A 54594-nucleotide genomic window follows, 5' to 3' on the forward strand; every position below is an offset into this window, starting at 1 on the left:
GCCGATGAATGGCTGCGTGACTACAACGAATTTCGCCCGCATGAATCGTTGGGCGGTGTGCCGCCGGTGCAATATCTGCCCCGGTTAACCCTGGCTTCGAATGTCTACAACAAACTGTCTACTTGACGGGGAAGCTTACGGAAAGATTCAGCGATTTTGCGGATTGCTGGGTCGCCATGACCTGCGAGGTGGCGTTTTCCAGCGTATACAACGCGGGTTTGATCAGGCGCAGATACGTGGCGCCCATGCGCGTCAGTTGCAATCCGTTCGGCCCGCGGATAAAGAGCGCATGGCCCAGATAGTTCTCAAGGGTGGCGATATGTCGGCTGATCGCACTTTGCGTCACGAACAGCTCTTTACCTGCCTTGGAAAAAGACAGATGACGAGCAGCCGCGGTAAACGCGTTCAGCTCGGAGAGTGTCGGGCAGCGGCGTCGCATGGCAGGGTATGAGTTAAGCGCATGAGGCTGTTCATATTTGTGTCGGATGCATAGGGGGAGACCCCGTATCGCCTGCGCTGATTGTACCGATAGATTACGTCTTGTTTTTTCGCACCATTGAAAGTGATTAGCAATGACGCAGCTTATCGTTAGAAATTGCAGGATTCTTAATACCCGCACGCTTGCCGTCGAAGACGCGAGCAACGTGCTGATCGAAGACGGGGCGATTTCCCGTATCACCACGGAAGACCTGATTCATCCGGATGCCGACGTCATCGAGGCGCAGGGAAAAGTTCTGATGCCCGGCATGATCGACTGCCACGTGCATGTGGTCGCATCGTCGTTCAACCTGGGCCACGTCGCCAATATGCCTAACGCGCTGGTGCTGCTGCGCGCGCTGCCGATCATGCAAGGCATGCTGGACCGAGGGTTTACGTCGGTGCGTGATGCGGGCGGCGCCGATTGGGCCTTGGCGGAAGGCGTGCGCACCGGGTTGATTGACGGGCCGCGTCTGTTCTGCTCGGGCAAGGCGCTGTCGCAGACGGGCGGCCATGCCGACTTCCGGCAACGCAACGACGTTCTGGACCCGTGCCCTTGCGCGGCCAAAATCGGCAATATCGGCCGCGTCGTCGATGGCGTGGACGCGTGCCGCCTGGCAGTGCGCGAGGAAATTCTCAAGGGCGCCACGCAGATCAAGGTCATGGCCTCGGGCGGCGTGGCCTCGCCCAATGATCCGATTCAAAACATGGGGTATTCCGAAGACGAGCTGAACGCCATCGTCGAGGAGGCCGCCAACGCCAACACGTATGTCATGGCGCATGCCTACACGCCGCGCGCGATTGCGCGGGCCGTGCGCTGCGGCGTGCGCACCATCGAACACGGCAATCTGGTCGACCGCGAGACGGCCGCATTGATGAGGGAGCGCGGCGCCTACATGGTGCCGACGCTGATCACCTACGAAGGCCTGGCCAACGACGGCGAACGCTACGGCCTGCCGAAGGATTCCGTAAAGAAGATCGCCACGGTCCGCACGCACGGCCTCGCTGCGCTGCAGATTCTCGATGAAGCAGGCGTGAAGATGGGCTTCGGTAGCGATCTGCTGGGCGAGACCCATTACATGCAGGCGGACGAGCTGCTGTTGCGCAGCCGTGTGCTGGGCAACGGCAAGGTCATTCAGCAAGCCACGTTGATCGGCGCCGAAATCCTGAACCACGAGGGATTGCTGGGCGAGGTATGCGAAGGCGCCTATGCCGACCTGCTGCTGATCGACGGCAACCCGCTGGACAACATCGAACTGCTGACGCAGAGCGACTCGATCAGGCTGATCGTCAGTCGCGGCGTGGTGCACAAGAACGCTTGCTGATCTCGAATTTTTGCTTTCCCAGGAGTTGACCCATGTACTTGATATCGGACCGTCTGGAACGGTTGCCGTTTTCCCGCTTCCATCTGACGCTGCTATTGATCGGCGGACTGGGGCTGGCTTTTGAAGCCCTCGATGCGGGCATTATTGCGTTCATCATTCCGTCGCTGCGCACGCAGTGGGGCCTGACCTCGGGCCAAGTGGGTTGGATTGCCAGCAGCACCTACGTGGGTTTTCTGGTCGGCGCCTTGCTTTCCGGCATGCTGGGTGACCGATATGGCCGCAAGAAAGTGATGATGTGGGCTTTGCTTCTGTTCTGCGTGGCGACGTTCATCAACGCCTTTGCCAACAATTATCATGAGTTCTACACCCTGCGTATGATTGCCGGCATTGGCATGGGCGCGGAAGGCGCCATCATCGCGCCGTATCTGACTGAGTTCATCGGCAGCAAGTATCGCGGTCGATTCACCGGGGCGCTGGCTGGATTCTTCTCATTTGGCTTCGTGCTGTCGGCGTTGCTGGGATATTTCATTGTTCCGCTCCACGCGCAGGGCTGGCGGTGGATCATGATCATCGCTTCGGTGCCGGTGATCTTTCTGCTGTGGTGGCGCAAGTCGCTGCACGAATCGCCGCGATGGCTGGAACAAAGCGGCCAGGCGGCGCAGGCGGATCGTATTTGCACTGCCATCGAAACGCAGGTGCAACAGCAGCTGGGCCGCGAACTTCCCCCGCCCGTCGCCACCCGAAAGGCTGCGGCCTCATCATTTGCGCGGCAAGGAGCCGGCGAAAAGCTGAGGTCGCTGTTTTCGCCCGATTACCTGGGCACGACGGCGCTGGTCTGGGTTTTCTGGATCACCGTGCTGTTTTGCTATTACGCTTTTCTGGTGTGGATTCCCAGCCTGCTGGTCGCACGCGGCTTTACGATCACCAAGAGCTTTTCATACACGATCCTGATATATCTCTCGCAAGTGCCGGGCTATTTTTCGGCTGCGTATTTCAACGATCGCGTGGGCCGAAAGCACACGATCCTCGCGTACATGCTGCTGTCCTGTCTGGCAGCGCTGGGCCTGGCTTTCGCCGGCGGCGAAACCCATATCCTCGTGCTAAGCATGCTGCTCTCGTTCGGAATGAATGGCGTGATCGCCGGGCAGTATACGTATACCGCCGAGATATACCCCACGGAAATCCGCGCTACGGGCATGGGTGCCGCCTCCGCGTTTGCGCGCATCGGTTCGATTGCGTCGCCCACCATCGTCGGTGTGGCCTATCCGGTGCTGGGCTTTGGCGGCGTGTTTGCCATGATGACCGCCATTTTGCTGATCGGCGGGCTGGGCATTCTGGTCTTCGGCAAGAACACGCGTGGCGTCATGCTGGAGGATATCAACGGATGAATGACGCCATTTCATGGCGGCCGCTGGCCGATCATGCGCGCGCGCTGGCGCTGGCTGCGAGTCCGTCGGCGCAGTGGCAGGCGGTGTCGGCCATGCTGGCCGACGCTTTCGGCCACCGGCTGTTTACCGCATTGCTTTACCTGGAGCGACATGGGTTGATGAAGCGGATCCATACCTCGAATGAACGCATCAGCCCGCAGGGGGGATTCAAGGCGACGGGGCAGGGACCGTGGTCGCGGCATGTGCTGCAACAGGGGCGCATCTATGTGGCGCGCGACGAGCATGATGTGCGAACAGTATTTTCCGAGGCGCCGGCGCTGATCGCGCAGGGACTGGTTTCCTCGCTGAATATTCCGGTTCGCTATGCGGGGCAGGTAATTGGCTCGCTCAATCTCCTGGCAGGCTGCCATGCCTACGATGAGGCAGACCACGATCTGGCTGTGCTCATCGCGGGTTTGTGTGCGCCTGTTTTCCTGCAGGAAGTCGCTGCTGCCGAGGCGTCGGGCGACGCCGTAGACCGGACGGATCTGGACAGCGTCTAGACCGCCACACTGTGGCAGCCCGGTGTCATCACGATCGAGTCGTCGTTGGCAACGATGTGCCGGTGGCGCGGGCCAGTTCGGCTAGCAGCAGATCCTGAAACTGCACATCGTTGACGGCGGGATGCGGCGGTTGACGGCGCTGGTGATGCCAGTATCCGCCGCTAGTCAGCGCTTGCGCATCGCTGCTGGTGGCGAGCCATTCTTGGGTCAGATGTCCGAGGCGCAGATCATCCGGCGCGTTCGCACCGCCCATTTTGGTCGGCACCCAGCCAGGATTGACGGCATTGCTGATGACGTCGGGCCATAAGCGCGCAATGGCCGCAGCCAGCGTGGTGACGAACAGCTTGCTGTCCGAATAGCCGCCCGAGGCGGTGCGCCTCGACCAATCCATGCCGGTCAGATCCGGATGTCCGCCGGCGTGCATGGCGCTGCTCAGGTAGATCAGGCGCTTGGGGCGCTGGATCAGCGCGGTGAGCAGATAGGGTGCGACAACGTTGACGACCAATACCTTCGGGCCCGACATGATGCCGGCGTTGTGAATCACGGCATCCATCGGGCCGATTGCATTGACCTGCGCAGCGAGGTCGCGTGTCTGCGCAGGATCGGAGAGGTCGCCGATGGTCGCCCGCGCGCCCTGGTTCACGAGCTCCTGCATCGCCGACAGGCGGGCCTTGGAGCGTACATGCACCACGACATCGTGACCTTCGGCGAGCAGCGCCCTGGCCGTAGCCAGCCCCAGGCCGTCGGCGGACCCGGTGATCATCACGCGAGTCTTGCGGCTTGGATGGTGCGGTGGCATGGACGGGTGCGCCGGGCTCAGGCCGCAAGCGACGCGTTGTCGATGACGAAGCGGTACTTCACGTCGCCCTTGAGCATGCGCTCGTAGGCGTCGTTGATCTGGTCGGCGCGTATCACCTCGATATCGGCCACGATGCCGTGCTCGGCGCAGAAGTCGAGCATCTCCTGAGTTTCGGGGATGCCGCCGATCATCGAGCCGGCCAGTGTGCGGCGCTTGGTGATCAGATTGAACACCTGCGGCGAGGGGTGCGGCGTGGCCGGAGCGCCCACCAGGGTCATCGTGCCATCCCGCTTGAGCAGGTTGAAAAAAGCATCCAGATCGTGCGGCACGGCCACGGTGTTGAGAATGAAGTCGAAGCTCTTGGCGTGCGCCGCCATCTCATCGGCGTTGCGCGACACCACCACCTCGTCGGCGCCCAGGGCCAGGGCCGCGTCGCGCTTGCCTTCGGACGTGGTGAACGCCACCACGTGCGCGCCCATGGCATGCGCCAGCTTGATGCCCATGTGACCCAGGCCGCCGATGCCGACGACGCCCACCTTGTGTCCCGGTCCCACCTTCCAGTGGCGCAGGGGAGAGTAGGTGGTGATGCCCGCGCACAAGAGCGGCGCCACGGCCGCCAGTTGCTCCTGCGGATGGCGTATGCGCAGCACGTAGCGTTCGTGTACGACGATCTGCTGCGAGTAACCGCCCAGGGTGTGTCCCGGCGCATCGGGCGTGGGGCCGTTATAGGTGCCGACCATATGATCGCAATAGTTCTCGAGCCCCTCGTCGCAATCGGCGCAATGCTTGCAGCTGTCGACGATGCAGCCCACGCCGACCAGATCGCCGACCCGATGGCCCGACACATGGTTGCCGACCGCGACGACACGGCCCACGATCTCGTGGCCCGGCACGCAGGGATAAAGCGTGCCGTCCCATTCCGAACGCACCTGATGAATATCGGAATGGCATACGCCGCAATAGTCGATGGCGATTTGCACATCGTGCGCGCCGGGCGCGCGGCGGGTGATCTCGAGCGATTCGAGAGGAAGATTGCCCGCATGGGCGCCATAGGCTTTGACAGTCATGAAATTGCTCCTTGAATTGCGCTCCCTGCCCATCGCGTTACTTTAGGGCCGGAGCGTCGGCCCGGCACGGGGTCGACATTTTTTGCGCCCCCTATCTTCCTCGCCGCGCATCCGCTTGACTAGCTAATTAATACTTAAAAGCCATATAAGCTAAGCTAATCAATATTTCATGAAAGCAGATCATGGCCAGGCGCAACCTCAACGATCTTCTGTCCTTTGTCACCGTGGCGCGGGAAGGCAGTTTTACCCGCGCAGCGGCGTTGCTGGGCATCACGCAGTCGGCGCTCAGCCAGGCCATCAGCGGCTTGGAGGCCCGGCTTCAGATCCGATTGCTTACCCGCACCACGCGCAGTGTTTCGCCCACGGCAGCCGGAGAGCGTCTGCTCAAGGCCATCGGCAATCGTTTCGACGACATCGAGGCCGAGCTCGACAAGCTGACGGAGCTGCGCGACAAACCCGCCGGTACGGTGCGAATTACCTGCGGCGACTATTCGCTGCACAGCATCCTGCTGCCCAAGCTCACGCCCTTGCTGCGCGAATACCCGGAAATCAAGCTGGAATTCGACGTGAACTACGGATTTCGCGACATCGTGGCCGATCGCTTCGACGCGGGCGTGCGGCTGGGCAACACCATAGACAAAGACATGATCGCCGTGCCCATCGGCCCGCCGCTGCGCATGGCGGTGGTAGCGTCGCCGGAATATTTTCGCGCGCACCCGGCGCCCAAAGCGCCGAACGACCTCATGTCGCATGATTGCATCAACCAGCGCATGGTGACGTCGGGCGGACTGTACGTCTGGGATTTCGAGCGCCGCGGGCGGCAGATCAATGTTCGCGTGAACGGCACGCTGACCTTCAACACCACGCGGCCACAGGTCGAAGCGGCGCTGGCCGGCCTGGGCATCGCGCTGCTTCCCGAAGATGAACTGATGCCGCACATCGAGGCGGGCCGGCTCGTGCGGGTATTGGAGGATTGGTGCCCGAAATTCGAGGGCTACCATCTTTACTATCCCAGCCGTCGGCAAAAAACGCCCGCGTTCGCGCTTATCGTCGATGCGCTGCGCTATTCGTCCGGCTAGCACGAACCGTGCAACTCGCATTGCGCGCGCATCGGTATGCAAATCCGATAAATCCCATGGCCGGCAGTTTTCGCTGCTATATTTATCGAAGATTCAATACGAAATAAATAATTTCAATATTTTTCAAGATTCGGATTTATCAGACCTCAACGTCAAGTTGCATGATTCGGCGGCCGAACGTGGCCAGTTCACATGCCTGCTCGTAAGCTATTTAGCTTTGCACTGATCCTGATCACCCTGATTGTGATCGGGCTTTCCGGCATGCTGGGCTGGCGCACCATTCGCCAGATGGGCGATCTGAAGACCAGCATCACGCGCATCGAGGCGATCGAGGCCTTGGCAAACGTCCAGGGGCTCCTTTCTCTGGAGCGCGGCGTGTCCACCCTGGCGCTGACCAATGCCGGGTCCGGCAGCGCTGCCGACAGAATGGCCGCCTTGCACCAGGCGCGTAAAAATACCGATGAAGTCATAGCCGCGCTGCTCGCGCATACCGGCGAACTGGCCGCAGCGGACACGGCCGAGGCAAGTTTGCTGATCAGTGCCAGGGAGCTGGCCGCCCGAGTGGCCGCAAGCCGGGATTTCTGCGACGAACAGCTCGGCTTGCCCGCCGCGGGGCATGGCGATGCCGCGCGGCAACTGATCAGCCGGATGAACGACATCAATGCGCGGGCCGCAGACCTGTTGCACGGCCAAGTGGACAAGCTCGCGTTCGTCAATGGCCCGGCCTATGCCGCCAGCCAGATCGCCAGCCAGGCGTCGGATCTGCGTGCCGTCGCCGGAGCGCAGGCAGGCCTGCTGGAAGAGTGGCTGGTAGAAGGCAGGCCGGTCGATCCTGTCGATCGGGATCGCTTTCTGCGCTACGAGGGACGGGTGCAGCAGATCTGGGCGGGGTTGCTCATCGTGCGCAAGGGGCTCGCCCTTTCGCCCGGCCTATGGGGTGCCATTACCCAGGTCGATACCGGTTTCATGGCACCCTTTCAGGCGATCAAGCAGAGGTTGGTGCCGCATTTTTCGGACGGCGCTTTTCCGATCAGCGTGCCGGCTTATCGTGCGGCGGTGCTGCCCCTCTACTCGTCTATTCTCGACCTGCGCGACCAGGCTTACGCGACGGCGCTAGGCGACGTCCGCGCGGCCTATGGTCAGGCCAGAGCACAGGTAATCGCGTCGATCATCGCAGCGTTGTTGGCGCTGACCGCGCTGCGCGCCATCTTCGTTCGCGTCAACCGGAAGCTGACCAGCCTGGCCACGCACGATGCGCTGAGCGGGCTGCCGAACCGCCTTCTGCTCAAGGACAGGCTGGGCCAGATGCTGGAAAAGGCGCAGCGCGGCGGCGGGCGCTTCGCCTTGATGTTTCTGGACATCGACGACTTCAAGACCGTCAATGACTCCCGCGGGCATCATGTCGGCGATCAACTGCTGATTGCCGTTTCCCGATGCATCTGCGACAAGCTGCGCGCCCAGGACACCGTCGCCCGCGTCGGCGGAGACGAGTTCGTGCTGCTGACGGAAATCCGGGATCCGGACGATGCCGCGACGGTTGCCCAGAAACTGATATCTGCCATCTCCCAATCGATCATGGTGGTCGGCCATGAGCTGCACGTGACCGCCAGCATCGGCATCGCGGTCTATCCTTTCGACGGCACGACCCAGCATGACCTGATGATTCATGCCGACACTGCCATGTACCACGCCAAGCAGCGCGGCAAGAACAGCTATTGCTTCTACGACGCGGCAATGAACGCCGACGTCCAGGATCACCTGTCGCTGCTGAACGATCTGCGCGTGGCCCTGGATCGGGGCGAACTCGAACTGCACTATCAGCCTAAATTCCTCGCGTCCAATAGCACCGTCTGCGGAGCCGAAGCCCTGCTGCGCTGGCGTCACCCGGCGCGAGGATTCATTGCGCCCGATACATTCATTCCGCTTTCCGAAAAAAACGGCCTGATCATTCCGATCGGCGCCTGGGTGCTGGACGAGGCCTGCCGGCAAATGGCCCAGTGGCACCGGGACGGTCATGGCGATTGGACGATTGCCGTCAATCTTTCTCCGCTGCAGTTCTGTCACGCTCGCCTGATCGAGGTTGTAAGCGATGCGCTCGACCGCCATGCGCTGCGGCCTGGCAGCCTCACGCTCGAAATAACGGAAACCACCGCGATGCGCGACGCGCAGGAGAGCGTCGCCATTCTGGATCAGCTTGCCGCCATGGGGGTGCAGATATCCATCGACGATTTCGGCACGGGGTATTCCAGCCTGCTCTATCTGAAGCGCCTTCCCGCCACCGAGCTCAAGATCGACCGCAGTTTCGTCATGTCTCTGGTGCCGGACTCCGACGATGCCGCCATTGTCTCGTCCATCATCGCCCTGGGCCAGACACTGAACATGCACGTCGTTGCCGAGGGCGTCGAAACCGAGGCGCAGCGCAGCTTGCTCACGCAGCTGGGCTGTCATAGCCTGCAAGGCTATCTGCTGGGCAAGCCCATGCCCGCGTCGTCGTTCTGCGAGGCGGCGGCTGCGGCCGATGCGGCGCCGCGGGCGGCCTGATCCGCGGCGCCGGGTTGATGCGCGCCGGGGAGTAGGTCATGATTGTCCAATACCAAGGAGACATTCTCGTGCGTGAACGCTTTATCGCCCATCTGAGCGCCACTCTGGACCAAATCCGCGCCGACGGCTTTTACAAGACCGAACGCGTCATCGAAAGCCCGCAATCGGCCCGGATTCGCCTGACCTCGGGCCCCGATGTGCTCAATTTTTGCGCCAACAACTATCTCGGGCTTGCCGACGACGCGCGGCTCATCCGCGCCGCGCAGGAAGGGCTGGACCGCTACGGTTTCGGTATGGCTTCGGTGCGCTTTATCTGCGGCACGCAATCGGTGCACAAGCAACTGGAGTCGGCCATTTCCGCCTTCCTGGGAACAGACGACACGATTCTGTACGGCAGCTGCTTCGACGCCAACGGCGGGCTGTTCGAAACCTTGATGTCCGACGAAGACGCGATCATCTCCGACGAGCTCAACCATGCATCGATCATCGACGGCGTTCGCCTGAGCAAGGCCCGGCGCTATCGTTATCGCAACAACGACATGGCCGACCTGGAAGCGCAGCTCAAGGCGGCCGACGCGGCCGGCGCGCGCTTCAAATTGATCGCGACGGACGGCGTTTTTTCCATGGACGGCGTCATCGCCGATCTCAAATCCATCTGCGATCTGGCCGACCGGTACGGCGCGCTCGTCATGGTCGACGATTCTCATGCCGTGGGCTTCGTCGGCGCTCGTGGCCGCGGAACGCCGGAATATTGCGGCGTGCAGGGCCGCGTCGACATCATCACGGGCACGCTGGGCAAGGCGCTGGGCGGCGCATCCGGCGGCTATACCTCGGGCCACAATAAAATCATCGAGCTGCTGCGCCAGCGTTCCCGCCCGTACCTGTTTTCCAACACGCTGGCGCCGTCCATCGCTGCGGCCTCGATCAAAGTTCTTGAACTGCTGGATAGCCCGGAAGGCGAGACGCTGCGCCGCCGCGTGCGCGAAAACGGCGAGCACTTCCGCCGCGAGATGAGCAGGCTCGGTTTCGCGCTGGCGGGCAAGGACCACCCCATCATTCCCGTCATGCTGGGCGACGCGCAACTGGCGTCCCGCATGGCCGATGCGCTTCTGGCCGACGGCATCTACGTCATCGGTTTTTCTTATCCCGTGGTGCCCAAGGGCCGCGCGCGCATCCGCACGCAAATGAGCGCCGCCCACACTGCCCAGCAGATCGACTGCGCCATCGATGCCTTCGCCAAGGCGGGCAAGGCCGCAGGCGCGATCGCCTGAGTCATCGCATCCAGGACACGCCATGAAAGCATTGAGCAAGCTGACCCCTTCCGTCGGACTGACGCTGACTACCGTGAAGAAGCCAGAAGTGGGCCACAACGACGTATTGATCAAGATAAAAAAGACCGCCATCTGCGGCACCGACATCCATATCTGGAAGTGGGACGACTGGGCGCAGAAAACCATTCCCGTTCCCATGCACGTGGGACATGAATACGTCGGCCATATCGTGGCCATGGGGCAGGAAGTGCGCGGCTTCGAGATCGGCGACCGCGTTTCCGGCGAAGGCCACATCACCTGCGGATTTTGCCGCAATTGCCGCGCCGGCCGCCGCCATCTGTGCCGCAATACGGTGGGCGTGGGCGTGAACCGCGCCGGCGCGTTCGCCGAGTACCTGGTGATTCCGGCCTTCAACGCCTTCAAGATACCCGATGGCATCTCCGACGACTTGGCCGCGATCTTCGATCCCTTCGGCAATGCCACGCATACGGCATTGTCGTTCAACCTCGTGGGCGAAGACGTGCTCATCACAGGCGCCGGCCCTATCGGCATCATGGCCGTGGCCATCGCGCGGCACGTGGGGGCGCGCAACGTCGTGATCACCGACGTCAACGACTATCGCCTGGACCTTGCCCGCAAGATGGGCGCCTCGCGCGTCGTAAACGTCGGACGCGAAAAGCTGCACGATGTCATGCAGGATCTGCACATGACCGAAGGCTTCGACGTCGGCCTGGAGATGTCAGGCGTGCCCGCCGCATTTACCTCGATGCTGGAGTGCATGAATCACGGCGGCAAGGTGGCGCTATTGGGCATACCGCCGGCCAATACCGCCATCGACTGGAACCAGGTCATCTTCAAAGGCCTGGAGATCAAGGGCATCTATGGCCGCGAGATGTTCGAGACCTGGTACAAGATGGTTGCCATGCTGCAAAGCGGCCTGGATCTGAGCCCCATCATTACGCACCATTATCCCGTGGCGGAATACGAAGCGGGCTTCAACGCGATGCTGTCGGGCCAAAGCGGCAAGGTAATTCTGGACTGGGAAAGCATGGCCGCCTGATTCGCAGACCTTGTCTTTCAGGCGCCGCCGCCGGGCCTCATGGCCAGCGGCGGCCGCGGCAGCCTAGCTGCCAGCATCACCAGGGCAAGGAGCACAATGCCGCTGACGATGCCGAGAAAGCGCTGCAGGCCGGCGTCGACGTCGACGGCGCTGTACGAATCGGGCACGAGCACGAAAAGAAAGACGAGCGCGAACTGCGTGCCGATGTAGGTTCCCCCCGTGCGCGAATTTTCGATATGGCGGCCGATGACGATGCCCGCCATGGTCAGCAGCCACAGCAAAACCGTGGATTGGTGCAGGGTCAGCAGCCCGGCGGTCGCAAGCAGGCCGCCCGCCATGCAGCCTGCAAAGCGATGCGCCATCCGCTTCACGGTCTGACTGTTCGCGGCTTCCAGCTTGTCCTGCGGCATCATGAGCACGGCCAGTATCGTGACGGCTGCCTGTGCAGGGTAGGGCAGATGCAGAAATTTCGATGCGAATGGCAAGAGCGCCAAGGCGACGCCTCCCTTGAGCGCATGCATGCCTACTTTTTTGCGCCAGCGCCGCGGCGTCGCGGACGGCGGCGCAGCAGAAGGGGCGTGCGCCGAAGCAAAGGCGCGTTTGACGATCGCGGCGCATAGCGCGCTGGCGCCGATGCCGCAGATCGTTCCGGTGGTGACTTCGGCGATCCGGGATATGGCAAAGCCGATCAGGCGCGAGTGCGAACCCGCCAGCGGTTCGATCACCACCATCGCGAATGTGATGCCCGCGAACAGCCAGGCGTAGCCGCTGCGCTCTGTCAGCGCAAGATACAGCGTTGCGGCGCCGACGATCGCGAGCACGGCAGACAGCAGCGCGCTCGAGGCAAGTACCTGGGCAGGCAGGAAAAGCGCTCCGGCGGCGCCCACTGCGGTGCCGGCGATGCGCAGCAAGCCGCGCTGCAGCGAGAGCGAGATGTTCGGACGCATGACCATATAGGCGCTGAACGCGGCCCATCCGATGTTTTGCTCGCCCAGGGCGTGCGCGCAGGCGATCGACAACAGCACGGCGGCCACCGCGGCGGTTTCGTCCAGCGTGCGCGGGGCCGAGCGCGCGATGTCGCGCAGATCGCGCGCGATGTCGCTTGCAAGGCTGCGGATCGCGGCGAACGAACGGGTGACGTAGTTCATGGGCCGGATTCAACCTTATTTTCGATGCGCAATCCAGCGCGCCGGCCAGATTCCGGTATCGACCAGTCTGCGCAGTTGCTGGGTGATCAGTTCGACGGTTGCCGCGGTCGCGGGCGTGACGGGGCGCGTGAGCGACGTGGCGCAGATCACCCGCCTGGAGATGGCGGGCCGACGCAGCGGTGTGACGGCCAGCGAGCCTGCCGCGAGCTCATCGGCGACGGATCCGGGAGAAAGAATGGTCGCGGCCATTCCGGTCTGGACGGCTTTTTTAATATTGGGCAGGGAATCGACTTCGGCGATGACGTCCAGCGTCACGTTGGCGCGAGCGCACGCGTCGTCGACGATGCGTCGCAGTCCATGTTCTTTTGACGGCAAAAGCAGGCGCTGGCCTGCGAGCTTGCTCAGAGGCAGAAAGCCGGCTTGCGGAATCAGGTCGGGTCGGGTCACGAGCGCCAGCCTTTCTTCGAGCAACGGCTGGCTGGACAGCGTAGGGTCGTGGCTTGCCGCGAAGAGCACAGATATATCCAGGCGTCCGGACTTGAGCCACTCGCTCAGAAAGCCGCTATGGCTTTCGATGATCTTCAGCCTGATCCGCGGGTACTGCTCGTGAGCCGCCCGCAGCACCGGCAGTGTGGCCACCAGCGCCACGGTGGTCGGCAGTCCGATCGATACCTCGCCTTGGATTTCCGTTTCGGCCCGTTGGACTGCGTCGCGAGCGCGTTCGACATCGGCCAGCACGATCCGGGCGTGTTCGAGCAAGGCTTTTCCCGCATCGGTCAGGGTCATGCCCCGGTTGGACCGAAGGAACAGCTTGGCGTCCAGCTCCGACTCGAGCGCAGCCATGCTCTGGCTTAGCGCAGGTTGGGCGATATGGAGCGACCGCGATGCGGCCAGCACGCCGCCGGCCTCGTGGATCCCGATCAAATAGCGCAGCTGGCGCAGTTCCACTATTGATATTTCATATAAAAGATAGACGGACAATCTATTTTACAGATATGAATCGGGCGACCACAATACCGACGAGGAGTGACTTATGGCACCTATGCAATCGCAATCCGAATCCGATGAATCGAGCGCGCTGCTTCACGGCATCCGCGTCGTCGACCTGTCACGGCTGGTATCGGGAAACCTGATGACCCACGTGTTCGCAGACCTGGGCGCCACGGTAATCAAGGTCGAACCCCCGGGAAAAGGCGATGAACTGCGGGCTTGGCAGCGCGAGGGCATGAGCACGTACTGGATGGCGTACTGCCGCAATAAGCAGAGCGTGGCGCTGGATCTGAGATCGGATGCGGGCAAGCAGGCGTTGAGAGGCTTGCTGCAGAACGCCGACGTCCTGGTCGAGAATTTCCGGCCGGGTACGCTGGAAAAGATGGGGCTGGGCAAGGACGTCTTGCAGAAAATCAGGCCCGGGCTCGTCGTGGTGCGCATTTCGGGATGGGGGCAAACGGGCTCCTATGCAGGCAAGGGCGGTTTCGGTTCGCTGATCGAGGCGATGAGCGGTTTCGCGGCGATGAACGGTTTTCCGGACAGCCCTCCGGTATTGCCTCCCTTTGCCATGGCCGATTCCGTTGCAGGCATCTATGGCGCGACGCTTGCGCTGGCGGCGCTGCGGCGCCGGGATGCCGACCGGAACGCCGGCCTGCAGGAAATCGATCTGTCGCTTTTCGAGCCGCTGTTTTCCATTCTCGGCCCTCAGGCGGCGGAATATCAGCTGACCGGCAAGGTGACGCCCCGATCGGGCAGCCGCTCGCCGACCCATGCGCCCCGCAATGTCTACAAGACCAAAGACGAGCGCTGGATAGCGCTCTCGGCCGGAATGCAGGGCACGCTGTCGCGGCTTTTCGAGGGCATCGGATACCCCCAGGGGTTGAGCGATCCCCGCTTCTCGACCCACGAGGCGCGCTTGCGCAACATCGATGCGCTGGACGCGCTCATCCAGGAGCATCTCGCAACGCTGACGCTCGATGAGGCGCTGGCGTTCTTCGCCGAGCGCGACATCACTGCCGGGCCGGTCTGCGATATCGCGGATCTGCTCGCGCATCCCTACGTGCTGGAGCGAGACATGTTGGTGGAGCAGACGGCACCCGACGGCCGCAAGATTCTCGTGCATGCGCCGCCGTATCGGATCAACGGCGCTAGGCCCCGCATCAATCGACCTGCGCCCACGTTGGGTCAGGATTCGGATCGCTGGCTGCAAGACGGCGCCGGTGCCGCATAACGTCTTTTGTGGAAATCTCATGAGCCTTCCCAATCTTGTCCGGTCGTTTCTGTTCGTCCCGGCCGCCAATGAAAAGCTGCTGGCCAGTGCGCTGATACGGCCTGCGGACGCGATCATCCTCGACCTGGAAGATGGAACTCATCCTTCGATGCGCGATGCTGCACGGTCTTTGATCGCGCAATCCATCGCAAGAATCAAGGTCGAGCGCAAAATTGCCGCCGTGCGGATCAATGCCGACTGGCTGACCGCCGTGCAGGATCTGAATGCGGTCGTCGATGGTGGCCCGGACATCATTGTCCTGCCCAAGGTCGAGCATCCGCGCGATGTGCATATCTTGAGCCAGATCGTGGATGTGCTCGAGACGCAGGCTCAACTGCCCGCGCCGCATGCTCGGCTATTGCTGCAAATCGAAAGCGCGAAGGCGCTGCCGCAGGTTTACGAGATCGCCAAAGCATCGCCGCGCATCATGGGGATGATGCTGGGCAGCGAGGACTATTCGTTGGATTGCGGCGCCATCCCGACGCCGGACTCGCTGTTCTTTGCCAGCATGACCGTGCTGAACGCCGCGAGGGCGGCCGGAATACAGCCCATCGGGCTGGTCGATTCGATTGCGAATCTGGGCGATCTGGACGCATTCGCGGGCGTACTGAGTCGCGCCAGGGCGCTGGGCTTTCGCGGCGCGGTGGTGGTGCATCCCAAGTTTCTGGACGCGATCAATGCATGCTATACGCCAACGCCCGAGCAGATCGGGCAGGCTCGCGATATCGTCCAATGCTTCGAGGCGGCGTTCCGGCAGGGCCTGGGCGCTGTCAAAGTGGGCGATCTGATGGTCGACAAGCCTGTGTATGAGCGCGCGCTCGAATGCCTGAAGGAGGCGCGCGCCTGATTGCGCCGGCCGGCGCGATTACGGTGCAGTCAGCTTGATCAGCAGATCCAGCCTGCGGGTGGAGATTTCGTCCATGGGTTTGAGTTGGCAACCCACCTGACTCCAGCCGGCCTCGTTCTCGTTCGAGACCCAGCGCACCTGATACGTGACGGCCAGGTAGAACTCGTCTTCGCCGTTCAAGGGAGGAGACTGCAGCCAGCCCGAGATCGTTGCGCCTTCGACATAGGCGCCGCGTCGCGTATAAAGCATGGCGCCGTGCATGCTGAGCTCGGCCACGCGGGCAATGACGCGGCCTTCTTTGTCGAGCAGCAAGGGGTCGAACAGCAGGCGAGTGCGGCGCTCCTTGCGCAGATCCATGAAAAAGTCGTCCGGAGGATTGTTGTCGGTCATGGTTTGTTCGGCCGCGGGTTGAGCCGCGCCGTCCTCTAGCAGGTTCTTGATACCTAAAGCTTTTTATTAGCCTACCGTGTCTGCGCCAAATTTGATACCTTTTGGCGCAAATATTTTCATTCTAAGCGTGCTGCACCCGCCCGGTCATTTTGCCGCGCAGTGCCAGCGCGACGAGCGCCACCGCAATGGGTGGGAAGACGATCAGGCACACCACGTGCCAGCCGTCCAGCGCCAGGAGGCTGCCCGACGAGAACGAGCCGATCACCATGGTTCCGAACACCAGAAAGTCGTTGAGCGCCTGGACTTTGTTCTTTTCTTCGGGGCGATGGGTTTCGAGCACCATGGCGGAGGCGCCGATGAAGCCGAAATTCCAGCCCAGGCCGAGCAGCGTGAGCGACGCCCAGAAATGTCCGACCGTCTGGCCGGCCAGGCCGGCGACGGCCGCGCAGGCCAGCAGCAGCAGGCCGATCAGCACGATGCGCGCGGCGCCGTAGCGGGTGATCAGGCGGCCGGTGAAGAAGCTGGGGGCGTACATGCCGATGACGTGCCATTGCAAGCCCAGGTTGGAGGCCTCTTGCGGCAGACCGCACAGGTGCATGGCCAGCGGCGCCGACGTCATCAGGAAGTTCATCAACGTATAGCTGACGATGCCGCAGATCACGGCGACGATGAAGGCGGGCTGACGCGCGATTTCCTTGAGCGGGCGGCCGGTCGAGGCCTGGATGTTGCGCTGGGGAACGGGCAGCGTCACGCCCATGAGAATGTAGGCGCTGAGCAGGGCGACGGCGGCCTGGGCGACGTAAGTCGCCACGAACAGGTGAGGCAGCCACAGATTCATGGTGTAGGTGACGAGCTGCGGCCCTATCACCCCCGCGGCGATGCCGCCCGCCATGACGATGGACAGGGCGCGGGCGCGGTCGTGCGCGTCGACGCACTCGGCCGCGGCGAAGCGGAAAGACAGCACGACCGCTGCGTAGGCGCCGCCGAACAGCATGGCGAAACAGTAGAGCCAGAAGCTGCCCAGCCAGATCGCCAAAGCGGACACCAGGCCGACGATGATGCCGCAGCCCGTGCCGGCCATAAAGGACGCTCGGCGGCCGTAGCGCTGCGCGATGGTGCCGGCCGGCAGCGTGCTTGCCGCCATGCCCACGACGAAGATGGAGATCGGCATGGTCGCCAGTGCCGGCGTAGGGGCAAGCGTATTGCCGATGATGGCCGCCGTGGCGTAGATGACCGTGGTGTTGGCGCCGGCCAGGGCTTGCGCGGTCGAGAGACGCGCAATATTGCCTTGCTTGATGATTCCGCCCACCGTGCCGGCTCCTTATTTCTATAATTTATAAGCTCATCGATTATAGGTCTAAGCTGGGCGGTGTCAGTCGGGCGCCTGCAGGTTCGCTGTCGGGCGAATCAAACGCACCGCGTGTGCAGCAGGCGCTCGAATGCATGCGCAATGCGCTGCACGTAAGGGTTTTTGTGCGCCAGGGGTCCGCCGGGGCGTTCGCGATGCACCAGCATGGTGGCATTGGCTTCGAATACAAAGATCGCGCCGTCCGGAAGCAGGGCGAAGTCGGCGCCGGCGTAATCCAGATCCAGCCTCAGGCCCAGCGCTTCGAGCGCTGCCCATGCGCGTGCGCCCAGTTCGGCCTGCGGGTCTGTCAGAAAACGCATTTCCTCCTCGCGCTTCCAGGGTTCGACCAGCATGTCGGCCGAATAGTAATGGACCATCCAGTGCGGCGAGATCGCCAGATGATAAGGATAGGGGCGCCGGTCGACGAACACGACGCGGTATTTGCGGTAGTAGCCGTCCGCACTGCGGCAATCGCGGTAGACGCTCACGTAGCCCGGGCCCGGCGTGGCCCGCAGCGCCGCCTCGAATTCTGTCCGGGTCATGCAGCGCACCAGGCCCGCGCCGCCGTGACTGGCGGCGGGGCGCACCAGCAGCGGCAAGGCAAGCGTGTTGGCGTCCAGCCATGGCGCGACTGCCTGGCAGGCGCTTTCCGGCGTATTCGAGAGATCGTCCAGACGCAGGCAATGCGCGGTCTGTATGTCCGCAAGGCCGTCCAGCAGCGCGGGCAGCCGGTCGCGCCGCGTGGCGGCGATGCGTTCGGGGGCGTTGAGCAAAGGCCGGGTATAGCGCTGCGCAAAGGCGCTCAGGCGCCCGGTCAGCGGCTCGGCGACGTCGGGCTCGCCGATGGCGTTGAAAGCCAGGTCCGATGGGGGCAAGGCCGCATCGTCGGCGGGTGGCGCATAGTCGATGGCGTATTTGATGCGGTAATTGTCCGGCGTGGGCACCAGCAGGTCGAAAGGCACGTTGCCCGAGGTGCGGCCCGAGCACAGCAGCAGCACGCGGCGCCTGGGTTGGCCGGCGGTTTCGATGAAGACCCGCTGCAGGCCGTAGGCCCGGTCGCGGCATGCTTGAGCCTGTTGCCGATCGCCGGCCTGGGCATGGATCGCGGCCAGGTTCTGCCAGGCAACGGCCACGCCGGGGTCCAGCCGCAGCGCCAGCTCATACCAGCGTCGGGCCGTGGCGCGCTCGTTTTTCATGAAGTAGCCCGTGCCGATGCCGGCCAGACGCTCCGCGGCGCGCGCGCGGTCGGTTTCCAGAACCCGCGCGGCAAGCTGATGGGCCAGCGCGGCGAGTTCGTCGCCCCGCGTGAGCGCTTCTTGCGCCAGGGTGCAGTGACCGGCCGGATCCGGGGGCAGGTCGGTATCGGTCATGGTCGGGCGCTACCAGCTCACCAATGCGCGGTTGCAGGAGCGCCATCGCCGGGTCATGGCCTGCGCGATCCTGCTGTTCTGCGCGGTATTGTTCCAGCGCCAGATCAGCACAGCATGTATGGCAGGATCGGACAACTCGGACAGCCACGCGTTCAGCGCGCGCGCCTGCGTGGCTTCGTTGATGGCGGGGGAGGTTGGCGTCGTGCCGAAAGCCGCAGGAGCCGCCGCATCCACTTCGGCGCGAAAGCCGAATTCGGTAATGTAGAGGGGGCGCCTGGCCTGCCGGGCCTGTGCCAGCAAGCGGTTGCGTTCCTCGACCAGGGCGGCGCGCCATGTCGCCGGCCCTCCCTCGGCGTTCAGCATGGGAAACAGCGTCACGCCGACGGCGTCGAGCTTGTTCCAGAAGGGCACTTGCGCCACGCCTGCCGAGCCCTGCGCCGCGTAGACAAGCCGGCCGCGGTAGACCCGGCGCAGCCGGGCGATCACGGTCAGCCATTCTGGCCGGGCCACGGTCTGATCCAGATCCGTGCCGATCACCAGGACTTCAGCGTGTTCGTCCGCGGCGACCGCAGCGACGCCGACGAGCGCCTGCTCGTAGTGATGGAACCATGCGGCCCAGTCTTTGTCGTGGGCCATGCGTACGTCATCCGGCTTGGCTCCGGGAATTTGGATGCGCGGATCGACGATGACGTGCAGGCCCAGTTTGTGCGCCCGGCGGATGGTGTGCGCCAGTTCGCCGTCGCTCATGTCCAGGCTGCGGTCCACGGCGGCGGAGTCGGCTTCGGGCTGCCGCAGCAAGGGCACGACGGCCACGGTGTTGGCGCCGGTGCCGCGCAGTTCCGCGAGGCTGGAACGGGGCGGGGACGAGCTGAGCGCGGCGTGCCCGTCCTGCATCAGGACGAAGCCGTGCCGTTCGGGCGCGCACGTTGCCGCGGCGAGCTTGCTATTGACGACGGCAAGTCCGTTGCCGGCCATGCTGCTGGCCGAGATCGTCAGTCCCGCGACCGCCAGCGCCGCGCGCGCGCAGCAGCGTGCGAGCAAACGGGATTCGCGAACGGGGTAGGCAGGTATGTGCGAAGGAAGCAGCATGGCGTGTCGCGATCGGTAGCGCCGCGCGTAAGCGGCCAAGGTGTTCATTGTGCCTGCCGGCGCGCCGTGGCACGATTCGAAAAGAGGTTAACTGTTACAACGAGCCGTGACGTGGGAGACGACGCATGACCATCGCAATTCGAGCCAATCAACCCGAAAGCGCCCTGCGCTACACCCTGACTGCCGAGGGCTACGACATGCCGCTCGGCTTTTCCCGGCCGGACGGCGACGGCCCCGATCCGCACGATTATTTCGACGGCGCATTGGGCGGCTGCAAGGCGTTGACGCTGATGTGGTATGCGCGGCGCAAGCAGCTGCCGCTGGTTTCCGTCGACGTGGATGTCGTGCGCGACGCCAGCGAGGAGAGGCGCGGCGTTTACAAGCTGACCGCGCGGCTGAAGCTCAATGGCGATTTGACCGAGGCGCAGCGCGCCGAACTGCTGGCCGTGGCGGACAAGTGCCCCATCCATCGCCTGATGACGGCGGTGGATGTGCAGATCGCGACCGAATTGATGTGATCGAAAGCGACTTGAAAGCTGCTTGACCGTGGTTCTATCTTCGGCGGGCCGAGGATAGAACCGTTGATTCACCCTTCCATGCCGGGAATGACGGTCGAGAAGCCCGCGTCGACGTGGGTGATCTCGCCGGTGATGCCCGCCGCGAGGTCCGACAGCAGAAAGGCAGCCGTGTTGCCCACGTCGTCGATGGTGACGTTGCGGCGCAGCGGCGCATTGGCCTCGACGAACTTCAGGATGGACGAGAAGTCCTTGATGCCGCTGGCGGCCAGGGTCTTGATGGGCCCGGCCGAGATGCCGTTGGCGCGGATGCCTCTTGGGCCCAGGGCGGTGGCCAGGTAGCGCACCGAGGCTTCGAGCGAGGCCTTGGCCAGACCCATGGTGTTGTAGTTGGAGACGACTTTTTCCGCGCCCAGATAGGTGAGTGTCAGCACCGAGGCCTGGCGGCCCTGCATCAGGGGCAGCGCGGCCTTGGCCAGGGCGGGGAAGCTGTAGGCCGAGATGTCGTGGGCGATGCGGAAGGCCTCGCGCGACAGGCCGTCGAGAAAGTCGCCGGCGATGGCTTCGCGCGGCGCGAAACCGATGGAATGCACCAGGCCGTCCAGGCCGTCCCAGCGCTTGCCTAGCTCGGCGAACGTGGCGACGATCTGAGCGTCTTCGGCGACGTCGCAGGGCAGCACGATATCGCTGCCGAACTCGGCGGCGAATTCGCCGACGCGGTCTTTGAAGCGGTCACCCACGTAGGTGAATGCCAGTTCTGCGCCTTGGCTGTGGCAGGCGCGGGCAATGCCGTAGGCGATGGATCGGTTGGAAAGCACCCCGGTGATCAGGATGCGCTTGCCGGCGAGAAAACCCATGTCTTGTCCTTTTGTCGTGTCGCCCTTGTCGGGACACGCCTATTTTAATGCGGGCGCCGGGACTGGTTGCCGGACGCGCTGGCCACTCTTACATCGTGGCTGTCGTCGCGGCTACGAATGTGGCCGATGCTGGGGCTGCCCTTGTGCGCGCTGGCGACTGCGATCTTGCGGCCGTGCTTGTCTTCTTTGCGAGAGCGGGCCACCACGACTTTTTTGCCGTGCTCGACCTTTCGGGTCGCCACGCGCGCGGGCCGACCGTGATAGACCTTGTGGCCGCGGGTTTCGCGACGATGCACGATCTTTCTGCCTCGTACAACCTTGACGGTGCGGGCGGGTCTTGCGACCGGGGGAAGCTCGCCGTCTGCCGAGGCCATGGCCACGAGCGTCTTGGCGTTCACGCCCTGCGCGGGCACCAGCAGTTTTTGTCCGCTCACGACCTTGGTGCGGGGCGAGATACCGTTGAGCTTGCGCAGCCCGACCTCGGAGATGCCCAGTTTCTTGGCGACCGCGGCGACTCTCTCGCCGCGTTCGGGCTGGTAGACCCGCCAACTGCTCAGCCGGCCCTGGTAGTTGGCGAAGTTGCGGGTGAAGACCTCGACTTTATCGGTGGGCAGCACCAGGGTGCTGTTGTCGTTATTGCCGCCGATCACCGGGCGCTTGTACGCAGGATTGAGCGCCTTGAATTCGTCGAGCGGCATTTCGGCCAGCTGCGCGGCCACTTCGACGTCCATGTCGGTGGGTTCGCTCACCATGGCGAAGTAGGGGGTGTTTTCGACCGGGGGCAGCGTGATCGCGTATTTGGCAGGATTGGCGATGATGTTCTTGATGGCCTGCAGCTTGGGCACGTAGTTGCGTGTTTCTGCCGGCATGTCCAGCGACTGGTAGTCGGTGGGCAGGCCCAGGCTCTGGTTGTGGGCAATGGCGCGCTGCACGGCGTTTTCGCCCCAGTTGTACGACGCCAGGGCCAGGTACCAATCGCCTTGCATGTCGAAGAGCTCGGACAGATAGTCGAGCGCGGCGTTGGTGGAGGCGATGGGATCCAGGCGCTCGTCGCGCCACCAGTCCTGCTTGAGGTTGTAGCGTTGGCCGGTGGCCGGCACGAACTGCCACAGGCCCGAAGCCTGGGCGGACGACTGTGCAGTGGGTTTGTAGGCGCTCTCGACGAAGGGCAGCAGGGCCAACTCGGTGGGCAGGCCACGACGTTTGATTTCGTCGACGATGAAGTACAGGTACTTGCTGGCGCGCTGCGCCATGCGTTGAACGGCTTCTGGGTGCGAGGCGTAATACGCCGTCCATTGCCTGGACAGATCGTCGTTCAGATTGGGGATGGCGAAACCGCGGCGGATGCGTTCCCACACGTCGGCGGGCGGGTTGGTGAGATCGATGGTGCGGGAGGTTTCGCGTGCCTGACGATATGTCCCGCCCTGGTCCGCCTGTTGGTTGATGCCGGCGCAGCCGGCCAATAAAACGAGTAACAACAGGAGTAGGGTTCGGATCAGTCTCATGGGTTCACTTGAATTCGTTCTTCCATCGCCGCAGAGCGGCAAATATATCGACCGACGATTGCAACAAAGGGCTCCCGGCCCAGGCGGAAGCAGCCTGGACCACCGAAGGGTGGCGAGTACGCAGGAAAGGATTGATCTGCAATTCCTGGCCGATGCTCGAAGGCAACGTGGGCAGATGGCTTTCGCGTCGACGCCGGGCCTGTTCTTGCGCCTGATGCATGGCGCTGTTGTCGGGCTCGACTGCCAGGGCCCAGCGCAGGTTGGACAACGTGTACTCGTGTGCGCAACAGACCTGCGTGCCTTCTGGCAAGACGCACAATTTTGCCAGAGATTGCTCCATTTGTTCGGCCGTTCCTTCAAAAAGTCGGCCACAGCCCGCCATGAATAGGGTATCCCCGCAGAACAGCACGGGTTTACCCTGACCGATTTCACCGAAATAGGCGATATGACCGGCAGTGTGGCCCGGAACGTCGATCACGGTCATGTCCAAGGACAGCTCCGGCAGGACGACGCGATCGCCCTCGGCGAGGCGCACGTCGCAGTGCGGCAGATGTTCTCCGGCCGGGCCGTACACTGTCGCCTGCGTCGTGCGCAGCAGTTCCGTCACCCCCCCTACGTGGTCGCCATGATGGTGAGTGAGTAGAATGGCGCGCAGTTCCAGTCCCCGCGTCTGCAGGCATTGCAGCACCGGGTCGGCCTGGCCGGGATCGACCACGGCCGCCTGGTCGCCGCAGATGACGGCCCAGATATAGTTGTCTTCGAAGGCGGGCAGGGGCAGCAATTCGGCGCCCTGCGGGGGCGCAATGGCAGATTTCATGGCGAGGACCGATGTGGCTGGAGAGACGCCGCCGATTGTAGAGCTGGCCGAATGGTTCCAGACGCCGTCGGGACAATACGTCCTGGCTTGGGAGCGTGCGCAGTTCGACGAGCAGGTGGCCGATGTATTCGGCTTCCAGGCCTGGCAGGTCGGTTTGCCGGGAATCGACCTGCTGCGCGCCAATCGCATTCCTTTCAAGGCCGTCGTGGGCAGCGAGATCGCCGCCGCCGACGCGGGCGTGACCTGGCGCAACGGCGTGGCGGCCCTGCCCGAGGCGTTGCCGTTCGAATCGCAGAGCGTGGACCTGCTGGTGCTGCCTCACGTATTCGAATGCACCGATTCGCCGCACCAGGTGCTGCGGGAGGTCGAGCGCGTGCTCATGCCCGAGGGGCGCGTGGTCATCTCCGGCTTCAATCCCTGGAGCCTGTGGGGCGCGCGCAATCTCATGCCGGGCATGGAGGCCTGGCTGCCGCGACCTGTTTCTTCCCAGGTGTCGCCGCTGCGCATGAAAGACTGGCTCAAGCTCATGTCTTTCGACGTCGATGTCACGCGCCTGGGCTGCTATGCGCCGCCATGCCGCACCGACCTGTGGCTGCGGCGCTGGAGTTTCCTGGAAACGCAGGGGCGACGCTTGTGGGCGATGGGCGGTGCGGTCTACGTGATGTCGGCGACCAAGCGCGTGGCGGCCATGCGCCTGATCGGGCCGGCCTGGAAGAAAAAGCGCCAGCATGCGCGCGCGGCCTCGGTCGTCATGCATCGCGACAAGGCCTGAGTCGCCAGGCCGTTCGACGTCGTTCGTTTTATAGGTAGCACGAGTAGTGGATATGCAGTCATCCGAAACGCAGGACATGGATCGGGTCGAGATGTGGACCGACGGCGCCTGCAAAGGCAATCCCGGCCCCGGCGGCTGGGGCGTGCTGATGCGCACAGGCCAGCATCAGAAAGAAATGCATGGGGGTGAGGCCCACACCACCAACAACCGCATGGAGCTGCTGGCGGTCATCGAGGGGCTGCGCGCGCTCAAGCGATCATGCACGGTGGTCGTGCACACCGACTCGCAATACGTGATGAAAGGCATGACCGAGTGGCTGGCCAACTGGAAGCGGCGCGGCTGGGTCACGTCGGACAAGAAGCCAGTGAAAAACGCCGAGCTTTGGCAGGCGCTGGACGAACAGGTCGGTCGTCATCGCGTGTCGTGGCGCTGGGTCAGAGGCCATGCCGGCGACCCGGGCAACGAGCGCGCGGACGCCCTGGCCAACCAGGGTGTGGAGCGCGCGCGCGGCGGGCGTGCCGGGTAAACTTCGGTCTGCATAGTTTTTAGCCGAATTTGCGGCACGAGGTCACGCATGCGTCAAATCGTCTTCGACACCGAAACCACAGGCCTGCGCGTCGAGGACGGCAACCGCATAATCGAAATCGGTTGCGTCGAGCTGGTCAATCGCTCGCTTACCGGCAAGACCCTGCACTTCTACCTCAACCCAGATCGCGATAGCGAAGAGGGCGCGCTGGCCGTGCATGGGCTGACCTCCGAATTCCTGTCCGACAAACCGCGCTTTGCCGATGTGGCCGACGAGTTCCTCGCCTTCATCCAGGGGGCGGAACTGATCGCGCACAACGCCAGTTTCGATGTGAAGTTCTTCAACGCCGAGCTCGATCAAATCGGGCGCGGCGAGCTCTCGCAGTATTGCGAGGCCATCACCGATTCGCTGCTGCATGCGCGCGCCATGTTCCCGGGCAAGCGCAATTCGCTGGATGCGCTGTGCGACCGCTTCGGCATTTCCAATGCGCACCGCACCCTGCACGGCGCCTTGCTCGACTCGGAACTGCTGGCCGAAGTCTGGTTGGCCATGACGCGCGGCCAGGACGCGCTGCTGATCGACACTGACGATGCCGGATCCGGCTCGGGCCTGGGCGCTGTGGCGCTGGGCGCTTTCGACGCGTCGGTGCTGACGGTTGTCGGCGCCGATGCCGACGAGCTGGCCGCGCACGCGGCCTATCTGAAAGACCTGGACAAGGCGGGCGGCAAGGCCGTGTGGCGGGCCTATGAGCCGCTGGCGCCCGAGGGCGAGTCGGCGTAGCGGGCCGAGGTTTGTCGGACGGTGCGCCCCGCGCCGGCTTGTGAATTTGAGTTTGGCGTGCTAAAGTTCCGCTTCTTTGTCGGGCGGTTAGCTCAGTGGTAGAGCACTGCCTTCACACGGCAGGGGTCACTGGTTCGAAACCAGTACCGCCCACCAAAAATCCCGCAAAGAAAAAATCGCCGGCAAATGCCGGCTTTTTTTATTTTCACAGATGCGTGGGATGGGACAGGCCGATTTCGTTCTAGCAAGCCCTTTTGATCAAGGGTGACCGATCGGCCTGGACACGGGGAAACCGTGCCTTCTCAGTGCAGCCTATTTCTTGGCGGCTTGCTCATCCGGCTTGGGATCGCATGGCGTATTTGCAGCCATGCTCAGCTGACTGATCGCTTTTTTCCCTTCCTCGTCGCTGACTGATTCCAGATTGGCTCCGCCGACCAGGACGCCCATTTTGATGTATTGCCGGACAAAGTAGTTGATTCCGGCTTTCATGTAGAGGGACAACTGGTTGGGTGAAAATTCGGATTGAGTCGAGAGGATATGGGTCTTGTCACCGTCCACCTCGGTGTGGAAGAACACACGAGGCGCGGACTCTCCGAGGCATTTTCCGTCGACATAGACGGCGCGCTTGAGCGCGGATCCGAGGATGCCGTCGCGAAAGACATAAAGTCCGGCTTTTCCTTCGCCAGGAGGACTGAATTGCTTTGCTTGATTCGATGCTGTGTTATCGGCCATCGGCACCGATGCGCAGCCGGCAAGGAGTGATAAAGCTACAAAAGCTACGGCAAATTTAACCCGCATAGTTTTATTCCTTTTTAATTTTGGACCGAGATCAAGATTTGACATATCTTGTTACTTTAATGCTATGTAATAGTAACGATATGCAGCGGAATATTATCTTGCGGTTTATTAAGGGACAAGCTTCGGCGATAAATATTTCAATGAGCTGGCAGGGACCTGGTTCTCTTGAGCGTTTAGGCTGCCTGCCGCTGTCGGATGACGCCGCTAAATGCGGACAGCGCATCAAAAGGTATATCGCGCCCAGAAAAAGGCGACATTGCCCGTGCCGCGCCGACCCGGAACGTAGGTGCCTTGCACGGTGAAGTTTTTATAGCCTGCCGAGACCAGGGGCAGGATCCCCGGGAACGGGACGTAATTCATGATGTCTTCGCGCGCCGTGAAAAAAGCCGTATAGCCCAGGCCGACGTGCCAGTTGTGGTCGGCGGTATACCAGTCCCAGGTGGAGCCGTAGCCGGCGATCGGTTCCCACTTCATGTGAGAGTCCTTGAAGACCATGGCATAGAAGCCCTGCCAGTTGCCGCGGTCGTCGTAGTAGCCCTTGCCGAAGCCCAGGCCCCAAGGGCGCTCATTGAAGCGGTCGATGGCCTGCCGGGAGTACATGGCGCGGTTGTGCCAGGTTTCGAGCGGTAGGTAGAGCTCGTCATGGCCGGCCATCGATCTGTTCCAGCGATCGGCGACGCCGTTGCCGAACTGCGTGAACAAGTTGTCGGCGCGGGCCGGCGAGCAGAAAGCCAGGGTGGACCAGGACACGCAGGCGCATGCCAGGGCCTTTTTGATTGCATCCATTGGAGGTCTTTGCACGTCGGAATGGAGTGATTGAATGAGACTGGACCATGGTGTCTCGGAGACCGCGCAAAAAGTGCGTTTCATTGAAACGAAATTTTGCCTAAGCGACATCGTCCGCGGCCGCCCGCGATACTGCCGGTGCTGCCCACGCTCGCAGTCCCGATTCGAAGACATCGAAGGCGCTTATGGCGTTGCAGCGCGCATGATGTTGCGATGTGAGATCGCGTGTTGGATCGCTGCATCGGCCAACAGCCGGGTGGAGTCGAGTGTCGGCAGCGCAGAATTCGCATCGTCCAGCACAATCGGCAGTTCTGTGCAGCCGAGAATCACGGCGTCGCAGCCTCGTTCCTGCATGCGCACGATGACGTCCTGCAGAAATTGCACCGAGGCCGGTTTGTGAAGGCCGTTGACGAGTTCGTTCATGATGATCCGGCCTATCTCATTGCGTTCCGACGTTTCGGGGACCAGGTGGCGGATATCGAATTTGCTCAGCACGCCCGGGTAGACATCGCTGGCCATCAGCCATGTGGTGCCCAGTATGGCGGCCTGCCGTACGCCGCGCCGCTTCGCTTCGGCGGCAACGACCTCGGCGATATGCAGCCAAGGCAGCGGCGAGGCATCGCGCATCAGCGCAAACGCGGCGTGTATGGTGTTGTCGGGACAGATCACGAAATCGGCGCCGGCAGCCGCCAAGCGGTGCGCGGAGTGCAGCATCAACCGCGCGACGCCGGGCAGATCATTGCGGTCCAGCGCATCGACGTATTCTGCGAGAGAAGACGAATGCAGGACGACGTCGGGATGGGCATGAGAGCCGAGAAATTGCGGAGCGCGAACGCAGACGGTTCTGTAGCAAAGCGCCGCGCCTTCCGAAGAGCAGGCGGCAATTCCGACGGTGAGCGGTTTGGACATAAGCGTGATCCTGCCATGTCTTGCTTGGAATAAATTTTATTTTAAGAAATTTACGCGGCAACAGGCACCTATCGCGCGGCGGCTGATTTGCGAATCAATCCATCACCGCATGCGCAGCGGCATCTTTGCCGCCATGGACGCCGTGGCTGCGGATGAGAAAGATCATCGGCACGATGCAAAGCGTGGCGACGAACATGAACTTGAATGCGTCGAGGTAGGCGATCATCGACGACTGCTGGTCGACGATGCGGTTGACGCTCTCGCGTCCGGCGGCGCTGGCCAGGTCGAAATATTGCTGCCAGCCGCTTTCGCCGCGGCCTATATGTTCGTTCAGCGACGCGTGCGCGATCTGGCTGTTGCGCGTGACCACCGATTGCACGATCGAGATGCCGATACTGCTGCCGATGTTGCGCATGAGGCTGTAAATGGACGTGCCATAGGCACGTAGCTCGGGCTTGAGCGTGGTGAAGCTGACGGCCGAGAGCGGCACGAAGATCAGGCCCAGGCCCACGCCCTGCACCACACCGGGCCAGACGATGTCGCTTTCGGACAGCACCAGGGTGTAGCCCATCATCTGGTAGAGCGAGTAGCCCGCTATCAGCACGCCGATCAGCAGCAGAGTGCGCACGTCGATGCGGCCGACCAGGCGGCCGACGAAGAGCATGGCGATCATGGTGCCGATGCCGCTGGGCGCCGTGACCAGGCCAGTGGTGGCCACGGGGTAGCCCATCAGGCTTTCCAGCATGGGCGGCAGCAGCGCACGCGTGGCATACAGAATGGCGCCTATGATGAAGATGAAGCAGCTGCCGGTGACGAAGTTGCGGTCTTTGAGCAGCTCGGGGCGGAAGAACGAGCGTTCGCCGGCGGTAGCGGTGTGGATGAGGAAGAAGACGAGGCTCACCACAGCCACGATGGCTTCGATGCGGATCTCGGTGGAGTTGAACCAGTCTTTTTGCTGGCCGCGGTCGAGCATGGCCTGCAGCGCGCCGATGAACAGCGACAGCGTGGCAAAGCCGAAGAGATCCAGCGCGGTGCGCCCGCCGGTCTTGATGCGCGGCATGTAGGTCATGACACCGAGCAGGGCCAGCAGGCCGATGGGCAGGTTGATGAAGAACACCCATCGCCAGTTGTAGCTGTCGGTGAGCCAGCCGCCCAGCGTGGGGCCGAGAATGGGCCCCACCATCACCCCCATGCCCCAGATCGCCATGGCCTGCGGCTGCTTTTTGGGAGGATTGATGTTGAGCAGGATCGACTGCGACAGCGGCACCAGCGAGGCCCCGAACAGACCCTGCAGCAGCCGCGCCGCGACGATCTGCGCCAGCGAATCGGAAATGCCGCACAGCACCGAGGCCGCGGTGAAGCCGGCGATCGAGGCGCATAGAAGCTGGGTGGTGCCGTAGCGCGCGGCCAGCCAGCCGGTGAGCGGAGTGGCGATGGCAGCGGCCACGATGTAGGAGGTGAGCACCCAGGTGATTTCGTCCTGCGAGGCCGAGAGGGTGCCTTGCATGTGAGGCAGGGCCACGTTGGCGATCGTGCTGTCCAGGGTCTGGATGAGTGTGGCAAGCATGATCGAAATCGTGATCATGCCGCGGTTGATGGGAGCAGGAGCGTCGGCGGCAGGCATGAAGAGGTGCTGCGAAGGTCAGGCAGGGGTTGCGTGATGAGGCACTGCAAAATTATAATATAAGGCAGCTTATAATAAGCAAGCTTATCAAATTTTATCCCATGCATTACCCCTACGAAAAGCGCTTCGGTTTTCTGGTCGCGGACATCGCCCGGCTGGCGGGTATCCAGTTCGATCGGCGCGGACGCCAGCGTCTGGTGCTGAGCCGGGCTCAGTGCCGCGTGGCGCTATATCTTTCCACCCTTGGGCCCATGAGCCAGGCCAAGCTGGCCGAGACGCTGGATGTCACGCCCATGACCGTGGCGCGCATGCTCGACCGCATGCAGGAAGCGGGCTGGGTGCAGCGTGTACCGGCGCCCAACGATCGGCGTGTTTTTCTGGTGCAGGTGACCGACAAAGTCGAGGACGCGCTGGGGCCGGCGCTGGCGCTGGGCGATGAGATCACGGATCTGGCCATGCAGGGCCTGAGCGACTCGGAGCGGGAGACCTTGCTGCGGTTGCTGGGCAAGGTGCACGGCAATCTGGCATCGAGCCAGTCCGAGGACTGAAGCGGTCGCGGCGCAATCCGCCGATTTGCCTGCGCAACCATTCTCGGGCAGGATCACCGCATGTCGGGCGTCTGCGATTGCGCATCGGCTTCGTCTCAACCTCTCTTGCCGATAACCGCATCATGATAGGCCGCGAATTTCTGCACGCCCCTGGCCCCACCCATATTCCCCAGCGGGTGCTCAACGCGATGAACCGGCAGCCGCTGGATCTCGTGGACGACAGACTCAAAGAACTCGCCAAGTCCTGCTTCGAGGATCTCAAAGGCCTGTTCCGTACACAAGGGCATGTCTTCATCTATGCAGGCAACGGACATGGCAGCTGGGAAGCGGTGCTGGCCAATATCTGTGCGCCGGGCGATACGGTGCTGGTGCCGGTGGTGGGTCATTTTGCCCATGAATGGGCGGACCATGCCCGCGCGCTCGGCATCGAGACCGAGACCATCGAGGGCGATTGGCGTCAGGGCATAGACCCGGCGCGGATCGAAGAGCACTTGCGCCGCGACACCGAGCGCCGCATCAAAGCGGTGCTTGCCGTGCAGGTGGATACCGCCACCAGCCTGAGCTGCGACGTGCACGCCGTGCGCCAGGCGATGGATGCGGCCGGCCACCCGGCGCTGCTGGTGGCCGACGCCGTGGCTTCGCTGGGCGCCATGCCTTTCGAGATGGATGCCTGGGGCGTGGACGTGGCGATCACGGCGTCGCAGAAGGCGCTGATGTGTCCTCCGGGCCTGGCCATCGTGGCCGCCAACGACAAGGCCGTGCAGACTGCATTGGCCACGCCGCGGTATCAGCGCTACTGGGACTGGAACACCCGCACCGGCGACGAGTACTACACCAAGTTCTGCGGCACCATGCCCGAACATCATATGTTTGCGCTGCGCGAGGCGCTGGATCTGATCAAGGCGCGTGGCCTGGAAGCGATCTTCCGCTCGCAGCGCATCCTGTCCAGCGCCGTGCATCAGGCCGTGGAGGCCTGGAGTCAGGCGGGCGCCATGGCGTTCAACGTGCCCGCAGCGTCCGAGCGCGCCGTGACGGTGACGACGGTACGCACCGCGGCAGGCATCGATCCGAACCGCCTGCGCACCCACGCGCGCGAAAAGCTGGGCCTGATGATCGCCGGCGGCTTGGGCAAGCTGGGCGGCTCGACCTTTCGCATCGGCCACATGGGCAGCGTCAACGAGCCGATGATCCTGGGCTGTCTGGCCACGCTGGACTTGGCGCTCAAAGAACTCGGGATGCCCCATGGCGAGGGCGCCGTTCAGGCCGCGATCGCGCATCTGGCGCGCGAGCGCACGGCGGCGTAGCGACGGCGGGCCCGTTCAGAAAAAAAGGGCGCCAACATATTGGCGCCCTTTTTTCTACAAGCTCACTGTTTCCAGTGATGCGTATGCGGGATGTATCGGCATCCGCCCGTCGGCGGCACCACGCCCCATTTGAGGGTGATCATGGGGCCGTTCGGATCGAGCGTGGCGGGCAGGCTGACCACGCCCGTCATGGTGGCCGCTTTCATTGCGGCGGCGACCTTGGGCGTGACGCCGTCCGGCGCGTCGGGGCTGATGTCGATGGCCACCAGCGTGCCGCAGGCTTTGAGCTGCTGGGGGTCGACCCAGGGCGAGTCGTGCAGGTCGCCGTTGATCAGGACTTGTGCCTGCCTGCCGGCGTGGATGGCGATGTTGCCGCCCAGCCAGGTGTCGGCCGTGATGAAGTGCAGCGGCGCGTGGGCGTGCGAATACCACGCGTGCTTCATGGCCTGGGCCACGGCATGGCTGGGATAGTTCGAGCGGCCGGGCTTGCCCAGGATGCTGGCCAGGGGACCGCGGCCCACCGCATAGCCGGCGGCGGTCAGGAACTGGATCACCAGAACCGTGATAAGCGCGATCTTGAGCAGGCGCTGGTCGCTGTTTTCCCGATAGAGCCAGAACGTCAGGAGGCCCGTCATGAGGAAGTAGGTGGTGGTCCAGTCGGCGATCATGCGCGTATCGGCAATGAAGGCCGCCACGCACGTCAGGGCGAAGGGGATCAGGGCAAACAGCAGAATGAAGCGGCGGTCTTCGGGGCGCAGATGGGCGGCGATGTTGCTGCCGGGCGATTGGGCCGGGACGATCTGCTTGCTGCGCGCACGGCGCATGAAGCCGGCGATGACCAGCATGGCGAGCAGCATGGGAGCCAGGCGCGCCAGCGTAGTGGTGAGCACGTACCACATGTCCAGCAGGTTTTCGGCGCGGGTCATTTGCGACACGTCGGCCGATCCGGCGGCGTAGTCCAGCGGGTTGGCCGGATCGTGCAGCACGAATTTCATGTGATAAAGCCACATGGCGTGCGGCATCACCATGACGACCAACAGGGCGGTGCCCGCCAGCATGCCCTTCCAGGTGCGCGCATTGCGCAGGCTGCCGCTCAACGCCAGGTGCAGGATGAATATCAGGTACCACACGGCGATGCTGTACTTGGTCAGCGTGGCAAAGCCCGCGAACATGCCCAGCAGGAGCCAGTCGCGCATCTGCTGATAGCGCCAGGCACGGTAGAGCATCCAGATCGAACCCGCCACCGACCACAGCTGGAGGGTGTTGTGATTGGACATCACCCCGCGCGTCGTGAAGTAGGCGATGGGCATCGTCAGCACCACCGCAAGCAGCGCGTTGCGCTGGGAGGTGAGTTCGCAGCCCAGGCGCCAGATGAAGTAAAGCGCCAGCGCCACGCTGAGCTGCGCGGCGAAGAAGGTGATCCAGATATGACGTCCGAAGACGGACATCAAGGTGAAGTGCACCCAGGAGGGCAAGGGCGGATGCTTGTAATAGCCCCACTGGAACACATTGCCCCAGACCAGCTCTTCCATGTTGTCGGCGTCCGGCCCGGAGAGGAGCAGGCTGGGAAGCGCGACCCAGAAGAGCAGGTTCAAGCCCAGGATCAGCAGGACCAGCGGCTGCAGCGACGGGGCGTTGAGGGAAAAGACGGACGCCAGCCGCCCGCCTCGCGCCGAGACGCTGCGGGCCGACGATAGCTGAGATGACGTGAGCGGCCGCGGGAGGTGGGAGTTTTCCTGCATTGGGTCTCGATAAAACCAGAAGCCCGCACAGCGAGAGCGAATGCGGGCATAGAATCTGGCATTTTATTGCAATTTCAATTAATTGCGACTTTCTGCGCCCAGGGGTGAGGCACAATCCCCACACTGTTTTTCACGGTAACCTAGCGGCAGGCCCGGCGAGAATAAAAGGAGCGGCTGTGGTTACCTCTCCCGAGGCAGGTCGATTCCGCCGCAATTCGATACGGCTGGCGCCTACCTGGTGCATACTTCGAAGCCTTTTCTGCTTTTCGGTGAAATCTTGACCTCGTCTCCCCTCGATCCGCGCGCCGCCGAGCCCGATTTTCCAGCGCCGCCCCGTTCGGTCGACGGCCGCCCGCCCGTGCGCGGTCTGGTCAGTTGCGTCGTCCCCGGTCTGAACGAATCCGAGAATCTCAAAGTGCTGCTGCCGCGGCTGAGCGCGTTGCTGGAGCAATGGTGCGACGGATGGGAGATCATCGTCGTCGATGACGGCAGCACCGACGCCACCCCCGAGCTCATGGCGCAATGGGCCAAGACCCCGGGCATACGCTATGTGCAGTTGTCGCGCAATTTCGGCAAAGAGGCGGCGCTTGCCGCGGGCCTGGAAGAAGTCACCGGCGATGTGGCGATCAGCATGGACGCCGATATGCAGCACCCGCTGGAACTGATCCCGCCGATGCTGCAGCGCTGGCAGGCAGGCGTGGACATGGTCTATGCCGTGCGCAGCGACCGCACCGACGAAGGCTGGGTCAAGCGGGTCGGCACGAAGATGTTCTACAGCCTGCTGGGCAGCACGCGACGCGTGCGGGTGCCGCCGCACGCCGGCGATTTCCGCCTGATGGACCGCAAGGTGGTCGACGCGCTGGTCAACCTGCCCGAGCGTACGCGCTTCATGAAGGGGCTCTACGCCTGGGTGGGCTTTCGTTCCGAGGCCATGCCTTATATGCCCAAGGAGCGCCTGCACGGCAGCAGCAGCTTCAACTTCTGGCGCCTGCTCGGGCTGGCCACCGACGGCATCACGGCGTTCACGACCTGGCCGCTGCGTTTTTTGGGCCTGGTGGGCGCGCTTTTTGCTGTCATGTCGATCATCTACGGTGTGGTCATCGTGGCGCAATATCTGCTGTACGGCAACCAGACTTCCGGCTGGACGACCATCGTGACGGCGCTGCTGTTTTTCTCGGGCGTCAATCTGCTTTCGCTGGGCGTGATGGGCGAATACGTGGCGCGCATCTTCGACGAAGTCAAGGGGCGGCCGATCTTTATCACCGGGCAGCGCCTGGGTCAGGCGCGACCGCGCCGCGAACCGCAGGCCGACGCATCGAACCGCGATGCGTCCGGCCAGGCTTGAATCTTTTGATGAACTTATGAGCTCCACAACGACTCCCGCGCAGCCGCGCCGATTTCTGTCTGGCGACGCTGTGCTGCTGGGCCTGGCCGCTTTCTGGCTGATCTTTCTCAACTGGATACGGCTGCTGACGCTACCCGACGAGGGCCGCTATACCGGTGTGGCCTGGGACATGCTGCGCCATGGCGATATTTCCACGCCGCTCCTGGACGGCATGCCGTATTTCCACAAGCCGCCCCTGTTCTACTGGCTCGATGCGATCAGCATGCACGTCTTCGGCATGAGCGAGTGGGCCGTGCGCCTGCCGTCGGTGCTGGGCGCCTGGCTGGCGCTGTTCGCGACCTATGCCTTCGTGCGCCGCAACTACGGTGTGGCTGCGGCGCGTATCACCGTGCTCATCATGGCCACCATGCCGCTGTTTTTCGGCGCGGCGCAATTCGCCAATATGGACATGCTGGTGGCCGGTCTGATCTCGGCCACCGTGCTGGCGGGCGCCGAGACGATCATGCGGCGCGACGACGGACGGCCCTGGCGCGCCATGTCTGCACTCATGGGCGCGTTGGCCGGCCTGGCCTTCCTGGCCAAGGGCTTGATCGGTCCGGTCTTGCCGGGAGGCGTGCTGTTCTTCTGGCTGCTGATGCGGCGCGACGGCAAGGGCATGCTTGCCCTGCTGCGGCCGGCGACGCTCCTGGCCTTCGCCGTGGTGGCCTTGCCCTGGTGCGTGGCGATGCAGGCGCGCTATCCGGGCTTCTTTCATTATTTCTTCGTCTATCAGCACTTTCAGCGTTTTCTGGATTCGGGCTTCAATAATCAGGAGCCCATCGTGTTCTACGTGCCGGTTCTGATCGTCACTGCGCTGCCCTGGACGCTGTGGGGCCTGGGCCTGTTCCGCCGGCCTTTCTGGAACGCCGAACGCGACCCCAAGGGCATACGCCGGCTCATGGCCATCTGGGGGCTGGTGGTGCTAGTGTTCTTCTCGATTCCGGCGTCCAAGCTCATAGGCTATATCTTGCCGGCGCTGCCGCCTTTGGCCTTCCTGCTGGCCGAGCGAGTGCGCGAAACGATCGAGCGCGACGGCGCAGCGTCGATGCGCTTTGGCCGGCGGGCCTCGATCACATTTGCGACAGCCGTGGGCTTGTGCCTGCTCACGCTGGTGATCGCCGCGATCAGCACCTTCAGTCGCAGCGCCAAACCGCTGGGCGAGGTCATGCGCCAGGAGGCGAAGCCGGGCGATACGCTCGTCATGCTGCATGAATATGGTTTCGACCTGCAGTTCTATGCACACTACAAGCAAACGGCCTGGGTAGTCGATAATTGGAGCGATCCGAGCATTCTACGCACCGATAACTGGCGCAAGGAACTGCTCGACGCCTCAGAGTTCGATCCGACTGTGCAGGTGCTGATTTCGCAGCAGGAATGGAAGCGGCGCGTTTGTGCGGGTCCGGTCGGAGCGCGCTACTGGATCCTGGGTGGCCATGGCGACGAGAACCGCTATGCGCTTCTGACGGGCATCAAGTCTGCGGCGTCGACCAGGAGAAATGTATTGTGGCTGCTCGATGCCGACGCGGCGTTCAAGCAACGGGTTTGTGGCGGAACGCCCACAGCCGGCTGACGATGAAGGTCAGGACGGCCATGCCCAGCAGCACGGCCGCCAGCGACACGTAGTAGGGCAGTTGGGTTGCGTGCAGCAGCCAGGCGTAGGCGGCTTCGTTGATGACGAAGCCCGAGGCCGAGACCAGGAAGAAGCGCCGCACGGCCGGTAGCAGTGCAACCTTGGTGTGCCGGAAGGTCAGAAAGTAATGACCGGAAAACGACACCCAGAAAGACACCAGCCAGCCGCCGACGTTAGCCAGCACGGGCGACAGGCCGCCGAATTTGACGAGCAGCACGGCGGTGGTCCAGTGTGTGGCCGCCGCGGCGCAGCCGACGGTGACGAACCAGAAGAGTTGTTTTAACAGCGGAAGCATCGAAGCGTGGAAAACCGGGAAAACGGGCAGGGTTTGCTGCGCCGCATTGTTATATGCGCCGACGATTTTGGCATGAATCGCGCCATCGACGCGGGCATCCTGGATTTGGCTCGGGCCGGCCGCCTGGGTGCGGCGAGCTGCATGTCGCTGGGCCCTTCTTTTGCCGAGCACGCCGCGGCCTTGCGCGAGATGGACGTCGACGCGGGGCTGCATTTCGATCTGACCGAAGGCGTGGGCGGGCAGGCGCCGGCCGTTGCCTTGAAAACCTTGATAGGCCGGGCCTACACGGCACGGCTTGCGCCGGCCTGGGTGAACGGTCATCTTGAGCGCCAGCTCGATGCCTTCGAGCGTATCTACGGCGCGGCGCCCGCCTACCTGGACGGCCATCAGCACGTACATCAGCTGCCCGGCGTGCTGTCGCGGGTAATCGAAATGCTGGAGCGCCGCTATGGCGCGCGCAAGCCCTGGCTGCGCTGCACCCTGCCTCGGTCGCAGCCGGGTGTCGGGCTGGCCAATGCGTTCAAGGCGCAGGTTATCGGCGCATTGGGCGGGCATGCCTTGAGTCGCGCCGTGCGCCGGCGCGGGTGGCGCAGTAACGAGCGTTTCCTGGGGGTCTACGGCCTGAGCGGCGGGGCCGAGCATTATGCGCAGTTGCTGGGCCGCTGGTTCGATGCGGCCCGGGACGGCGACCTGATGATGTGCCATCCTGCCCATGCTGTGGCGTCGGGCGAGGGCGATGCGCTCATGCAGCAGCGCGCCGCCGAGTTCGAGGTGCTGTCGAGCGAAGACATGCCCCGCTGGCTGAGCGCGAGCGGATTGCGGGTCGAGCGCTTGAGCCGTATCAGGCCCGAGCCGACGCGCTAGGGCGCAGTTCTCGCGCCAGAGCGAGCCAGGCCTGGGCCGCGTGCGACAGGTAGCCGCCGCGGCGCCAGATCAGGCCCAACTCCCAATCGGTTCCCGGTTCCACCAGCGGCACGCAGGCGACGCCGCCGATCGAGCGCGCCTGCAATTCCAGCCGGGGCAGGAAAGCCACGCCCAGGCCTGCGGCCACCAAAGCGATCATGAAGTCGATCTGGCCGCTGCGCGCGGCTACGGTAGGGGTGATGCCGGCCTGTCTCCAGGCATCTTCGAGCAGGCGATTCAGCGCGAAGCCTTCATCGAAAAGAATGAAGGGCGATTGCCGCAGCTGCCACAGGTTCACGTGCATCGCACCGGGGTGCGGATGGTCGGGCGGCAACAAGGCCACAAGCGGTTCGCGCGCCACCGGCTGCCACTCGAAGGCTGTCGGCACGGGGGTGAGCGAGGCGGCAAGTTCGAGTTCGCCGGCTATGATCATCTCTTCCAGGCGCCGGCTGCCGTGTTCGATGAGACGGATCTCGACGGTGGGATAGCGGCTGCGAAAGCGGGCAAAGAGCGGGGCGAACAGGGATCTGCTGCCCAGAGGCGGCAGGCCCAGCCGCAGGATGCCGCGTTTGAGGCCGCGGATCTCGTCGAGCTCGGTCTTCAGGTCGTCGCATTCGGCCAGCATGGTGAGCGCTCGGCGGTACACGACCTCTCCGGCCTGGGTAAGCCTGGGAGGCTGAGACTGGCGGTCCAGCAAGACCATCTGAAGCTCGTCCTCCAGTTGCTTTACCGCCTTGCTGACGGTGGGCTGTGTGGCGAAAACCACACGGGCTGCCTGGGAGAAGCCGCCCTGGCGGACAACTTCTACCAGGGCGCGCAGTGTGCGCAATTCCATAAGCCAAGCTCCATGCTGCAATGCGGCAGAAAATCCGGATTCAATCCCGAGACTATTCTTATATGGCATAACTTTCATTCTAATAATTCATTTTATCTATAATCAATACGAGCGTACAAATGGACTCAAGCCCCTCGAGCTTGCAACACAGGAGTCCGCCATGACCTATTTCCGTCCCATTGTTTTGCGCAGCATGCTGCGGCACAGCAAATTGCTGCAGATAGGGTTGCTGATGCTGTTCTCGCTGGCGGGGCAGGAAATCGCCGGTGCGCTGGGGTTGCCGGTTCCGGGAGGCATCGTCGGCCTGATTCTCGTGCTGGGCCTGCTGGTTAGCGGCAAATTGCAGGTGCAGGCGGTGCGCCGCGGCGCCAACTGGCTGTTGGGCGAAATGCTGCTTTTCTTCGTGCCGTCGGTGATGTCCCTGCTCGACCATCACGAGCTCCTGAGCCTGCTGGGGTTCAAGGTGCTGGCAACCATCGTGGCCGGCACGGCGATGGTCATGGTGGGCACCGCGCTGACCATTGATTTGGGCTATCGCTGGATGAACCGGCAAACCGCTTGATCATGCGCCCGGAAATCGACCTTTATTTCTGGCCGGCGGCGACGGTGCTGGTCTATGTCCTGGCGCGCTGGCTGTACAGCCGCCGCCCGTGCTTTTGGACATCCACCCTGATCATGGCCCCGGCGTTGCTACTGGGGCTGGCGGTCTATCTTCACGCGGGCTACCGCGATTACATGCTGGGATCGCATTGGCTGCTGCTGATGCTGGGCCCCGTGCTCGTGGCTTTCGCCCTGCCGCTGTACGAGCAGCGTGCCCTGATTTTGCGCTACTGGCCCATCCTGGCGGCAGGGATCGTGGTGGGCAGCGTGATCGCCGGCGCAAGCGCCTGGCTGCTGGGCGCGCTGCTCGGGTTGCCCACGGGGCTGCGCCTGAGTCTGCTGCCGCGTTCGGTGGGCACGCCCTTTGCCATGGCCGTGTCGTCGCACGTGGGGGGCGCGCCCGATCTGACGGCCGTGTTCGTGATCATCACCGGCGTGCTGGGCGCCAGCATAGGTCAGTGGCTGCGCGCCTGGCTGCCGCTGCGCTCGTCGCTGGCGCGCGGTGCGCTGTTCGGCATGGGGGCGCAGGGCGCCGGCACCGCCAAGGCCCGGGAGCTCGCAGACGAGGAAGGCGCGGTAGCCGGCCTGGTCATGGTGATGGCCGGCATATTCAATGTGCTGGTCACGCCTTACGTGGTCTATGCCGTGATGTCGCTTTGACCCGGATGCGCAGCTCGCGCCGACTCAGCGGCCCGCCAGTTGCAGCGCCACCGGATAGAGCGACGCCACGAGCAGCAAGGCCATCGAGACATTGAAGCCGCGCACGATGCCGGGCTTGTGCAGCCAGCGGCGCAGCGTGCTGCCGAACAGCACCCAAAGGCCTACGCACGGCAGATTGATGACGATGCAGGCCAGGGTGGCGATCACCAGATTGCCGAAGAAGCCCTGCTGCGGCGTATAGGTGGCGACGATGCCCACGGCCATGACCCAGGCCTTGGGGTTGACCCACTGGAACATCGCGGCCTGCAGGAATGTGAAGGGGCGCGTGCGGGTCCGGCTGTCCTGCATGGAACCGGAGTTGGCGATCTTCCAGGCCAGATACAGCAGATAGGCGGCGCCCAGATATTTCAGGACTTGATACACCAAGGGCTCGCGCGTGAACACCGCGCCCAGGCCCAGGCCCACCAGCAGCACCATCAGCGCGAAGCCCAGGCTCACACCCAGCAGGTGAGGCACGCTGCGCTGCATGCCGAAAGTCAGGCCCGATGAAGCCAGCATGGCGTTGTTGGGGCCGGGCGTGATCGAGCTGACCAGAATGAACAGGAGCAGCGGGCCCAGCAGGACGGGAGAGATCAGCGGCAAAGAAAGCGGGGAAAGGTGCATGGCGCAGCGCTCGCATGGTGAGCAGATTCGGGGCTTGCCCGGACGGGCGATTTCTGCCACTGTAGGCATAGTTGACGGTACAGTACCGATACACTTTACCGTCTCATTTTCATAACTGGCCCGGTAGAAACACCATGACAGTTCAAGCCGCCATGCCCGCTGCCGGTTGGCAGCCGGTGCGCGAAGCCGATGCCACTCTCGTCAGTCAATTGACCGACGATCTGGCCCGCCGCATCGACGATCAGGGCTTGCGCCCCGGTACGCGCCTGCCGTCGATACGCAAGATGGCCGAGCAGGCCGGAGTGAGCCGTTTCACCGTGGTCGAAGCCTACGACCGCCTGGTGGCGCGCGGCCTGCTGCAGTCGCGCCGCGGCGCCGGCTTTTTCGTCAAGGCGCGCACGCGCCAGGCGCATCAGCCTGCGCCGGCCGGCCTGCAGGCGCCCGCGCGCATCGACCATGCCTGGCTGCTGCGCAGCCTGTTCAACTCCGGCGCGTCGTTCGGTGCGCCGAGCAGCATGGGCCTGCTGCCGGCAGACTGGTTGGATCCCGAGATGGTGGCGGCCGCCGTGCGCGCCGTGGGCCGCTCGGCGCGCACGAATCTGCTGGCATACGGCCATCCGCAGGGTTACGAACCCCTGCGGCAGCAGATCGCCGCCCTGCTGCATGAGCGAGGGCTGGCCGTCCACCCGGAACGCAACCTGCTCACCACCAACGGCGTCACGCACGGGCTGGATCTGGTGGTGCGCCATTTCGTGCAGCCGGGCGACACCGTGCTGGTCGAAGACCCGGGGTGGTTCGTGATCTTCGGCCGCCTGGCCGCGATGGGCGTGCGGCTGATCGGCGTGCCGCGCGGCCCGCATGGGCCCGATATCGCCTGGCTCGAGAAAGCGGCCGCCGAACACAAGCCCAAGCTTTTCATCATCAACAGCGCCGTGCACAATCCCACAGGGCATACGCTGTCGGCCGGCGCGGCCTACGACGTCCTGCGCGTGGCCGAACGGCACGACTTCCGGGTGGTAGAGGACGTCACGTATGGCGAACTGCATCCGGGCCGCGCTATCACGCTGGCCGAGCTCGACCGGTTCAAGCGCGTCATCATGGTGGGCGGCTTTTCGAAGATGCTGGCGGCCAGCTTGCGGGTGGGCTACGTGGCAGCCGATCCCGACACGGTGCAGCAGCTCACGGATCTGAAGCTGCTGGCCGGGCTCACCTCGTGCGAGGTGGGTGAGCGCGTGGTGCATCGCGTACTGATGGAGGGGCAGTATCGCCGCCATGTCGAGCGCGTGCGCCAGCGCGTGGACGAGGCGCGCGAGCGTTGCGTCAAAGGCCTGCTCAAGCTTGGCTTTGCCGTACCGCACGAACCCTATGCGGGAATATTCATTCTGGCCGATTGCGGCCGAGATTCGGAGGCCGTGGCGCGCGAGGCGGCCGGGCGCGGCATGCTGCTGGTGCCGGGTACGCTGTTCTCGCCTTCGCAGACGCCTTCGACGTTTCTGCGTTTTGCCGTGACCATGGAAGACGACGCCAAGATGTGGCGCGAACTGGCGGTGTTGCAGCGCGGGCGCTCGGGCTAGGGTCTTTCGCGTAATCGGACTCTGGCCGTTCGCGAACTCGGTGTCGCCGGTCGGCGGCGCGCGCCGACCGGCATATACTTTTCCCATTATTCGACCGTTTTTCAGGAAGCCCATCATGTCCGCTGCCATCCGTCCGCTTTCCCCGACTTTCGCCGTTGCGCCCCAACTCACGCCCGAAGATATGGCCGAGGTTGCTGCGGCCGGGTACAAGAGCGTCATCATCAACCGGCCCGATTACGAAGGCGGGCCCGACCAGCCTACCGCGGCCGACGTGGCCCACGCCGCCGAGGCGCTGGGATTGGCGGTGCAATACCAGCCCGTGGTCAGCGGCGCCATGACCATGGACGACGTGACCCGTTTCGCCGAACTGCTGCGCACGCTGCCCAGTCCTGTCCTGGCCTATTGCCGCAGCGGCACGCGCTGCGCCAATCTGTACGCCAATGCACAGCAGCTGAGCTGAGGCCGTCCCGCGTCGACGCCGCAATTTGATGCAAGTCATGACGATCGGCGATTTTTTCCGTTAGCATGAGATCACTACCTCTAGGAAGGAGCGAGGCCATGTTCAAGAAAATCCTGATTCCCACTGACGGTTCTCCGCTGTCCTGTCAGGCGGCCAACGCCGGCATTATCTTTGCGCGATCCGTCGGAGCAGAGGTCGTGGCGTTGCACGTCACCCAGCCTTTCGCAGCCACGATCGGATTCGACGGCATGGCGGCCGCCTATGCGATTACCGACGAAGACTACGAGAAAGCCGCGGCCGAGCAAGGCGCGAAATATCTCAAAGCCGTCAGCGACCGCGCTCAGACCGCAGGCGTGAAGGTGACGACGCGCGCCGTGTCCAACTTCAATGTGGCCGACGGTATCGTGCAGGCCGCGGCGGACGAGCATTGCGATCTGATCTTCATCGGCAGCCATGGCCGCAGCGGTTTGTCGCGTCTGCTGCTGGGCAGCGTTACGGTCAAGGTGCTTAGCCTGTCGCGCGTGGCAACGCTGGTGTTCCACGTCAAGGAATGAACGCGGAGCGCCGCCTGCGCGACGCGAGCGGCGCTCACGCCAGCCAGTGCTTCAAGTCGTAGTAGCTCACGATGTCCCCGTCTCGGACGGGGATGCCGGCCGGCAGGCGCGCCAGGCCATCGCACCAGGGCAAAGAGCTGATCACGCCCGAGCTCTGATTGCTGAAAGGCGCCACATCGGCGAGCCCGTTCGCCAGCGGGTGGTATTGCACCCGTAAGAACTCCTCGCGGCTGTCCTGGCGGGTTTTTTCCGTGCGCAGCGCGGCGCGCATGACTTGCGGATAAATGCGCGAGCGGCCTTGCATGCGGCGGATCATGGGCGAGACCAGCACCGCGAATACCGCATAGGCCGACACCGGATTGCCCGGCAGGCAGACGATCAATTTGCCGTCTAGTCGTGCCATGGCCACCGGTTTGCCCGGTTTCATGCGCACCTTCCAAAGCGCCAGCTCGCCGCCGAGCGATTCGATGGCCGGTTTGACCAGATCGTGGTCGCCCACCGACACCCCGCCCACGCTGATGATGAGATCGCAATCGGCCTGCAGATCTCGCAAGGCAGTCTGCAGATCGGCGGCGTCGTCGCGAGCGTGCCGCACCTGAACCACGTCCGCGCCCAGCCCATGCGCCAGGGCGGTCAGCATGGGGCCGTTGGAGTTGTAGACGTGGCCGGCCTCGCGCGCCTGGCCGGGCATGGCCAATTCGTCGCCCGTCGTGAGAACGCCCACGCGCAGGCGCGGGTAGACCTCGATTTTGTCCAGGCCTTGCGACGCCAGGAGCGCGATGTGTGCGGCTTGCAGCAGCGTGCCGGCCGGCAGCAGCGGCGTGCCGGCGCGTACGTCTTCGCCCTGCCTGCGCACGTGCTGTCCGGCCTGAGGCGCCACGGCGATCTCGACCATGCCGTCGGCTTCGCGTGTGTCTTCCTGCATGACGACGGTGTCGGCGCCTTGCGGTATCAGGCTGCCGGTGAACAGGCGCGTGGCCTGGCCGGCGACGAGCGGCTGAGGCTGTTCGCCCGCATAGCTGCGCTGCTGGATGGGCATCGCCGTGCCGGGCCGGTAATCGGCGTGGCGCAGCGCGTAGCCGTCCATGGCGCTGTTGTCCGCGGGCGGCAGGTCGACCGTGGCCGTCAGGTCGACGGCAAGCACGCGACCCGCGGCCTGAGCCAGGGCGACGGTCTCTGCGCGCGTGGGTAAGGGGGCGGCCTCGGTGAGCCGGGACTGGGCCTCGTCGAATTCGAGCATGGATCGCAAACAGGTCGGTGTGTCAGGCCGCGGAGCGGGCGCGGTTCAGGTGAGCGGCGAAGTTGCAAGGCTTGTGCCGGCTGTCCAGCTGCTCGCGGATGATGCGCGACCAGGCCATTTCGCAGGCGTGGTTGGAGCCCGGCATGCAGAAGATCACGGTGTCGTTGGCATAGCCGGCCAGCGCACGCGACTGGATGGCGGAGCTGCCGATTTCCTCGAACGAAAATTGGCGGAACAGTTCGCCGAAGCCGTCGATTTCTTTGTCGAACAAGGGCATGAGTGCCTCGGGCACGGAGTCTTTGTGCGAGAAGCCGGTGCCGCCGGTGGTGAGGATGACCTGAACCTGCGGGTCGGCGATCCAGTCGCTGATTATGCGGCGGATCTGATAGATGTCGTCGCGCACGATCTCGCGTCGGGCGCATACGTGGCCTGCTCGGGCCACATGCTCGGCCAGCAGATTGCCCGAGGTGTCGTCGCCCGCGGTGCGCCGGTCGCTCACCGTGAGGACGGCGCATGCAAGCGAATTGGCTTCGTCGGTGTGGCTGCTCATGGTGTTTCCTTGAGGTTTTCTTTGTGGTTCCAGGCGTCGGTGCGCGCCTCGTCGGTTTGGCGCTGCTCGACCCAGAACTGCTTGCCCGAGGCCAAGGTTTCACGCTTCCAGAAGGGCGCCCGAGTTTTGAGGGCGTCGATCATGTATTCGCAGCCGCGGAAGGCGTCGCCGCGATGTGCGCTGGCTGCCGCGACGAATACGATCTGCGCTTCGCGGTGCAGGACGCCGACGCGATGGGCGATGACGGTGCCCGCGAGATTCCAGCGCCTGCGTGCGGTGGCGGCAATGTCTTCGAGCTCGCGCTCGCACATGCCGGGATAGTGCTCGAGCGTCAGCGTCTGCGTCGGTTCGTCGGGCGCGTAGTCGCGCACATAGCCTGTGAAGGTGACGAGGGCGCCGGCCTGGCTGCCCACCTGCTCGCGCATTGCGCGCATCAGCGCCGCGCCGTCGAAATCGGCTTCCTGGACGATGATCATGATTCGGCTCCGTTCTGTCAGCCGCCGGTCACGGGCTCGAAGATCGCGACCTCGTCGCCGGGCTGCACGCGCGCCGCCAGGGCGGCATGCTCCTGGTTGACGGCCAGGCGCAGACGCTGGGCCTGAGCCAGGCGCGGATAGCGCGCGCGCAACTGCGCAAGCAGATGTTCGCCGGTGGTATCGACGGCCAGCGGCCAGGTCTCGGCGCGCTTGCCCACCAGTTCTGCCACGCGGGCGAAATAAAGAAGATTGATGGTCGTGTTCATGGCTGTCTGCGCCATTCGCCGCTCTTGCCGCCCGATTTGTATTCCAGGCGGATGTCTTCGATAACGATACCCTTGTCGGCAGCCTTGCACATATCGTAGATCGTGAGCGCCGCGACGCTGCAGGCCGTCATGGCTTCCATCTCGACGCCGGTTTTGTACTGGGTGCGGCAGGTGGCGCGCACCTCGACGAGGTGTTCGGCGTCGACCAGGCTGAACTCCACGCCCACGAAAGCCAGCGGCAGGCTATGGCACAGGGGGATGAGGTCGGCGCAGCGCTTGGCGGCCAGCACCGCCGCGACGCGGGCGGTGTTCAGGACCTCGCCCTTGCTTTGCCCGGGAGCGGCGAGCAGGCCGTAGGCGTGTGCGTTCATGCGTACTCGGCCGCTGGCAACGGCGACCCGTTCTGTGTCGGCTTTGGCGCCGACGTCGACCATGCGGATCTGGCCGGATTCGTCCAGGTGGCTGAGCGTCGGAAGGGAGGCTGTCATGAATAAAAACCGGCGGATAAAGGGCGAAAGCCTATGATAGACGAGCGCGGAGCCGGCCGGCGATAATAAGGGCCGAAGCCATGGTCTGCATGGCGGCGACATCCCCGGTACGGGGCGCGAAATCTGGTGGGAGTGCGTGTAATGCGGTGGCGGATGCCGGTTCTGAAATGCAGCCGACGAACGTGCAAAATGCTGCTGGGCATCGTGCTGGCGCTGCTGGTGCTGGCCGCGTTGGCTGCCTGGCAGGTGCCCAAGCTCACGCGCAATGCGTTGACCCACAACGTCTCCCAGCTGTTGGGCCGCCAGGTGACGGTCGGCAAGATCAGTTTCAATCCGTTCACCCTGACGCTGCGCGCACACCAGCTCGCCATCGGCCGGCCCGACGAGGCGCCGCTCCTGCAGGTAGGCGAGATCGACCTGAGCGCAGCCTGGCGGTCCATCGTGATGTTCGCGCCGGTGATCGACATGATCCGCATCGACCAGCCCACGGTCAGGCTGGTTCGGCAGGACGCCTCGCACTTCAATTTTTCAGACATCGTCGACCGACTGGCCAGTATGTCGGCCGATGCGCCTGCGCAAGCCAAGCCGGCCAAGACGGGGCTGCCGCGGTTTTCCCTGAACAATATGTCGCTGACCGGCGGTGTGGTCAGCCTGGACGACCACGTCACCGGCCGCCGGCAGGTGGTCGACCAGATCACGCTGGGCGTGCCCTTCCTTTCGTCGTTCGGCTACGCCACGCACATCAATGTGCAACCCAAGGTGCACCTGCGCATCAATGGCAGCCCCTTCGACCTGAGCGGCACGGCTCGGCCTTTCGACAAGGTGCCCGCATCGACGCTGAACGTGGTTTTCTCCGGACTGGCGCTGGAGAAGTGGGCCGATTTCTGGCCCATGTCGCGGCCTCTGCCCATCAAGATCGATCACGCGCTGCTCGACTCCAATTTGCAGGTGCGGTTCGAGCAGCCGGCGCACGCCGCGCCGCGCATTCGCGTGCAGGGCGACGTGGGTCTGCGCCAGCTCGACGTAAGCGAGGCGGCGGGCGCGCCGCTGCTGTCCTGGGACGATCTGCGCTTCGAGCGCGTCGCCGTGGACCTGGATGCGAAGACGGCTTCGGTCGGCGAGGTGACGCTGTCGGGGCCCGACGTTCAGGTGCATCGCGATGCGCGCGAGCTGAACTGGCAGCGCGTGGTCAACGGCTTTGCCGCGTTGGGCGATCAGCCCGGGTCGGCGGCTCAGCCGGCCGCGGCGAAGGCCGATGCCAAGGCGGATGCCGCGACCGGTGTCCAGGCCGCCGCGTCGCCGGCGGACGAGCCGGCCGGTGGCGCCGCGTCCCGGTCTGCCGCGGGGGCCACCGGCGAATCGTCAGCCTGGAAAATCTCCGTCGCCGACGTCAAACTCAAGAACGGCGAGATCCGGCTGCGCGACGATCCGATGGGTCTGGATTATCCATTGAGCGGTCTGGCACTGGAGGCCGAGAACGTTGCCGTGCCGCAGGTCGCGGGCCAACCCATGCATGTGTGGCTGAACATGGACAACGTGCGCGACGGCAGCTGGCTGCGGGCCAAGGCGCCCGTGGTGATGCAGCCCTTGTCGGTGAAGGCGCAGATCCAGTTGGGCAATCTGGCCCTGGCGCCTTTCGCGGCGGCGTTGCATCGCTTCGCGCCCATTGCCTTGCAGCACGGCCGGCTCGATCTCGAAGGCAAAGTCGACGTGGCCGGTTCGCTGGTGCAGGCGCGTGACGTGAAACTCGGCGTGCGCAGCCTGGCCGCGCGCGACGAGAGCGTCAAGCCTGCGGTGGATCTGTCCGTCGCGGCCCTGTCCGCGGCGGCAGATCGGCTGGCACTGGACGGCAAGCCGACGAATTTCACCGTGCAGGCCGACGGCATCCAGAAACAGGGCACGCTGGCGCTCAAGGGCTCGCTGGTGCCGCAGCCGCTGTCGCTCAAGACGTCGGTCGATCTGACCAGATTCGACGCGGCTTCGCTGGCGCCGTTCGTCGCATCCAGCCTGAACGCCACGGTGCGCAGCGTGGTCGTGGGCGCGCGCGGCGACGTCGAGTTCGCGGCGGCGCACGGCAAAGCCCCCATGCGTGTGGACTGGACGGGGGCCGTGGACGTCGGCGATCTGAACCTCGAAGACCGCGTCAACAAGGCCGAGTTCCTCAGCTGGAAACACCTGGGTCTGAGCAAGATGCACATCTCGATGGCGGGCGGCAGACTCGGCCTTGGGCTGGGCGATATTCTGCTGGAAGATTTCTACGGCAACATCCTGCTCGACAACAAGGCGCGCCTGAACGTCATGGACCTGATGGTGGAGAAGGGCACCGCTGCCGGTTCCATCACGCAAGATACGCAGACGCGCAGCAGTGCCGCACACGCGCCGCAGGCCAAGCCCGAGACGGCGCCAAAGCACGAGACCAGGCCCGCCGGCGAGGAGCCGGATATTTCGATAGACAGCGTCACGCTCAGGCGCGGCCGCATGACCTTCAACGATCATTTCGTTCGGCCCAACTACCGCGCCGAGCTGTCGTCGATCGACGGCTCGCTCTCGGCCGTGTCGTCGGTCCGGCCCACGCCGGCCAAGGTCAGCGTCACCGGCCGGGTGTACGGCACGGCGCCCCTGTCGATATCGGGCACGGTGCAACCATTCTCCAAGTATCTGGCGTTGGACATCAAGGCTTCGGCCAAGGGCGTGGATCTGCCCAAGTTCACCACTTATTCGTCCAAGTACGTGGGTTATGCCATTCGGCGTGGCAAGCTGTCGGTCGATCTGCACTACCAGATCAAGGACCGCGCGCTGCAGGCCAGCAACAAGGTGCTGCTCAATCAGCTCACGTTCGGCAAACAGTCCAACAGCCCCGACGCACTCAAGCTGCCGGTGCTGTTGGCCGTGGCGCTGCTCAAGGATGGAAACGGCAATATCGACATCGACCTGCCCATCTCGGGCTCGCTGGACGATCCGCAGTTCTCGGTAGGCGGCATCATCGTGCGTGTCATCGTGAACACGCTGGTCAAGGCGGTGACCTCGCCTTTCAAGTTGCTGGCCGCCGCGTTCGGCGGCAGCGGCCAAGACCTGTCGCATATCGATTTCGCCCCCGGCAGCGCAACGCTCGATGACAAGGCAAAGGCCAGCATCGCCACGCTGGTCAAGGCGCTGAAGGACAGGCCCGCGCTGCAGATGGACATCATCGGCCGCGCAGACCCGCAGGCCGACCGCCAGGGCTGGGTGGACGACCGGATGCGCGCGCTCAAGGCCAAAGACATGGCAGTGCACGGCAAGGCGCCCGATCCTGCGACCATCTCGCTGACCGCCGCCGACCGCGCCAAGTATCTGGAAAAGGTCTACAGCGACACGAAGATCAAGGACAAGCCGCGCAATTTCATCGGCATGGCCAAGTCATTGCCGCCCGACCAGATGAACGCGTTGCTGATGCAGGCCGCGCCCCAAGACAAAAAGCGTTTGCGCAACCTTGCCGAAGCGCGAGCCCAGGCGGTTTACGAGCAACTGCTGGAAGCGGCGCCTGACCTGACCGACCGTATCTTTCTCGTCGCTCCCAAGCTCGATGCCGACGGCATCGAAGGCGGCGGCGCGGCGACTCGCGTGGATTTTTCCCTGCACTGAAATATGCGGCGGCAAAAGCAATATTGCGCAGGCACCCGACCCCGGAGCATCGACATGCAGGACATCCAGGATTCCCAGCTCGACAGTCTGCTGCCGCCTTTGAAACTGTCGCGCCGCGGTTTCATCGCCACCGGCGTGGGCGCGGGTTTCACGCTTGCCGCCGGCCATGCCGCGGCGCAGACGGCCATCCACACCGACGCGACCGGCCTGACCGCCGGCATGGTGCAGATTCCCACGGCCGACGGCCACATGCCGGCCTATCGCGCAGCGCCGGCTCGCAAGAAGAACCTGCCCGTCATCCTGGTCGTCGAGGAAATTTTCGGCGTGCATGAATACGTGCAGGACGTCTGCCGCCGCCTCGCGCACCTGGGCTACCTGGCCGTGGCGCCCGAACTGTTCGCGCGCTACGGCGATCCGGCCAAGTACACCGACATGGCCTCGCTGCGCTCCGAGGTCGTGGACAAGGCCTCCGACGCGCAGGTGGCTGCCGATCTGGACGCGACGGCCAAATGGGCGCTCACTCAGGGCGGCGCAGCCGCAAAAATGGGCATCATCGGCTTTTGCTGGGGCGGTCGCCAAGTCTGGCTGTATGCCATGCACAACCCGAATCTGAAGGCCGCCGCCGTTTTTTACGGCCCGCTGGGGGGCGCGCCTACTGCGCTACAGCCCGCCTCGGTGCTGAGCCAGGTCGACAAGGTAAGGGTGCCGGTGCTGGGCGCCTACGGTGGCAAGGACGCCGGCATTTCCATGAGCGCCATCGACCAGATGCGCGCGGCCCTGGCGAACGGCACACCAATGGACAAGGCCTGCCGCATCGACGTCTATCCCGATGCCGGTCACGGCTTTCACGCCGACTATCGTCCCAGCTACAACAAAGCCGATGCCGAACTCGCCTGGAGGCGCGCCATCGACTGGTTCGCCAGTCATGGATTGAATTGAATCCTGCCATGCAACCCGGTTCGAGCCGGACTATGATGACGCGTTCGTGCAGCCTCGGCTGCCTTGTGAATTCACCCTGGAGAAAAGCATGACCATCAAAGTCGGCGACAGCCTGCCCAACGGCACCCTGACCGAATATTTCGACACCGAATCGGGCGCTTGCGCCGTCGGCCCCAATGCCTTCCAGGTGGCCGACCTGGTCAAGGGCAAGAAGATCGCGCTCTTCGCCGTGCCGGGCGCTTTCACGCCCACCTGTTCGGCCAAGCATCTGCCGGGTTACATCGCCAAGGCCGACGCGCTGCGCGCCAAGGGCGTGGACGAAATCTGGTGCGTGTCCGTCAACGATGCCTTCGTCATGGGCGCCTGGGGTCGCGAGCAGAAGGCTGCCGGCAAGGTGCGCATGATGGCCGACGGCGGCGCCGTCTGGACCCGTGCGCTGGGCCTGGACATGGATCTGACCGAACGCGGCATGGGTGTGCGTTCGCAGCGCTACTCGGCCCTGATCGAGAACGGCGTGGTGAAAACGCTGAACGTCGAAGCTGCCGGCAAGTTCGAGGTCAGCGACGTCGACACGCTGTTGTCGCAGGCCTGATCTTGTTTTCCCTCGGGCCGTTCCAAGGCAGACACAGCCTGCTTCTCGGGGGCAGCGAGCCGACGGAGCGGTGTGGGGTCGCTTTGCGACATAAATCGCATTGCCGCCCGCGTGGCATCGACCGCGCGGGCGGTTTGCCTTTCTGTCTCCGGTCCGCCTGATTTCATCTATTGCTGCTTGCGTCAAATCGGTTTCATGTTCGCCATTCTCGCCGCGTTCACCCCGCTCTATCTGACCAGCCTGGTGCTTCTTACGAGCACCGGCATGCTGGCGATGTACATAGGCCTGTTCCTGACCCAACAGTCGGTCAGCGAAACCTGGATCGGCGCGCTGATGGCGGGTTATTACCTTGGGGTGGTGCTGGGCGGCCGCCTGGGCCACAAGTTCATCAGTCAGGTTGGCCACATCCGCGCTTTCGCGGTGTGCGCGGCCGTAGGCACCTGTCTGGTGCTGGCGTTGGACTTGTCCCATAGCCTGCCTCTGTGGCTCGGATTGCGCGTCGCTTTCGGCATCGTGATCGTGACGGCGCTGGTGGTCATCGAGAGCTGGTTCAACGAAAAGGCCACAAACCAGCAGCGCGGGCGTGTGTTCGCTGCGTATATGGTGGCGTGCAGTCTGGGCACCATGCTGGGTCAACTGGCGCTGACAGGTTATACGCAGCTCAACGAGCAGCCCCTGATCATCGCGGCAATGCTGTGCGCGCTGTGCCTGGTGCCGCTCACGATGGTCAACACCGGACACCCGTCCACGCCCCGGCCGGCGCCTCTGGATCTGCCCTATTACTTCAAACGCGTGCCGTCGGCGCTCTTCGTGTTGACCGTGTCGGGGCTGGAGCAAGGTTCTTTTTATGGTCTTGCGGCGGTCTACGCTGTCAAGCAGGGCTTTACGCCGGCTCAGGCGGCCATCTTCATGTCGGTGGCGGTCGGTTGCGCACTGCTGTCGCAATGGCCCATGGGGTGGCTGTCGGATCGCTTCGGCCGCTCCCAGGTGGTGCGGTGGAACGCCCTGCTGCTGGCCGCGTTGCCCGTGCTGCTATGGGGCTGGTTCGTGCCGCCTTTCTGGCTGCTGGTGCTGGTCGGCTGCGTGCAGGGACCGCTGCAGTCCAGTCTGTATCCGCTGGGCGTGGCCCTGGCCAACGACAGCATCGATCCCGAGCGCCGCGTGGGCGTGAGCGCCGTCCTGTATATGGCGTATGGCGTCGGGGCCTGTGTGGGGCCGCTGGCAGCGGGCGCCATCATGGCGCATACCGGACCGGCCAGTTACTACGTCTTCGTGTCGGCCTGTGCGGTGTTGCTGCTGCTCATGGCCGTGCGCAAGACCGGCCCCGGCGCCGTGACCGGCACGCCGATCGCGCCGGCGCCCGCACCCGCCTCCACGCCCGTGCCCACGCCTACCGCCGAGCCCTAGGGCCTTGTAGCGTCGACAGGCCCTAGACGCTGCCGGCCTGCGCGCGCAGGCCTAGCCGGGCCAGCAAGCGCCGGTCGGCCTGCGCCTGCGGGTTGGCCGTCGTCAGCAACGCTTCACCGTAGAAAATCGAATTGGCGCCAGCCATGAAGCACAGGGCCTGCTCGGCGTCGTTCAGGGCTTCGCGTCCGGCGGACAGACGCACCATGGCGCGCGGCATGGCAATGCGGGCGACAGAGAGGGTGCGGATGAACTCGAAGGGATCCAGCGCCTCGGCCTGCGCCAGCGGCGTTCCCTCGACACGCACCAGATTATTGATGGGCACCGATTCCGGATAAGGATCCAGATTGGCCAGTTGGGCGATCAGGCCGGCGCGCTGCCGGCGCGACTCGCCCATGCCTACGATGCCGCCGCAGCACACCGAGATGCCGGCCTCGCGCACGCGTTCCAGCGTATCGAGCCTGTCCTGATACGTGCGGGTGGAAATGATGTTGCCGTAGAACTCGGGCGAGGTGTCCAGGTTGTGGTTGTAGTAATCGAGGCCTGCATTTCGCAATTGCTCGGCCTGGCCTTCGCGCAGCATGCCCAGCGTGACGCAGGTTTCCAGGCCCAGTGCCTTGACGCCCGCTACCATCTCGGCCACGGCGTCCAGATGGTGCGGCTTGGGGCTGCGCCAGGCGGCGCCCATGCAAAAGCGCTGCGCGCCCTTGTCCTTGGCGGCCCGGGCTGCGGCCAGCACCTCGTCCAGAGGCATGAGGCTTTCGGCCTGAAGGCCCGTATCGTAGCGCGCCGACTGCGGGCAATAAGCGCAATCTTCGGGGCAACCGCCGGTCTTGATCGACAGCAGCGTCGAGAGCTGGATGGTATCGGCGGCGAAATGTTCGCGGTGCGCGGTCTGGGCCCGGTACAGCAGTTCGGGCAGGGGCAGTTCGTAAAGGGCGAGCAGATCCTCGACCTGCCAGGCGGGGGCCTGGCGGGATGCGATAGGGTTCATGGGGTGTAGCCGAAAAAAGTGGAAGAATCAGCCGGCATGCAGACGGCGCAAGGGCCGGGGCCGCGCTACATCGACGGCATCATCGCTGCGATCGCCGCCAGCGCCAGGATCAGTCCCAGCAGGTTCACGCGGCTGAGCGTTTCGCGGAAAGCCATGGCGCCGATCAGCGTGCCCAGGGCGATCACGCCCAGGTTCATGGAGGCGAACACCAGCGCCGGGTTGTTGGGCAGACTCTGGTGCGCCTTGATATAGGTGTAGATGTTGGCGAAGTTCATCGCGCCCAGCGCCAGGCCGACGGCCAGGGTGCGCATCTGCCATTGCGCGCGGGCGAAAAGCAGATACAGCAGCATCAGCACGGCGGCCAGCACAAAAATGCCCAGCAGTCCGGCGGTGAACGCCGTGCCGGTCTGCGCCAGGCGCTTGAACAGAATGTCGATCACGCCGTAGCCGATCCATACCGAAAGCGGCCACACCCAACCCTGGCCCGCGCCGCCTTCTCCCTTGCCGGAGGCGCCGGGACGGTTGAGCAGACATGCCAGTGCCGCGCAGGCGGCCAGAACGGCCAGGCCGCGGCGCTGCGTCAGCGCTTCGCCAAAGAGCGCGAAGGCCGCAAGCAGGGGGATGAAGAGCGAGAGCCGCTGCGCCACCTCGCTGCGCACGATGCCGGCGTGACGCACCGACTGTCCCAGCGCGATGAACACGGCCGGCAGCAGCACGGCCAGCGTCAGCATCAGCGGCCAGGCATGTATGCGCTGGAGTTCGTGCACAGGCGAGGGCACGTAGATCAGCCAGCACAGAACGGCGGCCACGATGTAGTTGCTGAAGATGGCCTGGCGCAGATCCACGCCGGCGCTGCGCATGAATTTGAGCAGCACCGAGACGATCACGCTGCAGCAGACGCTGCAGATCAGGTAGAAAAGGCCGGGGCTGATATGAGGGAGAGACATGCGGGGGCGGCTCCTGGGGTATGCATCGGGTCGAC

At 63.9% G+C, this 54594-nt stretch carries 55 protein-coding genes and 1 tRNA gene; 29 read left to right on the forward strand and 27 right to left on the reverse strand.

All coding sequences use genetic code 11. The features are described from left to right. On the forward strand, nucleotides 1-126 hold a 126-nt coding region (locus tag ACTHJ1_RS07960), incomplete at its 5' end, for an integrase core domain-containing protein (RefSeq protein ID WP_440188762.1). Here ACTHJ1_RS07960 and ACTHJ1_RS07965 read toward each other — a convergent pair. After that, entirely contained in the window at nucleotides 119-439 is a 321-nt protein-coding gene (locus ACTHJ1_RS07965) for a LysR family transcriptional regulator (RefSeq protein ID WP_440190292.1), read from the reverse strand. The genes ACTHJ1_RS07960 and ACTHJ1_RS07965 overlap by 8 nt on opposite strands. Before the next feature lie 133 nt (nucleotides 440-572). On the opposite strand from ACTHJ1_RS07965, the gene ACTHJ1_RS07970 reads away from it, so the two are divergent. From ACTHJ1_RS07970 to ACTHJ1_RS07980, 3 genes are read left to right on the forward strand one after another with little or no spacing between them, the layout of a single operon-like run. Continuing rightward, nucleotides 573-1802 carry an amidohydrolase family protein gene (locus ACTHJ1_RS07970; RefSeq protein ID WP_440190295.1) on the forward strand — a complete coding sequence of 410 codons (1230 nt, stop codon included), beginning with the start codon at nucleotides 573-575 and terminating at the stop codon, nucleotides 1800-1802. Between the two features lie 32 nt (nucleotides 1803-1834). Next, complete coding sequence (locus tag ACTHJ1_RS07975; protein ID WP_440190298.1) at nucleotides 1835-3190, forward strand: MFS transporter; 1356 nt, start codon at nucleotides 1835-1837, stop codon at nucleotides 3188-3190. After that, nucleotides 3187-3732 (forward strand): GAF domain-containing protein, encoded by a 546-nt coding sequence (locus ACTHJ1_RS07980; RefSeq protein ID WP_440190301.1) that lies wholly within the window; start codon nucleotides 3187-3189, stop codon nucleotides 3730-3732. Before ACTHJ1_RS07975 ends, ACTHJ1_RS07980 begins: the two co-directional genes overlap by 4 nt. A gap of 28 nt (nucleotides 3733-3760) precedes the next feature. Here the strand turns inward: ACTHJ1_RS07980 and ACTHJ1_RS07985 are convergent, their stop codons facing one another. Next, complete coding sequence (locus tag ACTHJ1_RS07985) at nucleotides 3761-4495, reverse strand: SDR family NAD(P)-dependent oxidoreductase (RefSeq protein WP_440190304.1); 735 nt, start codon at nucleotides 4493-4495, stop codon at nucleotides 3761-3763. A 53-nt stretch (nucleotides 4496-4548) separates the two neighbouring features. Then, nucleotides 4549-5598: an NAD(P)-dependent alcohol dehydrogenase gene (locus ACTHJ1_RS07990; protein WP_440190307.1), complete on the reverse strand. Its 1050-nt coding sequence runs from the start codon at nucleotides 5596-5598 to the stop codon at nucleotides 4549-4551. A 182-nt stretch (nucleotides 5599-5780) separates the two neighbouring features. On the opposite strand from ACTHJ1_RS07990, the gene ACTHJ1_RS07995 reads away from it, so the two are divergent. From ACTHJ1_RS07995 to tdh, 4 genes are all read left to right on the forward strand, one after another. Then, nucleotides 5781-6677: a LysR family transcriptional regulator gene (locus ACTHJ1_RS07995; RefSeq protein ID WP_440190310.1), complete on the forward strand. Its 897-nt coding sequence runs from the start codon at nucleotides 5781-5783 to the stop codon at nucleotides 6675-6677. Nucleotides 6678-6869: 192 nt separating this feature from the next. Then, on the forward strand, nucleotides 6870-9218 hold the full coding sequence (locus ACTHJ1_RS08000; RefSeq protein WP_440190313.1) for a putative bifunctional diguanylate cyclase/phosphodiesterase: 2349 nt from the start codon (nucleotides 6870-6872) through the stop codon (nucleotides 9216-9218). A 38-nt stretch (nucleotides 9219-9256) separates the two neighbouring features. Continuing rightward, nucleotides 9257-10489 (forward strand): glycine C-acetyltransferase, encoded by a 1233-nt coding sequence (locus tag ACTHJ1_RS08005; RefSeq protein WP_440190316.1) that lies wholly within the window; start codon nucleotides 9257-9259, stop codon nucleotides 10487-10489. A 22-nt stretch (nucleotides 10490-10511) separates the two neighbouring features. Continuing rightward, entirely contained in the window at nucleotides 10512-11549 is a 1038-nt protein-coding gene (gene tdh / locus ACTHJ1_RS08010) for an L-threonine 3-dehydrogenase (protein WP_440190319.1), read from the forward strand. A gap of 17 nt (nucleotides 11550-11566) precedes the next feature. Here tdh and ACTHJ1_RS08015 read toward each other — a convergent pair whose 3' ends face one another. Beyond that, nucleotides 11567-12697 (reverse strand): FUSC family protein, encoded by a 1131-nt coding sequence (locus tag ACTHJ1_RS08015; protein ID WP_440190322.1) that lies wholly within the window; start codon nucleotides 12695-12697, stop codon nucleotides 11567-11569. Between the two features lie 15 nt (nucleotides 12698-12712). Further along, on the reverse strand, nucleotides 12713-13645 hold the full coding sequence (locus ACTHJ1_RS08020) for a LysR family transcriptional regulator (protein ID WP_440190325.1): 933 nt from the start codon (nucleotides 13643-13645) through the stop codon (nucleotides 12713-12715). An 85-nt stretch (nucleotides 13646-13730) separates the two neighbouring features. Here ACTHJ1_RS08020 and ACTHJ1_RS08025 point away from each other — a divergent pair, with 85 nt between their 5' ends. Next, complete coding sequence (locus tag ACTHJ1_RS08025) at nucleotides 13731-14918, forward strand: CaiB/BaiF CoA transferase family protein (RefSeq protein WP_440190328.1); 1188 nt, start codon at nucleotides 13731-13733, stop codon at nucleotides 14916-14918. Beyond that, entirely contained in the window at nucleotides 14809-15804 is a 996-nt protein-coding gene (locus tag ACTHJ1_RS08030) for an HpcH/HpaI aldolase/citrate lyase family protein (protein WP_440190331.1), read from the forward strand. The genes ACTHJ1_RS08025 and ACTHJ1_RS08030 overlap by 110 nt, the downstream gene beginning before the upstream one ends. 18 nt (nucleotides 15805-15822) lie before the next feature. Here the strand turns inward: ACTHJ1_RS08030 and ACTHJ1_RS08035 are convergent, their stop codons facing one another. The 4 genes from ACTHJ1_RS08035 to ACTHJ1_RS08050 all read right to left on the reverse strand — a co-directional run bounded on the left by ACTHJ1_RS08035 (nucleotide 15823) and on the right by ACTHJ1_RS08050 (nucleotide 20049). Beyond that, a complete protein-coding gene (locus tag ACTHJ1_RS08035) occupies nucleotides 15823-16194 on the reverse strand; it encodes a PilZ domain-containing protein (protein WP_440190334.1) in 372 nt (123 codons plus the stop codon). Nucleotides 16195-16315: 121 nt separating this feature from the next. Further along, the gene (locus ACTHJ1_RS08040) at nucleotides 16316-17503 is read right to left on the reverse strand and encodes an MFS transporter (RefSeq protein WP_440190337.1); all 1188 of its coding nucleotides are present in this window, start codon (nucleotides 17501-17503) and stop codon (nucleotides 16316-16318) included. A 98-nt stretch (nucleotides 17504-17601) separates the two neighbouring features. Beyond that, nucleotides 17602-18912, reverse strand: coding sequence for a hypothetical protein (locus ACTHJ1_RS08045; protein ID WP_440190340.1), 1311 nt, complete (start codon nucleotides 18910-18912; stop codon nucleotides 17602-17604). 9 nt (nucleotides 18913-18921) lie between these two features. After that, the gene (locus tag ACTHJ1_RS08050; RefSeq protein ID WP_440190343.1) at nucleotides 18922-20049 is read right to left on the reverse strand and encodes a glycoside hydrolase family 113; all 1128 of its coding nucleotides are present in this window, start codon (nucleotides 20047-20049) and stop codon (nucleotides 18922-18924) included. Between the two features lie 77 nt (nucleotides 20050-20126). Here ACTHJ1_RS08050 and ACTHJ1_RS08055 point away from each other — a divergent pair, with 77 nt between their 5' ends. Beyond that, the gene (locus tag ACTHJ1_RS08055; protein WP_440190346.1) at nucleotides 20127-20519 is read left to right on the forward strand and encodes an OsmC family protein; all 393 of its coding nucleotides are present in this window, start codon (nucleotides 20127-20129) and stop codon (nucleotides 20517-20519) included. 68 nt (nucleotides 20520-20587) lie between these two features. Here ACTHJ1_RS08055 and fabI read toward each other — a convergent pair whose 3' ends face one another. From fabI to gloB, 3 genes are read right to left on the reverse strand one after another with little or no spacing between them, the layout of a single operon-like run. Then, nucleotides 20588-21373: an enoyl-ACP reductase FabI gene (gene fabI / locus ACTHJ1_RS08060; RefSeq protein WP_440190349.1), complete on the reverse strand. Its 786-nt coding sequence runs from the start codon at nucleotides 21371-21373 to the stop codon at nucleotides 20588-20590. A 44-nt stretch (nucleotides 21374-21417) separates the two neighbouring features. After that, the gene (locus tag ACTHJ1_RS08065) at nucleotides 21418-22878 is read right to left on the reverse strand and encodes a transglycosylase SLT domain-containing protein (RefSeq protein ID WP_440190352.1); all 1461 of its coding nucleotides are present in this window, start codon (nucleotides 22876-22878) and stop codon (nucleotides 21418-21420) included. A gap of 4 nt (nucleotides 22879-22882) precedes the next feature. Further along, entirely contained in the window at nucleotides 22883-23695 is an 813-nt protein-coding gene (gene gloB, locus ACTHJ1_RS08070) for a hydroxyacylglutathione hydrolase (RefSeq protein WP_440190355.1), read from the reverse strand. A gap of 13 nt (nucleotides 23696-23708) precedes the next feature. Here gloB and ACTHJ1_RS08075 point away from each other — a divergent pair, with 13 nt between their 5' ends. The 4 genes from ACTHJ1_RS08075 to ACTHJ1_RS08090 all read left to right on the forward strand — a co-directional run bounded on the left by ACTHJ1_RS08075 (nucleotide 23709) and on the right by ACTHJ1_RS08090 (nucleotide 25929). Then, nucleotides 23709-24467, forward strand: a complete 759-nt coding sequence (locus ACTHJ1_RS08075) for a class I SAM-dependent methyltransferase (protein WP_440190483.1) — start codon at nucleotides 23709-23711, stop codon at nucleotides 24465-24467. Between the two features lie 52 nt (nucleotides 24468-24519). Further along, complete coding sequence (gene rnhA / locus ACTHJ1_RS08080; RefSeq protein ID WP_440190358.1) at nucleotides 24520-24993, forward strand: ribonuclease HI; 474 nt, start codon at nucleotides 24520-24522, stop codon at nucleotides 24991-24993. 48 nt (nucleotides 24994-25041) lie between these two features. After that, a complete protein-coding gene (gene dnaQ, locus ACTHJ1_RS08085; RefSeq protein ID WP_440190361.1) occupies nucleotides 25042-25773 on the forward strand; it encodes a DNA polymerase III subunit epsilon in 732 nt (243 codons plus the stop codon). Between the two features lie 81 nt (nucleotides 25774-25854). After that, nucleotides 25855-25929, forward strand: a tRNA-Val gene (locus ACTHJ1_RS08090). 156 nt (nucleotides 25930-26085) lie between these two features. Here the strand turns inward: ACTHJ1_RS08090 and ACTHJ1_RS08095 are convergent. The 4 genes from ACTHJ1_RS08095 to ACTHJ1_RS08110 form a co-directional block, all read right to left on the reverse strand. Beyond that, nucleotides 26086-26571 (reverse strand): DUF2846 domain-containing protein, encoded by a 486-nt coding sequence (locus ACTHJ1_RS08095; RefSeq protein WP_440190364.1) that lies wholly within the window; start codon nucleotides 26569-26571, stop codon nucleotides 26086-26088. A gap of 222 nt (nucleotides 26572-26793) precedes the next feature. Further along, complete coding sequence (gene pagP / locus ACTHJ1_RS08100; protein ID WP_440190367.1) at nucleotides 26794-27357, reverse strand: lipid IV(A) palmitoyltransferase PagP; 564 nt, start codon at nucleotides 27355-27357, stop codon at nucleotides 26794-26796. A gap of 183 nt (nucleotides 27358-27540) precedes the next feature. Further along, a complete protein-coding gene (locus ACTHJ1_RS08105) occupies nucleotides 27541-28266 on the reverse strand; it encodes an aspartate/glutamate racemase family protein (protein ID WP_440190370.1) in 726 nt (241 codons plus the stop codon). A 94-nt stretch (nucleotides 28267-28360) separates the two neighbouring features. Then, nucleotides 28361-29890 (reverse strand): DHA2 family efflux MFS transporter permease subunit, encoded by a 1530-nt coding sequence (locus ACTHJ1_RS08110; RefSeq protein WP_440190373.1) that lies wholly within the window; start codon nucleotides 29888-29890, stop codon nucleotides 28361-28363. A 101-nt stretch (nucleotides 29891-29991) separates the two neighbouring features. Here ACTHJ1_RS08110 and ACTHJ1_RS08115 point away from each other — a divergent pair, with 101 nt between their 5' ends. Then, the gene (locus ACTHJ1_RS08115; RefSeq protein WP_440190376.1) at nucleotides 29992-30438 is read left to right on the forward strand and encodes a MarR family winged helix-turn-helix transcriptional regulator; all 447 of its coding nucleotides are present in this window, start codon (nucleotides 29992-29994) and stop codon (nucleotides 30436-30438) included. 122 nt (nucleotides 30439-30560) lie between these two features. Then, nucleotides 30561-31742, forward strand: a complete 1182-nt coding sequence (locus ACTHJ1_RS08120; protein ID WP_440190379.1) for a pyridoxal-phosphate-dependent aminotransferase family protein — start codon at nucleotides 30561-30563, stop codon at nucleotides 31740-31742. Nucleotides 31743-31804: 62 nt separating this feature from the next. Here ACTHJ1_RS08120 and ACTHJ1_RS08125 read toward each other — a convergent pair whose 3' ends face one another. Beyond that, nucleotides 31805-33484: a glycosyltransferase family 39 protein gene (locus ACTHJ1_RS08125; RefSeq protein ID WP_440190382.1), complete on the reverse strand. Its 1680-nt coding sequence runs from the start codon at nucleotides 33482-33484 to the stop codon at nucleotides 31805-31807. A 274-nt stretch (nucleotides 33485-33758) separates the two neighbouring features. Between ACTHJ1_RS08125 and ACTHJ1_RS08130 the strand changes: the two genes are divergently transcribed. After that, entirely contained in the window at nucleotides 33759-34829 is a 1071-nt protein-coding gene (locus ACTHJ1_RS08130) for a glycosyltransferase family 2 protein (RefSeq protein WP_440190486.1), read from the forward strand. Between the two features lie 16 nt (nucleotides 34830-34845). Further along, nucleotides 34846-36438 carry an ArnT family glycosyltransferase gene (locus tag ACTHJ1_RS08135; protein ID WP_440190385.1) on the forward strand — a complete coding sequence of 531 codons (1593 nt, stop codon included), beginning with the start codon at nucleotides 34846-34848 and terminating at the stop codon, nucleotides 36436-36438. Here ACTHJ1_RS08135 and ACTHJ1_RS08140 read toward each other — a convergent pair. Continuing rightward, on the reverse strand, nucleotides 36398-36793 hold the full coding sequence (locus tag ACTHJ1_RS08140; RefSeq protein WP_440190388.1) for a GtrA family protein: 396 nt from the start codon (nucleotides 36791-36793) through the stop codon (nucleotides 36398-36400). The genes ACTHJ1_RS08135 and ACTHJ1_RS08140 overlap by 41 nt on opposite strands. Before the next feature lie 72 nt (nucleotides 36794-36865). Here ACTHJ1_RS08140 and ACTHJ1_RS08145 point away from each other — a divergent pair, with 72 nt between their 5' ends. Further along, the gene (locus ACTHJ1_RS08145) at nucleotides 36866-37657 is read left to right on the forward strand and encodes a ChbG/HpnK family deacetylase (protein ID WP_440190391.1); all 792 of its coding nucleotides are present in this window, start codon (nucleotides 36866-36868) and stop codon (nucleotides 37655-37657) included. Here ACTHJ1_RS08145 and ACTHJ1_RS08150 read toward each other — a convergent pair. After that, on the reverse strand, nucleotides 37635-38531 hold the full coding sequence (locus ACTHJ1_RS08150) for a LysR family transcriptional regulator (RefSeq protein ID WP_440190394.1): 897 nt from the start codon (nucleotides 38529-38531) through the stop codon (nucleotides 37635-37637). The genes ACTHJ1_RS08145 and ACTHJ1_RS08150 overlap by 23 nt on opposite strands. 160 nt (nucleotides 38532-38691) lie before the next feature. Between ACTHJ1_RS08150 and ACTHJ1_RS08155 the strand changes: the two genes are divergently transcribed. Both ACTHJ1_RS08155 and ACTHJ1_RS08160 read left to right on the forward strand, forming a co-directional pair. After that, the gene (locus tag ACTHJ1_RS08155) at nucleotides 38692-39093 is read left to right on the forward strand and encodes a CidA/LrgA family protein (RefSeq protein WP_440190397.1); all 402 of its coding nucleotides are present in this window, start codon (nucleotides 38692-38694) and stop codon (nucleotides 39091-39093) included. Nucleotides 39094-39095: 2 nt separating this feature from the next. Then, a complete protein-coding gene (locus ACTHJ1_RS08160) occupies nucleotides 39096-39791 on the forward strand; it encodes an LrgB family protein (protein WP_440190489.1) in 696 nt (231 codons plus the stop codon). Nucleotides 39792-39815: 24 nt separating this feature from the next. Here ACTHJ1_RS08160 and ACTHJ1_RS08165 read toward each other — a convergent pair whose 3' ends face one another. Next, complete coding sequence (locus ACTHJ1_RS08165; RefSeq protein ID WP_440190400.1) at nucleotides 39816-40454, reverse strand: LysE family translocator; 639 nt, start codon at nucleotides 40452-40454, stop codon at nucleotides 39816-39818. Between the two features lie 176 nt (nucleotides 40455-40630). On the opposite strand from ACTHJ1_RS08165, the gene ACTHJ1_RS08170 reads away from it, so the two are divergent. The 3 genes from ACTHJ1_RS08170 (at nucleotide 40631) to ACTHJ1_RS08180 (ending at nucleotide 43042) form a co-directional block, all read left to right on the forward strand. Next, nucleotides 40631-42028 (forward strand): PLP-dependent aminotransferase family protein, encoded by a 1398-nt coding sequence (locus ACTHJ1_RS08170; protein WP_440190492.1) that lies wholly within the window; start codon nucleotides 40631-40633, stop codon nucleotides 42026-42028. A gap of 115 nt (nucleotides 42029-42143) precedes the next feature. After that, nucleotides 42144-42488, forward strand: coding sequence for a TIGR01244 family sulfur transferase (locus tag ACTHJ1_RS08175; protein ID WP_440190403.1), 345 nt, complete (start codon nucleotides 42144-42146; stop codon nucleotides 42486-42488). 98 nt (nucleotides 42489-42586) lie between these two features. Beyond that, nucleotides 42587-43042, forward strand: coding sequence for a universal stress protein (locus ACTHJ1_RS08180; RefSeq protein WP_440190406.1), 456 nt, complete (start codon nucleotides 42587-42589; stop codon nucleotides 43040-43042). A gap of 34 nt (nucleotides 43043-43076) precedes the next feature. Here the strand turns inward: ACTHJ1_RS08180 and ACTHJ1_RS08185 are convergent, their stop codons facing one another. Genes ACTHJ1_RS08185 through moaC form a run of 5 tightly spaced genes read right to left on the reverse strand, consistent with a single transcriptional unit; the run spans nucleotide 43077 to nucleotide 46062 of the window. Next, on the reverse strand, nucleotides 43077-44282 hold the full coding sequence (locus tag ACTHJ1_RS08185; RefSeq protein ID WP_440190409.1) for a molybdopterin molybdotransferase MoeA: 1206 nt from the start codon (nucleotides 44280-44282) through the stop codon (nucleotides 43077-43079). Nucleotides 44283-44304: 22 nt separating this feature from the next. Beyond that, a complete protein-coding gene (gene moaB, locus ACTHJ1_RS08190; RefSeq protein WP_440190412.1) occupies nucleotides 44305-44832 on the reverse strand; it encodes a molybdenum cofactor biosynthesis protein B in 528 nt (175 codons plus the stop codon). Then, nucleotides 44829-45308 (reverse strand): molybdenum cofactor biosynthesis protein MoaE, encoded by a 480-nt coding sequence (locus ACTHJ1_RS08195; protein WP_440190415.1) that lies wholly within the window; start codon nucleotides 45306-45308, stop codon nucleotides 44829-44831. The genes moaB and ACTHJ1_RS08195 overlap by 4 nt, the downstream gene beginning before the upstream one ends. Nucleotides 45309-45325: 17 nt before the next feature. After that, nucleotides 45326-45574 carry a MoaD/ThiS family protein gene (locus ACTHJ1_RS08200; RefSeq protein ID WP_440190418.1) on the reverse strand — a complete coding sequence of 83 codons (249 nt, stop codon included), beginning with the start codon at nucleotides 45572-45574 and terminating at the stop codon, nucleotides 45326-45328. Continuing rightward, nucleotides 45571-46062 carry a cyclic pyranopterin monophosphate synthase MoaC gene (gene moaC, locus ACTHJ1_RS08205; RefSeq protein ID WP_440190421.1) on the reverse strand — a complete coding sequence of 164 codons (492 nt, stop codon included), beginning with the start codon at nucleotides 46060-46062 and terminating at the stop codon, nucleotides 45571-45573. The genes ACTHJ1_RS08200 and moaC overlap by 4 nt, the downstream gene beginning before the upstream one ends. A 141-nt stretch (nucleotides 46063-46203) precedes the next feature. Between moaC and ACTHJ1_RS08210 the strand changes: the two genes are divergently transcribed. From ACTHJ1_RS08210 to ACTHJ1_RS08225, 4 genes are all read left to right on the forward strand, one after another. Next, nucleotides 46204-49683: a DUF748 domain-containing protein gene (locus ACTHJ1_RS08210; RefSeq protein WP_440190424.1), complete on the forward strand. Its 3480-nt coding sequence runs from the start codon at nucleotides 46204-46206 to the stop codon at nucleotides 49681-49683. Nucleotides 49684-49737: 54 nt separating this feature from the next. After that, on the forward strand, nucleotides 49738-50622 hold the full coding sequence (locus ACTHJ1_RS08215) for a dienelactone hydrolase family protein (protein WP_440190427.1): 885 nt from the start codon (nucleotides 49738-49740) through the stop codon (nucleotides 50620-50622). Nucleotides 50623-50710: 88 nt separating this feature from the next. Next, complete coding sequence (locus tag ACTHJ1_RS08220; RefSeq protein ID WP_440190430.1) at nucleotides 50711-51214, forward strand: peroxiredoxin; 504 nt, start codon at nucleotides 50711-50713, stop codon at nucleotides 51212-51214. A gap of 195 nt (nucleotides 51215-51409) precedes the next feature. Further along, nucleotides 51410-52621, forward strand: a complete 1212-nt coding sequence (locus ACTHJ1_RS08225) for an MFS transporter (RefSeq protein WP_440190433.1) — start codon at nucleotides 51410-51412, stop codon at nucleotides 52619-52621. 22 nt (nucleotides 52622-52643) lie between these two features. On the opposite strand, the gene bioB is transcribed toward ACTHJ1_RS08225, so the two are convergent. Both bioB and ACTHJ1_RS08235 read right to left on the reverse strand, forming a co-directional pair. Continuing rightward, nucleotides 52644-53612, reverse strand: coding sequence for a biotin synthase BioB (gene bioB, locus ACTHJ1_RS08230; RefSeq protein WP_440190436.1), 969 nt, complete (start codon nucleotides 53610-53612; stop codon nucleotides 52644-52646). 65 nt (nucleotides 53613-53677) lie between these two features. Beyond that, on the reverse strand, nucleotides 53678-54544 hold the full coding sequence (locus ACTHJ1_RS08235) for an EamA/RhaT family transporter (RefSeq protein ID WP_440190495.1): 867 nt from the start codon (nucleotides 54542-54544) through the stop codon (nucleotides 53678-53680). Nucleotides 54545-54594 lie beyond the last annotated feature (50 nt).

The sequence above is a fragment of the Bordetella sp. genome, from assembly GCF_051960075.1.
Lineage (GTDB): Bacteria > Pseudomonadota > Gammaproteobacteria > Burkholderiales > Burkholderiaceae_B > Bordetella.

What these genes read in the sequence shown, in the direction of transcription:
- ACTHJ1_RS07965 (WP_440190292.1), bottom strand. Translation starts at nt 439, where the DNA reads ATGCGACGCCGCTGCCCGACACTCTCCGAGCTGAACGCGTTTACCGCG.
- ACTHJ1_RS07970 (WP_440190295.1), top strand. Translation starts at nt 573, where the DNA reads ATGACGCAGCTTATCGTTAGAAATTGCAGGATTCTTAATACCCGCACG.
- ACTHJ1_RS07975 (WP_440190298.1), top strand. Translation starts at nt 1,835, where the DNA reads ATGTACTTGATATCGGACCGTCTGGAACGGTTGCCGTTTTCCCGCTTC.
- ACTHJ1_RS07980 (WP_440190301.1), top strand. Translation starts at nt 3,187, where the DNA reads ATGAATGACGCCATTTCATGGCGGCCGCTGGCCGATCATGCGCGCGCG.
- ACTHJ1_RS07985 (WP_440190304.1), bottom strand. Translation starts at nt 4,495, where the DNA reads ATGATCACCGGGTCCGCCGACGGCCTGGGGCTGGCTACGGCCAGGGCG.
- ACTHJ1_RS07990 (WP_440190307.1), bottom strand. Translation starts at nt 5,598, where the DNA reads ATGACTGTCAAAGCCTATGGCGCCCATGCGGGCAATCTTCCTCTCGAA.
- ACTHJ1_RS07995 (WP_440190310.1), top strand. Translation starts at nt 5,781, where the DNA reads ATGGCCAGGCGCAACCTCAACGATCTTCTGTCCTTTGTCACCGTGGCG.
- ACTHJ1_RS08000 (WP_440190313.1), top strand. Translation starts at nt 6,870, where the DNA reads ATGCCTGCTCGTAAGCTATTTAGCTTTGCACTGATCCTGATCACCCTG.
- ACTHJ1_RS08005 (WP_440190316.1), top strand. Translation starts at nt 9,257, where the DNA reads ATGATTGTCCAATACCAAGGAGACATTCTCGTGCGTGAACGCTTTATC.
- tdh (WP_440190319.1), top strand. Translation starts at nt 10,512, where the DNA reads ATGAAAGCATTGAGCAAGCTGACCCCTTCCGTCGGACTGACGCTGACT.
- ACTHJ1_RS08015 (WP_440190322.1), bottom strand. Translation starts at nt 12,697, where the DNA reads ATGAACTACGTCACCCGTTCGTTCGCCGCGATCCGCAGCCTTGCAAGC.
- ACTHJ1_RS08025 (WP_440190328.1), top strand. Translation starts at nt 13,731, where the DNA reads ATGGCACCTATGCAATCGCAATCCGAATCCGATGAATCGAGCGCGCTG.
- ACTHJ1_RS08030 (WP_440190331.1), top strand. Translation starts at nt 14,809, where the DNA reads ATGCGCCGCCGTATCGGATCAACGGCGCTAGGCCCCGCATCAATCGAC.
- ACTHJ1_RS08035 (WP_440190334.1), bottom strand. Translation starts at nt 16,194, where the DNA reads ATGACCGACAACAATCCTCCGGACGACTTTTTCATGGATCTGCGCAAG.
- ACTHJ1_RS08045 (WP_440190340.1), bottom strand. Translation starts at nt 18,912, where the DNA reads ATGACCGATACCGACCTGCCCCCGGATCCGGCCGGTCACTGCACCCTG.
- ACTHJ1_RS08050 (WP_440190343.1), bottom strand. Translation starts at nt 20,049, where the DNA reads ATGAACACCTTGGCCGCTTACGCGCGGCGCTACCGATCGCGACACGCC.
- ACTHJ1_RS08055 (WP_440190346.1), top strand. Translation starts at nt 20,127, where the DNA reads ATGACCATCGCAATTCGAGCCAATCAACCCGAAAGCGCCCTGCGCTAC.
- fabI (WP_440190349.1), bottom strand. Translation starts at nt 21,373, where the DNA reads ATGGGTTTTCTCGCCGGCAAGCGCATCCTGATCACCGGGGTGCTTTCC.
- ACTHJ1_RS08065 (WP_440190352.1), bottom strand. Translation starts at nt 22,878, where the DNA reads ATGAGACTGATCCGAACCCTACTCCTGTTGTTACTCGTTTTATTGGCC.
- gloB (WP_440190355.1), bottom strand. Translation starts at nt 23,695, where the DNA reads ATGAAATCTGCCATTGCGCCCCCGCAGGGCGCCGAATTGCTGCCCCTG.
- rnhA (WP_440190358.1), top strand. Translation starts at nt 24,520, where the DNA reads ATGCAGTCATCCGAAACGCAGGACATGGATCGGGTCGAGATGTGGACC.
- dnaQ (WP_440190361.1), top strand. Translation starts at nt 25,042, where the DNA reads ATGCGTCAAATCGTCTTCGACACCGAAACCACAGGCCTGCGCGTCGAG.
- ACTHJ1_RS08095 (WP_440190364.1), bottom strand. Translation starts at nt 26,571, where the DNA reads ATGCGGGTTAAATTTGCCGTAGCTTTTGTAGCTTTATCACTCCTTGCC.
- pagP (WP_440190367.1), bottom strand. Translation starts at nt 27,357, where the DNA reads ATGGATGCAATCAAAAAGGCCCTGGCATGCGCCTGCGTGTCCTGGTCC.
- ACTHJ1_RS08105 (WP_440190370.1), bottom strand. Translation starts at nt 28,266, where the DNA reads ATGTCCAAACCGCTCACCGTCGGAATTGCCGCCTGCTCTTCGGAAGGC.
- ACTHJ1_RS08110 (WP_440190373.1), bottom strand. Translation starts at nt 29,890, where the DNA reads ATGCCTGCCGCCGACGCTCCTGCTCCCATCAACCGCGGCATGATCACG.
- ACTHJ1_RS08115 (WP_440190376.1), top strand. Translation starts at nt 29,992, where the DNA reads ATGCATTACCCCTACGAAAAGCGCTTCGGTTTTCTGGTCGCGGACATC.
- ACTHJ1_RS08120 (WP_440190379.1), top strand. Translation starts at nt 30,561, where the DNA reads ATGATAGGCCGCGAATTTCTGCACGCCCCTGGCCCCACCCATATTCCC.
- ACTHJ1_RS08125 (WP_440190382.1), bottom strand. Translation starts at nt 33,484, where the DNA reads ATGCAGGAAAACTCCCACCTCCCGCGGCCGCTCACGTCATCTCAGCTA.
- ACTHJ1_RS08135 (WP_440190385.1), top strand. Translation starts at nt 34,846, where the DNA reads ATGAGCTCCACAACGACTCCCGCGCAGCCGCGCCGATTTCTGTCTGGC.
- ACTHJ1_RS08140 (WP_440190388.1), bottom strand. Translation starts at nt 36,793, where the DNA reads ATGCTTCCGCTGTTAAAACAACTCTTCTGGTTCGTCACCGTCGGCTGC.
- ACTHJ1_RS08145 (WP_440190391.1), top strand. Translation starts at nt 36,866, where the DNA reads ATGAATCGCGCCATCGACGCGGGCATCCTGGATTTGGCTCGGGCCGGC.
- ACTHJ1_RS08150 (WP_440190394.1), bottom strand. Translation starts at nt 38,531, where the DNA reads ATGGAATTGCGCACACTGCGCGCCCTGGTAGAAGTTGTCCGCCAGGGC.
- ACTHJ1_RS08155 (WP_440190397.1), top strand. Translation starts at nt 38,692, where the DNA reads ATGACCTATTTCCGTCCCATTGTTTTGCGCAGCATGCTGCGGCACAGC.
- ACTHJ1_RS08160 (WP_440190489.1), top strand. Translation starts at nt 39,096, where the DNA reads ATGCGCCCGGAAATCGACCTTTATTTCTGGCCGGCGGCGACGGTGCTG.
- ACTHJ1_RS08165 (WP_440190400.1), bottom strand. Translation starts at nt 40,454, where the DNA reads ATGCACCTTTCCCCGCTTTCTTTGCCGCTGATCTCTCCCGTCCTGCTG.
- ACTHJ1_RS08175 (WP_440190403.1), top strand. Translation starts at nt 42,144, where the DNA reads ATGTCCGCTGCCATCCGTCCGCTTTCCCCGACTTTCGCCGTTGCGCCC.
- ACTHJ1_RS08180 (WP_440190406.1), top strand. Translation starts at nt 42,587, where the DNA reads ATGTTCAAGAAAATCCTGATTCCCACTGACGGTTCTCCGCTGTCCTGT.
- ACTHJ1_RS08185 (WP_440190409.1), bottom strand. Translation starts at nt 44,282, where the DNA reads ATGCTCGAATTCGACGAGGCCCAGTCCCGGCTCACCGAGGCCGCCCCC.
- moaB (WP_440190412.1), bottom strand. Translation starts at nt 44,832, where the DNA reads ATGAGCAGCCACACCGACGAAGCCAATTCGCTTGCATGCGCCGTCCTC.
- ACTHJ1_RS08195 (WP_440190415.1), bottom strand. Translation starts at nt 45,308, where the DNA reads ATGATCATCGTCCAGGAAGCCGATTTCGACGGCGCGGCGCTGATGCGC.
- ACTHJ1_RS08200 (WP_440190418.1), bottom strand. Translation starts at nt 45,574, where the DNA reads ATGAACACGACCATCAATCTTCTTTATTTCGCCCGCGTGGCAGAACTG.
- moaC (WP_440190421.1), bottom strand. Translation starts at nt 46,062, where the DNA reads ATGACAGCCTCCCTTCCGACGCTCAGCCACCTGGACGAATCCGGCCAG.
- ACTHJ1_RS08210 (WP_440190424.1), top strand. Translation starts at nt 46,204, where the DNA reads ATGCGGTGGCGGATGCCGGTTCTGAAATGCAGCCGACGAACGTGCAAA.
- ACTHJ1_RS08215 (WP_440190427.1), top strand. Translation starts at nt 49,738, where the DNA reads ATGCAGGACATCCAGGATTCCCAGCTCGACAGTCTGCTGCCGCCTTTG.
- ACTHJ1_RS08220 (WP_440190430.1), top strand. Translation starts at nt 50,711, where the DNA reads ATGACCATCAAAGTCGGCGACAGCCTGCCCAACGGCACCCTGACCGAA.
- ACTHJ1_RS08225 (WP_440190433.1), top strand. Translation starts at nt 51,410, where the DNA reads ATGTTCGCCATTCTCGCCGCGTTCACCCCGCTCTATCTGACCAGCCTG.
- bioB (WP_440190436.1), bottom strand. Translation starts at nt 53,612, where the DNA reads ATGAACCCTATCGCATCCCGCCAGGCCCCCGCCTGGCAGGTCGAGGAT.